At 37.1% G+C, this 56,739-nt stretch carries 69 protein-coding genes, 1 tRNA gene and 1 pseudogene (2 of these 71 only partly in view); 43 read left to right on the plus strand and 28 right to left on the minus strand.

Annotated features, from left to right (window positions below):
• The 7 genes from secY to BQ3481_RS10800 form a co-directional block, all read left to right on the plus strand.
• Positions 1-145: the 3' end of a preprotein translocase subunit SecY gene (secY, locus tag BQ3481_RS10770; RefSeq protein ID WP_157928257.1), read on the plus strand. It extends 1,295 nt beyond the left edge of the window; only the last 145 of its 1,440 coding nucleotides appear in the window; its start codon lies beyond the left edge, outside the window; the stop codon is at positions 143-145.
• Positions 132-722 carry an adenylate kinase gene (locus BQ3481_RS10775; RefSeq protein ID WP_157928258.1) on the plus strand — a complete coding sequence of 197 codons (591 nt, stop codon included), beginning with the start codon at positions 132-134 and terminating at the stop codon, positions 720-722. The genes secY and BQ3481_RS10775 overlap by 14 nt, the downstream gene beginning before the upstream one ends.
• Positions 694-1,344: a DUF106 domain-containing protein gene (locus tag BQ3481_RS10780; RefSeq protein ID WP_231911800.1), complete on the plus strand. Its 651-nt coding sequence runs from the start codon at positions 694-696 to the stop codon at positions 1,342-1,344. The genes BQ3481_RS10775 and BQ3481_RS10780 overlap by 29 nt, the downstream gene beginning before the upstream one ends.
• Before the next feature lies 1 nt (position 1,345).
• Complete coding sequence (locus BQ3481_RS10785) at positions 1,346-1,930, plus strand: cytidylate kinase family protein (protein ID WP_157928259.1); 585 nt, start codon at positions 1,346-1,348, stop codon at positions 1,928-1,930.
• A complete protein-coding gene (locus BQ3481_RS10790; RefSeq protein ID WP_157928260.1) occupies positions 1,902-2,900 on the plus strand; it encodes an RNA-guided pseudouridylation complex pseudouridine synthase subunit Cbf5 in 999 nt (332 codons plus the stop codon). Before BQ3481_RS10785 ends, BQ3481_RS10790 begins: the two co-directional genes overlap by 29 nt.
• Positions 2,901-2,927: 27 nt before the next feature.
• Positions 2,928-3,377 (plus strand): hypothetical protein, encoded by a 450-nt coding sequence (locus BQ3481_RS10795; protein ID WP_157928261.1) that lies wholly within the window; start codon positions 2,928-2,930, stop codon positions 3,375-3,377.
• Positions 3,378-3,772: 395 nt separating this feature from the next.
• Positions 3,773-3,871, plus strand: a tRNA-Ser gene (locus BQ3481_RS10800).
• A 374-nt stretch (positions 3,872-4,245) separates the two neighbouring features.
• Here the strand turns inward: BQ3481_RS10800 and BQ3481_RS10805 are convergent.
• Together BQ3481_RS10805 and BQ3481_RS10810 are read right to left on the minus strand one after the other, a co-directional pair.
• On the minus strand, positions 4,246-4,434 hold the full coding sequence (locus BQ3481_RS10805; RefSeq protein WP_157928262.1) for a type II toxin-antitoxin system HicB family antitoxin: 189 nt from the start codon (positions 4,432-4,434) through the stop codon (positions 4,246-4,248).
• A gap of 168 nt (positions 4,435-4,602) precedes the next feature.
• The gene (locus tag BQ3481_RS10810) at positions 4,603-5,946 is read right to left on the minus strand and encodes a cation:proton antiporter (protein ID WP_157928263.1); all 1,344 of its coding nucleotides are present in this window, start codon (positions 5,944-5,946) and stop codon (positions 4,603-4,605) included.
• A gap of 206 nt (positions 5,947-6,152) precedes the next feature.
• Here BQ3481_RS10810 and BQ3481_RS10815 point away from each other — a divergent pair, with 206 nt between their 5' ends.
• Complete coding sequence (locus BQ3481_RS10815; RefSeq protein WP_157928264.1) at positions 6,153-7,553, plus strand: KamA family radical SAM protein; 1,401 nt, start codon at positions 6,153-6,155, stop codon at positions 7,551-7,553.
• An 18-nt stretch (positions 7,554-7,571) separates the two neighbouring features.
• Positions 7,572-9,011, plus strand: coding sequence for a type I glutamate--ammonia ligase (gene glnA, locus BQ3481_RS10820; protein WP_157928265.1), 1,440 nt, complete (start codon positions 7,572-7,574; stop codon positions 9,009-9,011).
• Positions 9,012-9,231: 220 nt separating this feature from the next.
• On the opposite strand, the gene BQ3481_RS10825 is transcribed toward glnA, so the two are convergent.
• The 4 genes from BQ3481_RS10825 to BQ3481_RS10840 are packed head-to-tail and all read right to left on the minus strand — an operon-like array spanning position 9,232 to position 11,956.
• Complete coding sequence (locus BQ3481_RS10825) at positions 9,232-10,101, minus strand: urease accessory protein UreD (protein WP_157928266.1); 870 nt, start codon at positions 10,099-10,101, stop codon at positions 9,232-9,234.
• Positions 10,094-10,744 (minus strand): urease accessory protein UreG, encoded by a 651-nt coding sequence (ureG, locus tag BQ3481_RS10830; RefSeq protein ID WP_157928267.1) that lies wholly within the window; start codon positions 10,742-10,744, stop codon positions 10,094-10,096. Before ureG ends, BQ3481_RS10825 begins: the two co-directional genes overlap by 8 nt.
• A gap of 17 nt (positions 10,745-10,761) precedes the next feature.
• Entirely contained in the window at positions 10,762-11,388 is a 627-nt protein-coding gene (locus BQ3481_RS10835; protein ID WP_157928268.1) for an urease accessory protein UreF, read from the minus strand.
• Between the two features lie 58 nt (positions 11,389-11,446).
• Entirely contained in the window at positions 11,447-11,956 is a 510-nt protein-coding gene (locus tag BQ3481_RS10840; protein WP_157928269.1) for an urease accessory protein UreE, read from the minus strand.
• A 101-nt stretch (positions 11,957-12,057) separates the two neighbouring features.
• Here BQ3481_RS10840 and BQ3481_RS10845 point away from each other — a divergent pair, with 101 nt between their 5' ends.
• From BQ3481_RS10845 to BQ3481_RS10860, 4 genes are all read left to right on the plus strand, one after another.
• Positions 12,058-12,360 carry an urease subunit gamma gene (locus BQ3481_RS10845; RefSeq protein ID WP_157928270.1) on the plus strand — a complete coding sequence of 101 codons (303 nt, stop codon included), beginning with the start codon at positions 12,058-12,060 and terminating at the stop codon, positions 12,358-12,360.
• A 5-nt stretch (positions 12,361-12,365) separates the two neighbouring features.
• Positions 12,366-12,728 carry an urease subunit beta gene (gene ureB / locus BQ3481_RS10850; RefSeq protein ID WP_157928271.1) on the plus strand — a complete coding sequence of 121 codons (363 nt, stop codon included), beginning with the start codon at positions 12,366-12,368 and terminating at the stop codon, positions 12,726-12,728.
• Positions 12,729-14,441, plus strand: a complete 1,713-nt coding sequence (gene ureC, locus BQ3481_RS10855; protein WP_157928272.1) for an urease subunit alpha — start codon at positions 12,729-12,731, stop codon at positions 14,439-14,441.
• 136 nt (positions 14,442-14,577) lie between these two features.
• On the plus strand, positions 14,578-15,465 hold the full coding sequence (locus BQ3481_RS10860; RefSeq protein WP_157928273.1) for a ParB/RepB/Spo0J family partition protein: 888 nt from the start codon (positions 14,578-14,580) through the stop codon (positions 15,463-15,465).
• 1 nt (position 15,466) lies between these two features.
• Here the strand turns inward: BQ3481_RS10860 and BQ3481_RS10865 are convergent, their stop codons facing one another.
• Positions 15,467-16,060 carry a histidine kinase gene (locus tag BQ3481_RS10865; RefSeq protein WP_157928274.1) on the minus strand — a complete coding sequence of 198 codons (594 nt, stop codon included), beginning with the start codon at positions 16,058-16,060 and terminating at the stop codon, positions 15,467-15,469.
• Positions 16,061-16,146: 86 nt separating this feature from the next.
• Here BQ3481_RS10865 and BQ3481_RS10870 point away from each other — a divergent pair, with 86 nt between their 5' ends.
• The 6 genes and pseudogenes from BQ3481_RS10870 (at position 16,147) to BQ3481_RS10895 (ending at position 23,226) form a co-directional block, all read left to right on the plus strand.
• Positions 16,147-18,483: a sodium:solute symporter family transporter gene (locus tag BQ3481_RS10870; RefSeq protein WP_157928275.1), complete on the plus strand. Its 2,337-nt coding sequence runs from the start codon at positions 16,147-16,149 to the stop codon at positions 18,481-18,483.
• A 233-nt stretch (positions 18,484-18,716) separates the two neighbouring features.
• Positions 18,717-19,046 carry a P-II family nitrogen regulator gene (locus BQ3481_RS10875; protein WP_157928276.1) on the plus strand — a complete coding sequence of 110 codons (330 nt, stop codon included), beginning with the start codon at positions 18,717-18,719 and terminating at the stop codon, positions 19,044-19,046.
• 289 nt (positions 19,047-19,335) lie between these two features.
• A pseudogene (locus BQ3481_RS11990) lies at positions 19,336-19,491 on the plus strand (universal stress protein); the annotation flags it as partial.
• Between the two features lie 103 nt (positions 19,492-19,594).
• Positions 19,595-21,517: a sodium:solute symporter family protein gene (locus BQ3481_RS10885; RefSeq protein WP_157928277.1), complete on the plus strand. Its 1,923-nt coding sequence runs from the start codon at positions 19,595-19,597 to the stop codon at positions 21,515-21,517.
• Positions 21,507-22,004 carry a hypothetical protein gene (locus BQ3481_RS10890; protein ID WP_231911801.1) on the plus strand — a complete coding sequence of 166 codons (498 nt, stop codon included), beginning with the start codon at positions 21,507-21,509 and terminating at the stop codon, positions 22,002-22,004. The genes BQ3481_RS10885 and BQ3481_RS10890 overlap by 11 nt, the downstream gene beginning before the upstream one ends.
• Positions 22,005-22,266: 262 nt before the next feature.
• Complete coding sequence (locus tag BQ3481_RS10895; protein ID WP_157928279.1) at positions 22,267-23,226, plus strand: Ig-like domain-containing protein; 960 nt, start codon at positions 22,267-22,269, stop codon at positions 23,224-23,226.
• Between the two features lie 314 nt (positions 23,227-23,540).
• Here BQ3481_RS10895 and BQ3481_RS10900 read toward each other — a convergent pair whose 3' ends face one another.
• From BQ3481_RS10900 to BQ3481_RS10925, 6 genes are all read right to left on the minus strand, one after another.
• A complete protein-coding gene (locus tag BQ3481_RS10900; protein WP_157928280.1) occupies positions 23,541-23,828 on the minus strand; it encodes a type II toxin-antitoxin system RelE family toxin in 288 nt (95 codons plus the stop codon).
• A 2-nt stretch (positions 23,829-23,830) separates the two neighbouring features.
• Positions 23,831-23,974, minus strand: a complete 144-nt coding sequence (locus tag BQ3481_RS10905; RefSeq protein WP_157928281.1) for a hypothetical protein — start codon at positions 23,972-23,974, stop codon at positions 23,831-23,833.
• Positions 23,975-24,295: 321 nt separating this feature from the next.
• On the minus strand, positions 24,296-24,739 hold the full coding sequence (locus BQ3481_RS10910) for a Fic family protein (protein WP_157928282.1): 444 nt from the start codon (positions 24,737-24,739) through the stop codon (positions 24,296-24,298).
• A gap of 358 nt (positions 24,740-25,097) precedes the next feature.
• A complete protein-coding gene (locus BQ3481_RS10915) occupies positions 25,098-25,646 on the minus strand; it encodes a hypothetical protein (protein ID WP_157928283.1) in 549 nt (182 codons plus the stop codon).
• 108 nt (positions 25,647-25,754) lie between these two features.
• Entirely contained in the window at positions 25,755-26,804 is a 1,050-nt protein-coding gene (locus tag BQ3481_RS10920; RefSeq protein ID WP_157928284.1) for a zinc-binding dehydrogenase, read from the minus strand.
• 169 nt (positions 26,805-26,973) lie between these two features.
• Positions 26,974-28,026, minus strand: a complete 1,053-nt coding sequence (locus tag BQ3481_RS10925) for a zinc-binding dehydrogenase (protein ID WP_157928285.1) — start codon at positions 28,024-28,026, stop codon at positions 26,974-26,976.
• 100 nt (positions 28,027-28,126) lie between these two features.
• On the opposite strand from BQ3481_RS10925, the gene BQ3481_RS10930 reads away from it, so the two are divergent.
• Positions 28,127-28,528 (plus strand): carbonic anhydrase, encoded by a 402-nt coding sequence (locus tag BQ3481_RS10930; protein ID WP_231911802.1) that lies wholly within the window; start codon positions 28,127-28,129, stop codon positions 28,526-28,528.
• A 448-nt stretch (positions 28,529-28,976) separates the two neighbouring features.
• Here BQ3481_RS10930 and BQ3481_RS11995 read toward each other — a convergent pair whose 3' ends face one another.
• From BQ3481_RS11995 to BQ3481_RS10940, 3 genes are all read right to left on the minus strand, one after another.
• Positions 28,977-29,297 (minus strand): type II toxin-antitoxin system PemK/MazF family toxin, encoded by a 321-nt coding sequence (locus BQ3481_RS11995; RefSeq protein ID WP_157928581.1) that lies wholly within the window; start codon positions 29,295-29,297, stop codon positions 28,977-28,979.
• A gap of 193 nt (positions 29,298-29,490) precedes the next feature.
• Complete coding sequence (locus tag BQ3481_RS11920; RefSeq protein WP_255408311.1) at positions 29,491-29,622, minus strand: hypothetical protein; 132 nt, start codon at positions 29,620-29,622, stop codon at positions 29,491-29,493.
• 39 nt (positions 29,623-29,661) lie between these two features.
• Positions 29,662-30,984 carry an NAD(P)/FAD-dependent oxidoreductase gene (locus tag BQ3481_RS10940; protein ID WP_157928286.1) on the minus strand — a complete coding sequence of 441 codons (1,323 nt, stop codon included), beginning with the start codon at positions 30,982-30,984 and terminating at the stop codon, positions 29,662-29,664.
• 454 nt (positions 30,985-31,438) lie between these two features.
• On the opposite strand from BQ3481_RS10940, the gene BQ3481_RS10945 reads away from it, so the two are divergent.
• The gene (locus BQ3481_RS10945; protein ID WP_157928287.1) at positions 31,439-31,651 is read left to right on the plus strand and encodes a hypothetical protein; all 213 of its coding nucleotides are present in this window, start codon (positions 31,439-31,441) and stop codon (positions 31,649-31,651) included.
• A 24-nt stretch (positions 31,652-31,675) separates the two neighbouring features.
• On the opposite strand, the gene BQ3481_RS10950 is transcribed toward BQ3481_RS10945, so the two are convergent.
• On the minus strand, positions 31,676-32,638 hold the full coding sequence (locus BQ3481_RS10950) for a 2-hydroxyacid dehydrogenase (protein ID WP_157928288.1): 963 nt from the start codon (positions 32,636-32,638) through the stop codon (positions 31,676-31,678).
• A 386-nt stretch (positions 32,639-33,024) separates the two neighbouring features.
• Between BQ3481_RS10950 and BQ3481_RS10955 the strand changes: the two genes are divergently transcribed.
• From BQ3481_RS10955 to BQ3481_RS10965, 3 genes are all read left to right on the plus strand, one after another.
• On the plus strand, positions 33,025-34,938 hold the full coding sequence (locus BQ3481_RS10955; RefSeq protein ID WP_157928289.1) for a 2-oxoacid:ferredoxin oxidoreductase subunit alpha: 1,914 nt from the start codon (positions 33,025-33,027) through the stop codon (positions 34,936-34,938).
• Complete coding sequence (locus BQ3481_RS10960) at positions 34,928-35,893, plus strand: 2-oxoacid:ferredoxin oxidoreductase subunit beta (protein ID WP_157928290.1); 966 nt, start codon at positions 34,928-34,930, stop codon at positions 35,891-35,893. The genes BQ3481_RS10955 and BQ3481_RS10960 overlap by 11 nt, the downstream gene beginning before the upstream one ends.
• A gap of 93 nt (positions 35,894-35,986) precedes the next feature.
• Positions 35,987-36,421, plus strand: a complete 435-nt coding sequence (locus BQ3481_RS10965) for a hypothetical protein (RefSeq protein ID WP_157928291.1) — start codon at positions 35,987-35,989, stop codon at positions 36,419-36,421.
• On the opposite strand, the gene BQ3481_RS10970 is transcribed toward BQ3481_RS10965, so the two are convergent.
• Both BQ3481_RS10970 and BQ3481_RS10975 read right to left on the minus strand, forming a co-directional pair.
• Complete coding sequence (locus tag BQ3481_RS10970; RefSeq protein WP_157928292.1) at positions 36,414-36,944, minus strand: hypothetical protein; 531 nt, start codon at positions 36,942-36,944, stop codon at positions 36,414-36,416. The genes BQ3481_RS10965 and BQ3481_RS10970 overlap by 8 nt on opposite strands.
• 83 nt (positions 36,945-37,027) lie before the next feature.
• Entirely contained in the window at positions 37,028-38,062 is a 1,035-nt protein-coding gene (locus BQ3481_RS10975) for a S16 family serine protease (RefSeq protein WP_157928293.1), read from the minus strand.
• Positions 38,063-38,275: 213 nt separating this feature from the next.
• Here BQ3481_RS10975 and BQ3481_RS10980 point away from each other — a divergent pair, with 213 nt between their 5' ends.
• Complete coding sequence (locus BQ3481_RS10980) at positions 38,276-38,734, plus strand: IS200/IS605 family accessory protein TnpB-related protein (protein ID WP_157928294.1); 459 nt, start codon at positions 38,276-38,278, stop codon at positions 38,732-38,734.
• Complete coding sequence (locus BQ3481_RS10985; protein WP_157928295.1) at positions 38,731-38,901, plus strand: hypothetical protein; 171 nt, start codon at positions 38,731-38,733, stop codon at positions 38,899-38,901. The genes BQ3481_RS10980 and BQ3481_RS10985 overlap by 4 nt, the downstream gene beginning before the upstream one ends.
• A gap of 176 nt (positions 38,902-39,077) precedes the next feature.
• On the opposite strand, the gene BQ3481_RS10990 is transcribed toward BQ3481_RS10985, so the two are convergent.
• Positions 39,078-39,629: a hypothetical protein gene (locus tag BQ3481_RS10990; protein WP_157928296.1), complete on the minus strand. Its 552-nt coding sequence runs from the start codon at positions 39,627-39,629 to the stop codon at positions 39,078-39,080.
• 41 nt (positions 39,630-39,670) lie between these two features.
• Positions 39,671-40,441: a coenzyme F420-0:L-glutamate ligase gene (locus BQ3481_RS10995; protein ID WP_157928297.1), complete on the minus strand. Its 771-nt coding sequence runs from the start codon at positions 40,439-40,441 to the stop codon at positions 39,671-39,673.
• Positions 40,442-40,514: 73 nt separating this feature from the next.
• Between BQ3481_RS10995 and BQ3481_RS11000 the strand changes: the two genes are divergently transcribed.
• From BQ3481_RS11000 to leuD, 4 genes are read left to right on the plus strand one after another with little or no spacing between them, the layout of a single operon-like run.
• Positions 40,515-41,786 carry a 3-isopropylmalate dehydratase large subunit gene (locus tag BQ3481_RS11000; RefSeq protein ID WP_157928298.1) on the plus strand — a complete coding sequence of 424 codons (1,272 nt, stop codon included), beginning with the start codon at positions 40,515-40,517 and terminating at the stop codon, positions 41,784-41,786.
• Positions 41,783-42,265 carry a LeuD/DmdB family oxidoreductase small subunit gene (locus BQ3481_RS11005; RefSeq protein ID WP_157928299.1) on the plus strand — a complete coding sequence of 161 codons (483 nt, stop codon included), beginning with the start codon at positions 41,783-41,785 and terminating at the stop codon, positions 42,263-42,265. Before BQ3481_RS11000 ends, BQ3481_RS11005 begins: the two co-directional genes overlap by 4 nt.
• Before the next feature lie 48 nt (positions 42,266-42,313).
• Entirely contained in the window at positions 42,314-43,726 is a 1,413-nt protein-coding gene (leuC, locus tag BQ3481_RS11010; RefSeq protein WP_157928300.1) for a 3-isopropylmalate dehydratase large subunit, read from the plus strand.
• 1 nt (position 43,727) lies between these two features.
• A complete protein-coding gene (gene leuD, locus BQ3481_RS11015; protein ID WP_157928301.1) occupies positions 43,728-44,297 on the plus strand; it encodes a 3-isopropylmalate dehydratase small subunit in 570 nt (189 codons plus the stop codon).
• Here leuD and BQ3481_RS11020 read toward each other — a convergent pair.
• The 5 genes from BQ3481_RS11020 to BQ3481_RS11040 are packed head-to-tail and all read right to left on the minus strand — an operon-like array spanning position 44,294 to position 46,969.
• On the minus strand, positions 44,294-45,016 hold the full coding sequence (locus BQ3481_RS11020; protein WP_320410708.1) for a nucleotidyltransferase family protein: 723 nt from the start codon (positions 45,014-45,016) through the stop codon (positions 44,294-44,296). The genes leuD and BQ3481_RS11020 overlap by 4 nt on opposite strands.
• Before the next feature lie 11 nt (positions 45,017-45,027).
• Positions 45,028-45,471 (minus strand): 30S ribosomal protein S9, encoded by a 444-nt coding sequence (gene rpsI, locus BQ3481_RS11025; protein ID WP_157928303.1) that lies wholly within the window; start codon positions 45,469-45,471, stop codon positions 45,028-45,030.
• On the minus strand, positions 45,471-45,953 hold the full coding sequence (locus tag BQ3481_RS11030) for a 50S ribosomal protein L13 (protein WP_255408312.1): 483 nt from the start codon (positions 45,951-45,953) through the stop codon (positions 45,471-45,473). The genes rpsI and BQ3481_RS11030 overlap by 1 nt, the downstream gene beginning before the upstream one ends.
• A complete protein-coding gene (locus BQ3481_RS11035; RefSeq protein WP_157928304.1) occupies positions 45,946-46,293 on the minus strand; it encodes a 50S ribosomal protein L18e in 348 nt (115 codons plus the stop codon). Before BQ3481_RS11035 ends, BQ3481_RS11030 begins: the two co-directional genes overlap by 8 nt.
• A 40-nt stretch (positions 46,294-46,333) precedes the next feature.
• Positions 46,334-46,969 carry a DNA-directed RNA polymerase subunit D gene (locus tag BQ3481_RS11040; protein WP_157928305.1) on the minus strand — a complete coding sequence of 212 codons (636 nt, stop codon included), beginning with the start codon at positions 46,967-46,969 and terminating at the stop codon, positions 46,334-46,336.
• Positions 46,970-47,039: 70 nt separating this feature from the next.
• Between BQ3481_RS11040 and BQ3481_RS11045 the strand changes: the two genes are divergently transcribed.
• Genes BQ3481_RS11045 through BQ3481_RS11085 form a run of 9 tightly spaced genes read left to right on the plus strand, consistent with a single transcriptional unit; the run spans position 47,040 to position 52,326 of the window.
• The gene (locus BQ3481_RS11045; RefSeq protein ID WP_157928306.1) at positions 47,040-47,744 is read left to right on the plus strand and encodes a ribosome assembly factor SBDS; all 705 of its coding nucleotides are present in this window, start codon (positions 47,040-47,042) and stop codon (positions 47,742-47,744) included.
• A complete protein-coding gene (gene rrp4, locus BQ3481_RS11050) occupies positions 47,744-48,445 on the plus strand; it encodes an exosome complex RNA-binding protein Rrp4 (RefSeq protein WP_157928583.1) in 702 nt (233 codons plus the stop codon). Before BQ3481_RS11045 ends, rrp4 begins: the two co-directional genes overlap by 1 nt.
• Complete coding sequence (gene rrp41, locus BQ3481_RS11055) at positions 48,414-49,142, plus strand: exosome complex exonuclease Rrp41 (protein WP_231911804.1); 729 nt, start codon at positions 48,414-48,416, stop codon at positions 49,140-49,142. The genes rrp4 and rrp41 overlap by 32 nt, the downstream gene beginning before the upstream one ends.
• Before the next feature lie 2 nt (positions 49,143-49,144).
• Positions 49,145-49,948: an exosome complex protein Rrp42 gene (rrp42, locus tag BQ3481_RS11060; RefSeq protein ID WP_157928308.1), complete on the plus strand. Its 804-nt coding sequence runs from the start codon at positions 49,145-49,147 to the stop codon at positions 49,946-49,948.
• Between the two features lies 1 nt (position 49,949).
• Positions 49,950-50,165: an eL43 family ribosomal protein gene (locus BQ3481_RS11065; RefSeq protein ID WP_157928309.1), complete on the plus strand. Its 216-nt coding sequence runs from the start codon at positions 49,950-49,952 to the stop codon at positions 50,163-50,165.
• On the plus strand, positions 50,152-50,394 hold the full coding sequence (locus BQ3481_RS11070) for a KEOPS complex subunit Pcc1 (RefSeq protein ID WP_157928310.1): 243 nt from the start codon (positions 50,152-50,154) through the stop codon (positions 50,392-50,394). The genes BQ3481_RS11065 and BQ3481_RS11070 overlap by 14 nt, the downstream gene beginning before the upstream one ends.
• 23 nt (positions 50,395-50,417) lie before the next feature.
• Positions 50,418-50,813: a prefoldin subunit beta gene (locus tag BQ3481_RS11075; RefSeq protein ID WP_157928311.1), complete on the plus strand. Its 396-nt coding sequence runs from the start codon at positions 50,418-50,420 to the stop codon at positions 50,811-50,813.
• A 27-nt stretch (positions 50,814-50,840) separates the two neighbouring features.
• Complete coding sequence (locus BQ3481_RS11080; protein WP_157928312.1) at positions 50,841-51,527, plus strand: ERCC4 domain-containing protein; 687 nt, start codon at positions 50,841-50,843, stop codon at positions 51,525-51,527.
• Positions 51,528-51,570: 43 nt separating this feature from the next.
• Complete coding sequence (locus BQ3481_RS11085; RefSeq protein ID WP_157928584.1) at positions 51,571-52,326, plus strand: sulfurtransferase; 756 nt, start codon at positions 51,571-51,573, stop codon at positions 52,324-52,326.
• On the opposite strand, the gene BQ3481_RS11090 is transcribed toward BQ3481_RS11085, so the two are convergent.
• Together BQ3481_RS11090 and BQ3481_RS11095 are read right to left on the minus strand one after the other, a co-directional pair.
• On the minus strand, positions 52,273-52,791 hold the full coding sequence (locus BQ3481_RS11090; RefSeq protein WP_157928313.1) for an NOB1 family endonuclease: 519 nt from the start codon (positions 52,789-52,791) through the stop codon (positions 52,273-52,275). The two genes, BQ3481_RS11085 and BQ3481_RS11090, sit on opposite strands and share 54 nt — an antisense overlap.
• Positions 52,781-53,596 (minus strand): NAD(+)/NADH kinase, encoded by an 816-nt coding sequence (locus tag BQ3481_RS11095; RefSeq protein WP_157928314.1) that lies wholly within the window; start codon positions 53,594-53,596, stop codon positions 52,781-52,783. The genes BQ3481_RS11090 and BQ3481_RS11095 overlap by 11 nt, the downstream gene beginning before the upstream one ends.
• An 89-nt stretch (positions 53,597-53,685) precedes the next feature.
• On the opposite strand from BQ3481_RS11095, the gene BQ3481_RS11100 reads away from it, so the two are divergent.
• The 4 genes in view from BQ3481_RS11100 to BQ3481_RS11115 are tightly spaced (at most 51 nt apart) and all read left to right on the plus strand, a layout consistent with a single transcriptional unit that may run on beyond the window.
• Positions 53,686-54,528 carry a sulfurtransferase gene (locus BQ3481_RS11100; RefSeq protein ID WP_157928315.1) on the plus strand — a complete coding sequence of 281 codons (843 nt, stop codon included), beginning with the start codon at positions 53,686-53,688 and terminating at the stop codon, positions 54,526-54,528.
• Positions 54,506-54,838: a hypothetical protein gene (locus BQ3481_RS11105; protein WP_157928316.1), complete on the plus strand. Its 333-nt coding sequence runs from the start codon at positions 54,506-54,508 to the stop codon at positions 54,836-54,838. The genes BQ3481_RS11100 and BQ3481_RS11105 overlap by 23 nt, the downstream gene beginning before the upstream one ends.
• Before the next feature lie 37 nt (positions 54,839-54,875).
• Positions 54,876-55,829 (plus strand): 4Fe-4S dicluster domain-containing protein, encoded by a 954-nt coding sequence (locus BQ3481_RS11110; protein WP_157928317.1) that lies wholly within the window; start codon positions 54,876-54,878, stop codon positions 55,827-55,829.
• Positions 55,830-55,880: 51 nt separating this feature from the next.
• Positions 55,881-56,739, plus strand: partial view of a cellulose synthase family protein gene (locus tag BQ3481_RS11115; RefSeq protein ID WP_157928318.1) — the start only. Its footprint extends 1,160 nt past the window's final position; 859 of the gene's 2,019 nt are visible here — the first part of the coding sequence; it begins with the start codon at positions 55,881-55,883; its stop codon lies beyond the right edge, outside the window.

Below are 56,739 nucleotides of genomic sequence, written 5' to 3' on the forward strand. Positions count from 1 at the left end.
TACTTCTGATGTACTAGGAACATTTGGATCAGGGACAGGAATGTTGTTAACAGTTGATATCTTGATTAACTATTACAATTTACTTGTTCGAGAAAAAGTCGAAGAAGTAATGCCTACCCTAGGTGCATTGCTTGGCAGAAAGTAAGCACATCATAATTGTGGGAATTCCAGGTGTTGGAAAAACCACAGTTGTATCACGAGTAGTAGAATTGTTAAAAGAAAAAAGCATCAGAGTAAGTGTATCCATTTTTGGAACAGTAATGTTTGATGAGGCAAAAAAGAAAGGAATACAAAATCGAGATGATCTTCGAAAACTTTCTGTCAAGGAACAAAAAGAATTACAATCAATGGCTGCACGAACTATATCTTCTATTGATGACGATGTAATAATTGTAGATACACATGCATTCATTTCAACAAAAGAGGGCTTTTACCCTGGACTTCCACATAATGTTCTAGAAATTCTCAATCCTGACAGTTTTATTATGATAACTGCTCGACCTGAAGAGATCTATAATCGTAGAATGACTGATACGACTAGAACTAGAGACATTGTATCAATTGATGAAATAAAAAAAGAACTTGATGTCACAAGTGCGATGTTGTCTACTTGTTCAATATTGTGCGGTTCTCCAATTAAGATGGTTCTTAACACAGAAGGTAAAGTTGATGAAGCAGCAAGAGGTATTCTTAATGCAATGGGGTATGACAATGGAACCTAACATATTTCTTGATTTCATAAATTCAATAGTACTTCAAATCCCTGGCCTGAGCAAGGGACCGTTGGGTAGTGCTAACCCGATAATAAAAGGAATGATTCCATCTGCCTTTGGCATAATGAGCATATCTATAGGTCTCAACCTACTTAATGCAATAATAAAACGAAAAATGGTTGATCAAGAAAAACTGAAAAGATTGCTCAAGGAAACAAAGGCCTGGCAAAAGGAAAGAATGGCAGCATTCAAGGCAAAAGATCAAGCAAAAACAGATGAGCTCAACAAAAAATCTGCATACATGAACAAGATGAACATGGAAGTAATGCAGATGAACATGAGACCAATGATGTTTACATTTCTTCCACTAATTCTTGTATTTTACTTTGTACTTCCTCCACTATTCTCCTACACTGTTGCCATATCACCAATATCACTAAACTTCATACCTGGAGGATTTTTTGAATTAACTTGTACTGCAGCCAAAGTTGCAGAATCTCAACTTCCAGGACATCTAGATGTATGTCATCATGTAAACGAATTGTATTTCTGGGCGTGGTACTTCCTTTCCTCTGCTTCCTTTAGCGGTATCATAATGAGAGTTACAAAAACTACAATGGATACAAGCTAAATTGCTTCGCTCAGTAATAATTTCTGGTCCACCGGCCATTGGAAAGACTACAATAGCAAAAGGACTTGGAGATGAATTTGATTTGAAATATCTAAGCGGGGGTGATGTGTTAAAAGAAATGGCACACGATCAAGGCTTTGAGACTGACCGGGATGATTTCTGGGATACGGCAGAAGGGATGCATTTTTTGAATATAAGAAAAGGAAATCCTGAATTTGATAAGGAGGTAGATGAAAAACTGAAAAAAATATTTCTAACAGAGGATGTGATCATAACAAGCTATACATTGCCTTGGTTAGTCAAAGACGGCATTAAAATTTGGCTTGCCGGTTCACATGAAAATAGTGCAAAAAGAATGACAACACGGGATGACATATCTATACAAGATGCACTTGAAATAGTCAGAAAAAGATATGATGAAAACAAGACACTGTACCACAAGCTTTACGGTTTTAATTTTGGCGAGGATCTATCTGTGTTTAACACTATCATTAACACAGATAATCTCGGACCAGAACAAGTACTAACACAAGCAAAAAATGCGGTGAAAAATTACTATGACGCTCAAACAATTACAAAATCTTAGAGTGGTAGACCAAGACATCACAAATGATGCCTATGGTACATATTATGACAAAAGATCAATCGAACAACTTTTAGAATATGGTTTTATTTTGCTTGACAAGCCAAATGGCCCGACAAGCCATGAAACTGTGTCCTGGGTAAAAAAAATATTACATATTCCAAAGGCAGGTCATAGCGGTACCCTTGATCCTCAAGTTTCTGGACTTTTACCAATAGGGCTGGGAGAAGCTACTAAAGCTCTCATAGTTCTATTACTTGGACCAAAAGAATATCATGCTCTTGGAAGACTGCATACGCTTCCACCACAAGAAAAACTGAATGATGTACTTAAACAACTCACAGGTAAGATATTCCAAAAGCCTCCACAAAGGTCTGCGGTATCTAGGCAAACTAGGATTAGACATGTGTATGAAATCGAAATAATAGAACAAAAGGAACGACTCCTGCTTCTCCGAATTTTATGTGAAGCGGGAACATATGTCAGAAAAATTTTCTACGACATGGGAGAAATTCTTAGTGAAGGAGCAACTATGATTGAGCTCAGAAGGACTAGGGTAGGGCACTTTAATGAATATTCTAATCTGGTAAAAATGCATGACCTTGTTGATGCATATGCGCTGTGGAAAGAAAATGGCGACGATACTAAACTACGAAGAATAATGATGCCAATAGAAATTACTCTAAGTGAGATAAAATCTGTCGTAATACGAGACTCTGCAGTTGATGCCCTATGTCATGGAGCTCAGCTTGCGATACCTGGCATTCTTGAAATATCCCCTGGACTAAAGCGTGGAGATTTTGTTGCGATATATACACAAAAAGGCGAAATCGTGGCTCTTGCAGAAGCAACCTTGAGTGAGGATGAAATTGTTGAAAACACGAAAGGCTTTGCCTTTAAGATCAAGAGAATCATCATGGCTCCAAACACATATCCCAAAAGTTGGAGATCAAAGGCTGTAGTTAACAATTAAAAAGGAATCAAACCTGAATTTTTCAAGTTGATTCCAAAAGGCGCAGCCATATTTTTTATAGTAGGGTTAGTAGCTGCTGGATTGTTAGGATCCTATCTCTTGCAAGTTGCAAATCAAATTCCTACACTTGTCTATGAAAATGGACCGTCTCTTACTATTATTCCAGAAAAAATAAACTATCGTCCAGGTGAATTAATCCATATACGAATAATAAATTCTGGAACAGTACCACTCACATTTGAAGATTCATCATACGGCTTGAAAATTGTACAACTTGATGGTACTGTAATATATTCTCCAATATCTACTCATGTAGTCTCCAAGTTGGATCCAAAAGAAGAAAAAAACTTTGTGTGGAATCAGATAAAGAGTGATGGAAGCAAGATATACCAGGGAAGGTATAAAATAATTTCAAATGCATCTTTAGATAATGGAAATGTACTACAACGATCTGTTACCATAAATATACTGACATAGTTTGGTCTACCCATAAACTCTGTTAATAATTACTTTATGTGGAATGTGTCCTTTGACAATATGTTGGATCTCCACATCTGATTTATTTTCTTGCCTACTTTTATTATCTATCGTGTTGATGTTGAATTCTCTTTACTTGATATGAAACACAATATTGATTTTCCATTCTCAAGCCTGCAATTTTACATTGTTTTAATGCTCTAAAGGTGATGCGATACTAATCTGATCTTTGGTGCATGTAATAGTGCGTGACTGTATCAATGATCTGGGCGTACTAGCACTTTTCATAGGTTCTGCAATGGTGGTCATATTTCCAACAAAGAAGTTTGTAAAATGATTGTCTCTTACAGTAATATATGGTAGATTTTACAACGAAAATGAATTGGCGAAATGATGCCGGGGTCGCCTAGCCTGGTAGGGCGCGCGCCTGGAAATTAGTATACCATAAAGCGCGTACTCGCAAGGGTTCGAGAGTTCAAATCTCTCTCCCGGCGCCTTAATTTAGTTTAAAGTCCACCTTCTTCATTATATCGTACCATGAGACAAGAGCGTAGAAAACCAAAACTTGCATCAATCTATGATTATGATGATAGGATAGAGTGAACCTACAAGCTCATGGAAAAAGATCTCTCTCGGCAAATAATTGATAATCACCTAAATTTCTTTCAGAAATTCTTCTCTTGTTATATTACAATCTTTTAAAATAACCCAGAGTAATCATATGCTAATCTCCTTTAGTGGAACAGTAATGTATGTGATGTCGTTTGTTATGGTTACATGGCTTCCTTTCTCTACCTTATTGTCCTAAAACCAAACTTATTGCATAAAATCTTGACAAGCTCTTTTCCATCTATGGGAGAAAGTTTTTTCAAACCGTAATAGCTTCTGTAGCTTTTTCTCTTAATACTGATAAATGAAGCCTGACAGCTTTCAGATAGTTCTTTTTGGCATCTTGCAAGTTTTTACCCGTACTGTAAACACCCAGTGCAGAACATGCAATAGAGTACGTTCCATCATCTTCTTTGATTATTTTAGCTTTAACATCCTTTACTTTCACAGACATGTATAGTCAAATACTGTTTTTAATTATTTGTGCCCAAGGCTCAACTAATTGGGCAATTCCCCCAGTAAGTCTTGCAGAGCAAACCTTTAGTGGGTTTTGAACTAAAATTACAATGCACATCAAAGGTATGGATAAAATATTTTTAAAAAAATAAGTGGTAAATCAAAGTTGATTTGCAGTTCTTTTTGAAATCTTACCCAAATCTATGGTTGTGATTATTACCGTTGCAACTATTATGATAAATACGATCTCTGGGTAGACCTTTGCATGAGGAACTGCAAAGGTTAACGCAAATGTGGCAAGGACTGCTGCTGCTAAACCTCTTGGTATCATTGTTCTCACTACTTTTTTATCAAATTCAGAAAACTTTGAAGTAAGACAAACTTTTGTGATTCCCCTCCTTGATATGTAAATTACTATTGCCATAACAATTCCCACTACGAGATATCTTAACTCTCCAAATTCTGCAATTAACCCAACAAATACAAAAAAGAACGATCTTACAAGAAATGTCACTTCATCATGGAATGTATCATCCATGGAAATTTCAGGCATTTTAAACTTGAGATATCTTGATAGTGTTTTCCTATTGCCAAGTACCAAGCCAAAGACCAGAGCAGTAAGCGCACCTGACTCTCCTAATGATTTAGCAAAGAAAAAGAGTACAAACAAGATTGCAAGTGTAAGCATGTATGCATGTTTGACATTTGAAATCTTGGAGAAAACATAAAGCCATGGAATTCCAATTCCAAGTCCGAGCCCAAAGCCTACTGCTAACTCTCTTCCAAAATCTAATCCCAGTATTCCATAGCTAAATTGTCCAGATGTAATCACATTGAACAATAAGAAAGCACCAATTGTGGCCATGACATCGGTCAGAGCAGATTCCAAAATTAGAATTGACTTTGTTTCTTCAGATATTGGTAATCTCTTTGCTATCGCAAAGACCACTATGGGACTAATTCCGCCAAGGATTGAACCAAGAAGTATTGCGTTGATCCATTCCCAGCCCAAGACAAATACAGCAAGAGCGGATACTATGGCTATTGTAGCTGTAAAGCTTAGTATTGCAAGCAAAAGAGAATAATGTGCTGTTCTAATCACTGTCTTTATGTCAAGGCTCAAGCCTCCATCAAACATAATTATGATAAGAGCCAGTGATGCAAAATATGGTATAATCTTGAAAGCTGCAGAGGCATCAATTACACCAAAGATTGGTCCCAAAACAAAGCCTACTACTATAAGAAAAAGTATCTCTGGAATGCCGGTCTTCCTAAAGAAGGCTTCTCCTGCCACACCCACAAAAACTATGACTGCAATTGCCAAAAGGATAACTTGTGGGGATGTAAGATTAGTGTTTTGAAATATCATCAGAGCTAGGTTGTGATTGAGTTTGGAAATCTCTGTTTTTATAATATTAGAATGTAGGACATTGTTTATTGGTCCTGAAACATCTGCTGTTCCTACCAGTGATTTTGCATATTCTATCAAATTTTGAAAGGCCATATTTTTTCACATTGAAAATTTTGTAGTGTAAATTATTTTTCAAGGATTATTCGAACAAGAATAATTTTTCTCTGTCATACAAAAAACTAGTACAATTTTCATTTTATTTTTTTGTTTTCATCATTGTTAAGTCTTTTCCAATAAAAATAATAATCATGAAAAAATTTTTGCGAACGAAATAAATATGATAAACGATATCATGAAATATGGTTTTACAGCAATTTGATGATTCCTGGGGCAGATTTAGTTCTCCGTTATTCAAAACATATACACTAACGAATTTTCGCGATATTCTACAAATAAAAAAATTATCACAGGAAAAACAATTCGAGATTGAGGTTGTAGGAAACGTCCTACCTTTTAAAACCAATAATTATGTAGTAGAACAACTCATAGACTGGAAAAATGTGCCAAATGACCCAATCTTTGCTCTAAATTTTCCACAAAGAGACATGCTAAAACCAAAACACTATCGCAAGATGGAAAATGCCTTAAAAAAAGGTCTAGAGAAAAAAGAGATTCAAAGAATTGCTAACGAAATACGATTACAATTAAATCCCCATCCTGCAGGTCAGATGGAACATAACGTTCCACAATTAAGAGACGGAACCAAACTTTATGGAATGCAACACAAGTACAAAGAAACTGTTCTTTTTTTTCCAAGCCAAGGACAAACATGCCACGCCTACTGTAGTTTTTGTTTCAGATGGCCACAATTTGTTGGCATGGAAGATCTCAAATTTGCCATGCGTGAGACGAGCTCTTTAATACAATACTTGAAAGAACATCCAGAAATCACAGATATTCTCTTTACTGGAGGAGATCCCATGATCATGAAAGCAAAATTGCTTTCACGGTACATTGATTCCATACTTGATGCAGATCTGCCAAATCTACAGACTATTCGCATAGGCTCAAAAGCACTAGCTTATTGGCCTTACAAATTCACATCAGATGACGATTCACAGGAAACACTTGATTTGTTCAACAGGGTGACTAGAAGAGGAATACATCTTTCGTTCATGGCTCACTTTAATCATCCGGTAGAACTTTCTACAGATGCTGTCAAGGCTGCAATTCGTGCTGTTCGTGGAACAGGTGCACAGATTAGGACTCAATCCCCAGTTCTAAAGCATATCAACGATGATCCTAATCTTTGGGCAGAAATGTGGAAAAAACAAGTATCTTTAGGATTGATTCCATACTACATGTTTGTCGTAAGGGATACCGGAGCACAACATTACTTTGGTGTTCCACTAATACGAGCACAGGAAATATTTCGAGATGCATATCAACAAGTAGGTGGATTGTGCAGGACAGTTAGAGGGCCAAGCATGTCTTCCACCCCCGGCAAGATCCAAGTTTTAGGGGTTACCAATGTAGGCAAACTCAAAGCTATTGTTATGAGATTTCTACAGGGAAGAGATCCAAAATGGGTTCAGATACCATTTCTTGCAAAGTATGATAAAAAAGCAATTTGGATTGATGATCTAAAACCATTCTCTGATAAGAAATTCTTTTTCGAAGATGGGTTGGAGAAGATATTATCTAAAGATATGAAAAGTTCTGGGAGCGATGACAGCACAGTCCATGGCGGACCTCCATAACAATTTTCAATAAAGAACATGTCAGAAATTAACATAATTGAGAAAATACAAGAACAACAAGTTGATTTTGTAGATTTTTGGTTTGTGGATATTTTTGGAGAACTTCACAGTGTAGGAATACCATCTTATTCACTTACTGAGGATCATTTCAAAAACGGTCTTGAAAAACTAGATGCAAGTTCTATTCGCGGATTCAAATCAGTCAATAGATCAGACATGATACTTCTTCCTGATGTGACAACTTTTAGAATATTGCCGCCCGATTATGATGACAATAAAAGAAAAAACGCCCGAGTCTTTGTTGAACTTTGCGAGATTTCGGATTCCGCTCATCAACGATATAATCGAGATTCCAGAGTAATAGCTACAAAAGCAACAAATGAATTAAAAAATTTTGGATTAACAAAGGCAGTATGGGGACCTGAACTTGAGTTTTTCATATTTGATAAAATTAATTTATTCCCATCATCCATCGGTGCTATCCAATCATATGGTGGTTCTGGATATTCAATAGAATCCAGTGAAGCCCCATGGACTAGAAATGCAGGTAGAATAGATCTAAAAGGTGGATATTATCCTGCACAACCAAAGGATACGCTTGAATCTATAAGAAAAGATATCTGCGATGATTTGTACAAGTATTTTCAGATAAAGGTAGAAGCACAGCATCACGAAGTTGCTACTTCTGGTCAATGCGAGATAAATCTTTTACATGGTGAGACAATTATTGCAGCAGATAATGTTGTTACTGCAAAAAATCTGGTAAAGGTAAAATCCAAGAAAAATGGAAAGGTTGCGACATTTATGCCAAAACCGATCTATGGTGACAACGCATCAGCAATGCATATGCATCAAAGTATCTGGAATAAAGAAAATAATATGATGTATGATCCAAATGATAAAGTAGCTGAGATTAGTCAATTGGGCCGATATTATATCGGAGGTTTACTTGATCACGCAGATGCACTATGTGCGATATCAAATCCTACGACTAATTCATACAAAAGACTAGTACCTGATTTTGAAGCACCGGTAAATGTATGCTGGGGAATAGGGAACAGATCATCTGCAGTCAGAATACCAATTTATTCAAGAGGAAACGAAAAAAATAAAAGAGTAGAATATCGGGTTCCAGATCCTACTGCAAACATATATCTTCTTGAAGCTGCCTTGCTCTTGGCAGGTCTTGACGGAATAAAAAATAAAAAAGATCCAGGTGATCCTGTTGAGGAAAATGTCTATAGGCTTACCTCAGAACAAAAAAGAAATTACAAAATAAGATCACTTCCAAGTACACTAAAGGATGCCTTGGAATCCCTAAAAAGTGACCAAAAGTTCCTGGAGCATGTATTCACCAAGGATTTTCTTGACACTTACATATCGATGAAATATTTAGAGCATGATGCCTTTGCACAAACTCCAACTCCATGGGAAATTGCAATGTATAGCGATGTGTAACTAGGCATTTGAAACAAACCCCTCAAGGGAATCTAAATCACTAACATCTGAATTTGAACCTAAAACTTAAATCAAAAAATCTTTACTGTATTTTGTTCTTGAATATGATTAGTAGATGGAATGATAAAATGGGGCCATGTGATCTGACATCCAATAAAATTTGATTGACTCTTTCTTGCATAGCTGACAATTCATTCTTAATTCTCTATAGTTGATAGGATTATTTTTGTAAGATTATCTGCCTTGAGGAATCAGTGATCGAATGTATGACATCCTTGATGTCATCTATTGAATCTGATAGCATTTTTACAATTAATCCTGCTTGGTTGGGAAGGGTAGACCAACTTACATATAGTTTACCCTTTCTCACTATTCTATCAAATTCTAATTCTATCTTTCTTGATCTCTCTGGCGAGGTAATCAAATAGACTATGGAATAGATTGTTTTATTTCCAAAGATGAATTCTGTGCCGCTAAAATTAGCAGTAGGTTCTAGATTCATAAAATCCGAAAAAAGAATTCTATCATTATTATCATAAACATTTATTCGTAACCCACATACTTGAAACTGAAATTTTTCATCTGAAGCTATTCTCCCAGCTGAAATTATTTCACTGTAGATCAGAGTTGAACCTTCTTCAACTTTTAATCTAGTCTCCTGATAGAATCTTGATGATCTAAAAGGTATTATTTGATTTGGTATAAACTCCAAGTAAGAATTATTTTCAATGTGGATATCTACAAGTTGTTTAGAAAGTTTTCCTGTGCATTTGTATATTTTAGTCGCAGCTTGATTTGTTATATGGGATACAGTATTTTTTCCTGCTATAATTCTAGTCTCTAAAGTATCTCCTTCCAAAATCCCTCCGGATGATGACATCAAGTATATGTATGCCATTTGTGGAAATTGTGTGTCAGGATAAATGGCTCGTTGAACTAACATTGGTGCCTTTGTTCTAAGATCTCGTATTATGGTCCTTGAATGCTCATTTGTATCAAGGAAGATTCCTATAAATCCATATGTGCTAGGTGTAGGATATTTTTTGTGAACAGGAAAGAGTCTTGAGACCGAATATTTTATTTCAGTCACTCTTTTTTTTCTTTTTCTCAAATAATAAATCATTGATTATGCGGTCTGCTATAAGGTCTACTCCTTGACCCGTGCTGCAATTTACAAATTGATATGGTTTATTGGGTCTTATTCGCTCTGCGTCAGATTGCATGACAGCAAGGTTTGCTCCTACATATGGTGCCAAGTCTATCTTGTTTATTACTAGAAGATCACAACTTTCTATTCCTAATCCTCCCTTCCTTGGATACTTGTCTCCACCTGAGACATCTATGATATAAATAAAATAATCTGCTAAAGCTGGACTGAAAGTAGTCATGATATTATCCCCGCCACTTTCTATTATTATCAAGTCAAGAGACGAATCTTTCTCTTGGATTTCATTGACAACTGCTAAATTCATTGATGGATCCTCTCGGATTGCAGTATGAGGACAACCTCCTGTTGCTAATCCTATTATGAGTTCCTCAGGCATCAGATTGGTTTCAGTTGAAAGTGTTCTTCTCATCCTTTCTGCATCTTCCTTTGAAATAACATCATTGGAAATTATGCAACAACGATAACCTCTACCATATAAAATTGGGACTAGCTTTTCTATGAGGCGAGTCTTTCCAGAACCTACTGGACCTCCTATGCCAAGCTTAGGAATTGATTTTGTCTTCATATCAAATTAGCCAAAAATCAAGTAATAAACATTCTATTATCGCTATGTTCATGCATCATCTGAAAAATATCTGTCATTGGAGTCAACTGCCAAATATTCTCTATGGACTTCTTCTTAATGGATTTGATGATGTGATTTGCATACTCTGACACACGCATCAAAATTCTCTGGCCAGCAAAATGTTCAATTATTCCAAGTCTTACTGCTGCTGCTACAACGCTGGTACTGTATGAATAGATCATCATCCTGACTGAACTTGTACCGGATATTCCTAAAGATGCTGTCACTATTCCAAAACATACTGGATACGTCCCATGAGATTTCTTGGCTTGAATCTTTTTTAGGAATTTACGCATTAACAAATTTTTGTTACCAACCATATCTGATCCACAATAAAGAATTTGATGACCAGATCTAGTTGATGCTATACTTACTTCTTTTATCAATTTAAGGGAATAATATTTATCATCCAATTCTATTATTTTCTGAAGATCGTTTTGTTTTACAGCCTTTATGACATGCAATAAAAATGGACAATCACAGGGAGCAAGCTGAAAATAAATCTGATTTTCAATGAATTTCAAAACATTTTCTTCTTTTTTTATATGGCCCGATCTGACAAGAGATTCTAAACCCCATGACATACCAAACATTCCAGATGGAAAAAAAGAGTCAGATAACTGCATTATATGAAATTCTGAATTAATGTTCATGGACGTTAAGACTATCTTCTGGTTCAAAAATTCTTTCCTGTATGTTGATATCCATATGATTAACAAGGTTTCCAAAAAGGTGACTAAAGGTCTCTATTTCAGACTCTGCCATAACTGGAAAGTAAATAACTCCCTCATCATCAATCTGGATTGGTCTATGTCTATTTCCAATTATATGGCCAACTACTGGCATAATTTTTTTTACCATGTTTAAATCTCCTCTAATATTAATCGAAATTACTTTCTCAGGCATTTGTTCCACTATGATAAATTTGTCTATTTCATCTAACAACACATCACCATTATGTAATTTTTTATCTGACTCGAGAGCAATTCCAACATCAGTTCCTTTATCGGTATTTCTACGAAATCTATTTTTTTCAAGTTCGATTCTCGAAATTTTTATTCTTTCACATTTTTCTGTAGATAACTTTTTGAATTTATCTCTCAAAAAAGGATCTTGGAAAATATTTCCAACAATGGAATTTATCAAAAGCATGAAATGATACCATAATGATGTAATTGAAATGTGTTACTTATCTTTTTTTGGCATTGTAATCACAAGTCAATTATAAATAGCTTGATCAACTAAGAATACTGATGATGCTTACTCCTAAAGATTTTGATAAATTGTATATTTTTATGATTGCAGAGCTTGCAAGAAAAAGAATGGCAAAGGGATTGAAACTGAATTATCCGGAAGCAATTGCTATAATATCTGATCACATTGTTGAAGGAGCAAGAGAAGGAAAATCTGTTTCTCAACTTATGCAGTCTGGCAGAAAGGTCTTGTCAAATATGGATGTTCTACCAGGAGTAAGTGATATGATAAAATCAGTTCAAGTAGAGGCAACGTTTGAAGATGGAACAAAACTTGTGACGGTACATGATCCTATAGTGTGATTGTAATGAAACCCGGAGAATATCTCATTTCTAAAGAACCAATAATTGCTAATGTGGGAAGGAAAATTGTTAATCTTAAGGTAAGCAATACTGGAGACCGTCCAATTCAGGTAGGATCACATACTCACTTTTTTGAAGTAAACAAATTTCTTTTATTTCAAAGAGAAAAAGCCTATGGTTTTCATCTTAACGTCCCATCTGGATTGTCTGTTAGATTCGAACCAGGTGAGACAAAGGTGGTAGAACTGGTCGAGTATGGGGGCAAGAAGATTGTTTACGGTTTTAATGGTCTTGTCAACGGAGAGTTGCAGAAAAATAAAACAATGTCTTTAGAAAAAGCAAAATTAAAAGGATTCAAAGGAGCCTAGATGCCTCTTACAATTCCAAGAAAACAATATGTTGATTTGTATGGTCCTACAGTTGGCGACAAAGTAAGACTTGGGGACACTGATCTGATTGTTGAGATTGAAAAAGATCTGATAATCTATGGGGATGAAATAGTCTTTGGTGGAGGAAAAAGTGTACGTGATGGAATGGGACAAGCAAGTGGAGTAACTAGAAAAGATTCAGTTGATCTTGTAATTACAAACGCGATAATAATGGATCCAATTTTAGGCATAATCAAAGCTGACATTGGGATTAAGGACGGACGTATTGCTGCAATAGGAAAAGCCGGAAACCCAAACATAATGGACGGGATAAATATGATAATTTCCTCGGGTACCGAAATTATTGCAGGAGAACATACAATTTGTACTCCCGGTGCTATAGATACACACATTCATTTTATTTCCCCACAACAGGCGATCGAAGCAATTTGTAGTGGCACAACTACAATGATAGGGGGAGGAACAGGACCTGCAGATGGTACAAATGCTACTACTTGTACCCCTGGGCCTTGGAATCTGGGAATGATGTTGCAGGCTATAGAAGATCTTCCATTAAACTTTGGCTTTCTTGGAAAAGGAAATGATGCTCTGGAGCCTGCATTAATGGAACAAATCGAATCTGGAGCATGTGGGTTAAAGTTACATGAAGACTGGGGGTCTACTCCAGCTACTATAGATTCGGCATTAAAGGTGGCGGATAAGACTGATACCCAAGTTGCAATACATTCGGATACGCTAAACGAATGTGGCTTTGTTGATGATACCATTGAAGCAATTTCTGGGAGAACGATTCATACATATCATACAGAGGGTGCAGGAGGAGGTCATGCCCCAGACATAATGAAAATTGCCTCAGAGAAAAATATACTTCCATCATCAACTAATCCGACCAGACCATTTACTGTAAATACAATTGAAGAGCATCTAGATATGATGATGGTATGTCATCATCTAAACCCATCAATTCCGGAAGATGTTGCATTTGCTGAATCAAGGATAAGAAGTGAAACGATTGCAGCAGAAGATGTACTTCACGATATTGGAGCATTGAGTATGTTTTCCTCAGACTCACAAGCAATGGGTAGGGTAGGAGAAGTTACAACAAGATTGTGGCAAACTGCAGATAAAATGAAAAAAATGGTAGGCAGACTGAAAGAAGAAAGTGGAGACAATGATAATTTTAGAGTAAAGCGATATCTCTCAAAACTCACAATAAATCCCGCAATAACACACGGAATTTCTGATCATGTGGGTTCATTACAAAATGGCAAAATTGCCGATATTGTAATATGGACACCAGCCTTTTTTGGAATAAAACCAAAAATGATCATCAAAGGTGGGTTTATAGCATATTCCTTAATGGGCGATCCAAACGCATCAATTCCAACACCAGAGCCAGTTTACTATCGTCCTATGTTTGGTGCACTTGGAAGAGCCAAGTACGCAACTTCATTTACTTTTACATCGCAATTAGCTATGCAAAATAAAATATCTGAAAAGTTGAATTTGCAAAAAAAATTATTGCCAGTTGGGAGATGCCGAAAAATAAGTAAAAAAGACATGCTGTATAATGATCTCACTCCCAAAATTGAGATAGATCCAGAGACGTATGTAGTTAAAGTAAACGGAAAATTGGCAACAACACAAGCCTCTGAAAAGGTCCCACTTGCAAGGCTGTACAACCTATTTTAGATTCATATTTCATTCATTACAATTTTTAGATCTCATCATGAATTGTGAAAATAATATATGATTAGGTTTTCCGTATATCATAAAATCTAAAAAATAAACTAATAAAACATAAGTATTGGATTTGCGCTTCTAGCGCGTGGAATTTTTAGACACAAGCGTTGTCGAGAAAATAGACCTTAAAATGATTCGACCTTCAAAATTTTTAGTTCGTGGTGAATTTGACCAAAAAAGACCAGAAATAGAGTCTTTGGCAAGGAGCATAAGAGAGCATGGCCTATTGCAACCTATACTGATACGGCCGCTAGATCATGGATTTGAGGTTGTAGCAGGTCACAGAAGATTGCAAGCTTGCAGACATCTTAGAAGTAGGTTTATCTCCTGTACGATACGTGAAATTTCCGATAAACAAGCATACGAAATCCAACTCATAGAAAATCTGCAGAGACAATCTATGTCTCCGTTAGAAGAAGCAGAGGCTTTTAGAAAATATGTAGATGAATTTGGATGGGGTGGTGTAACAGAACTCTCAAAGAAAATTGGAAAAAGTATTGAATATGTATCACATAGGATGCAATTACTAAAACTACCGGAAAATGTAAAAATAGAACTTGTTCAAAACAAAATAAGCACAAGTCATGCAATAGAACTCTCTACGCTTGATTTTGATGATCAAGTAGGAGTCATAAAAGAAGTAATACGAGATAATCTCACAATCAAAGAAATCCGTCAACTAAAATCAAACATTCGTTCACACCCAAAAGAGAATGATTCATCATATCTCAACTCTGTAAATAAACGAGATATGCCTCCTCCTTCAATAAAGTTGGCACAAAAAATATCTATTACATTTAAAATAACTCTTGCTAGGGTTGATCAAATAATATCTGAGGTCGATAAGATACAAGATATTGAAAACAAGGAAAGAACAAAAGAACTTTTGATGGATATGCGATTGCGTATACACTCCATGATTGATGAAATCATTCATTTTAAAAAATCCGAATTAAATTATAAAATTAAATAAATTATTTTCCAAGAAAAGGTGGAATCCATTCATCAAGAAATTTCTTATATTCTCTTTTTGTATGTGTTAGGGCTTGGTGGGAAGGCTCCTTCATTGGAACGAAATCGTATATTTCATATGATTGGATTATGTCTCCAAACAAATTACGATATATGTCGCTTTCATCATCTGCCATCTCTTCATTGAAAAAGCTCTGTATGGTAATCCAATCATATCCTCCTCTTGTTTTTCCAGAAAAAATCACAAATGGTGCATCTGCCAAATATTTTCTCAAACCTTCTAGTCTCTTTGGTAGATGTTGTGAGGTTCTAAAAGTAACAAGTGATACTCGTATAGTACGTCGAGGTATTTTTTTAAGATCCACTGATATTGTATACCCTGTAATTACACCTGAATCTTCAAGATTGGTAATTCTTGATTCTATCTCTGACTCGGTTAAATTATAACCACTATCCATCAAATTTTCCAATATTTCTCTAGTGTCATTTTTGGCGTTTTTACTCAGAGAAGAAAGTATCACTTCATCTATGGTGTCAATCAACAGGTGGATTATCACTAATCTATCAGTTATAGGTTTTGCAAAGATATTGTCCATTTAATATTTTTCAAAAATATTCAACAAGCAGACTAATTTTTACAATATTTTTCATAGATAAATACTTGGACAAACCTAACTATCCAATGAATTCCATTCTTTCTGAGAATGTAGGGTATGTAATTCTTCTTGGATTTGGTTCGATGATGGCTATTCTAGTCACTCTGATAGTCAAGATTGAAACAAGATGGAATAAGATAAGAAAAACATTCGAATGGTTCAACACTGCGGGTAGAAGTGTAAAGACTGGAATTTTGGCATCATCCGTAGTGTCTGCATGGACCTGGGCTGCTACTTTTCTTCAATCATCTAGTGTAACATATCAATATGGCCTAGGTGGTTCCTATTGGTATGCAGCAGGTGCAAGCATACAGATTGTTCTTTTTGCCATTCTTGCAATCGAATTAAAAAGAAAATCTGCTACAGCGCATACGTTTACAGAAATTATAAACGCCAGATTTGGCTCAACTGCTCACAAGATATTTCTCTTTTTTGGATTTTTGACAAATAGCATAATTACTGCAATGCTTGTAATTGGAGGTGCGGCGGTTTTAAATTCATTAACAGGTATCAACATATACGCTGCAGCTTTTCTGATACCTGTAGGGGTTGTCATCTATACATTTTTTGGAGGTCTTAGGGCAACTTTTATTGCAGAATATTTTAACTCAACCCTAATTTTCATTGTTATCTTGATTTTTGTTACAACTGTATATTTCGTCAATGGCAATATAGGGGGTATTTCTGGAATGTATGAAAAGATAGTCCATTCAGCAGTAATCAAACCTGTTGCTGAAAATAGTGGAGGTTCCTACCTCACACTTGCCTCATCAGGAGCACTACTCTTTGGAATAATAAACATTGTAGGAAACTTTGGAACAGTATTTGTGAACCAATCCTACTATCAACGAGCTATTGCTGCTAGACCAAAGTCTGCTGTGAAGGGCTTTCTTATTGGTGGTTTAGCGTGGTTTTCTATTCCGTTTACTCTTGCAACAACACTCGGTCTTGCAGCAATAGCTATGGGAATGACGTTTTCTGCAGATCAGATAAGCATGGGTTTGATAGCCCCATCTGTAGCATCGAGTCTGCTTGGTAATATTGGCGCAATTTTACTTTTGACAATAATATTTACTGCGGTAACATCTGCAGGCTCTGCCGAATTGACTGCAGTCTCCTCGCTTTTTACCTATGATGTATATCGGACTTATCTAAATCCGTCTGCAAGCGGCAGACAACTTGTAAAAATTTCTAGAATGGTGATTCTATTTTTTGGTTGTGGAATGGGATTGTTGGGAATATCGATCATACAATTTGGGGTTAGCCTACAATTTGTCTATCTTACAATGGGAATAATCATAGGTTCAGCAGTCATACCTATCGCCTTAACTCTAACTTGGAAAAAGACTAACAAAATTGCTGCATCGTCAGGTGCAATAATTGGATTGTTTCTAGGAGTCAGTATGTGGTTATATTCAGCATATGTCTTATTTGGACAAGTATCTCTATCTTCAACTTCCCAAAACATACCACTGCTTTTAGGAAATGTTATTTCAATATCCTCTGGAGGGCTGATTGTTTTTCTTGGGAGTCTAATTAACCCATCTAATTTCAATTTCAAGATTATGAAACAAAAAATTATAGTAGTCGATGAGCGAATACGGGCTATAATTGAACGTGACAATGATGAGAATTTTCTAAAAAATGCTGCCAAATTTACCTATAGGTACAGTATTGTTCTTTCAATCGTATTGATTGTAGTTATTCCGATCCCACTTTATGTTTCAGGATATGTCTTTTCTGAAATGTCATATAGAATATGGATAATAGCTGGTATAGTCTGGGTTTCTGTTTCTACAGTAGTTATAATAGGTATGCCTATTTTTGAGGCAAAAAGTTTTGTAAAAAGAATCATTCTTTCTATTTCAAATAGATTTCTTTATGAAACCAGGTATTTTGATGAACAAAATAATAAAAAATCAGACAACAAACATTCTGGTGATTTAACAAATCTGGATGAATATAAAAAAATTCTTGTGGCAGTTGATGGATCAAGCATGTCAATTAGAGCCCTGCGTTATGTAGAAAATTATTTTGGGAATCTCAACTCGAAAATTTTCATTGTGTATGTAATCGAGTGGGAAGAAACTGACGAGATTTTGGATTCTGTCATCATGAATAAAATGGAGATAGAGGGAAAGCAGATGTTGCGTGGTATACTTTTGGCCAAACATGAAGACAAGTATCAAAGATTTGTCAAAGTTGGAGATCCTGCATCTAAAATACATGAAATTGCCGAAAAAACAGAAACCGACATAATAGTAATGGGTCTCAAAGGACTTGGAAATACATACCATGAGATGGGACATGTGGGTCAAAAGGTCTTAAATCTGACGTCAAAACCTGTGCTCTTTCTAAAATAATTCTGCCGATGTCGACAAAAAACTTGACGAGATGCAAAAATACAATGATATGTAATACCATGAGATAAAACTTGAATTAGAAGTTCCTATGGAATTAGATTTCATAATTCCAACACTTTCAATTCTAGTAAAATAAACATCTCTGAATATCTTCTAGCAGATCATAACATATGGAAATATCCTAGACAATAATCTAATAACTACTTAAATAGAATTTTACATCTTCTTATGTTGTGAAGAGAATTGATGCCATAATTCCCGAAAAAAATCTGCATGTTGTGAATATCGCATTAAAACACGCTGGCATTACTGGTATGACAATCTTTAACACAAAGGGTCGTGGTGAACTTACACCGGAACCAATGCAGTTAGGTGGACCTGCTGGATTCTTTATTCCTACATTCACTGAAACTTTCACCATTATGATTCTAGCAAAAGACAGTGATGTTGAGAGTATAATTAAATCTCTAATAGAAAGTGCAAGTGCAGGAAAGATAATTGTTACCAATGTGGAGATTTTAATAGATATTCACAAAAATAAAAAAAATGAGGAAGCGCTTTAGCCGACCTCTTTTATATATTAAAGCCTAATTGAAACGTTATTTTCATTATGGTTTCATGATCAAACAATTTTTGATAACTCACATATCGTCAAAGTAAATAAAAAATTACTGGCAATCAAATTTCTGAATAATTCTTCTTACAAGATTATACTGCTCATTTTACATTCATCTTTAATCATTATAATTTTAAAATCTATTCGAGAATTGAAAAAATAATTTCACAATTGAATTTTCTATGTATTATAAAATTATAAAAATAAAATGATAAGACAAGTATCAAAGATTTGTCAAAGTTGGAGATCCTGCATCCAAAATACATGAAATTGCCGAAAAAACAGAAGCCGACATAATAGTAATGGGTCTCAAAGGACTTGGAAATACATACCGTGAGATGGGACATGTGGGTCAAAAGGTCCTAAATCTGACGTCAAAACCGGTACTCTAAAATAATTCTGCCGATGTCGACAAAAAACTTGGTCACAATGACTGTCTTAATAAATAAATTAAAATCTTGAAAATCATATGAAATACTTGACTAATACCAATTCGTGGCAGGTTTAATCGAATCCACTGTGTTGCCAGAACAAGTTGGATGGATTATAGTGCTGGGGTTTGGTCTATTCTTCGCAGTACTTGTTTCTTTTCTGATAAAAGCAGAAAAAAAATATCTGGGAGAGAAAATCACATCTGAATTTTTTGCCACTGCTGGAAGAACAATAAAGACAGGTCTGACAGCTGCTGCAATTGTATCGGCATGGACTTGGGCTGCTACACTACTCCAGTCATCTTCAGTAGCATACAAGTTTGGCATCAGTGGACCTTTTTGGTATGCGTCTGGTGCAACTATTCAAGTATTACTTTTTGCAATGCTTGCAATAGAAACCAAGCGAAAGGCTCCTCATGCCCATACCTTCTTGGAAATAATTAGAGCGAGATATGGTAATGGTGGTCACAAAGTCTTTCTTACTTTTGCCTTGATGACAAACATGATAGTAACTGCAATGTTACTTCTTGGTGGTGCAGCTGTGATTAACGGACTCACTGGTATGGACATTTCACTGGCAGCATTTCTAATTCCTATAGGAGTGATAATATACACTCTGGCAGGTGGTTTACGTGCTACTTTTATTGCAGATTATCTTCATACTACAATTATCTTTATTGTACTTCTGATCTTTGTAACTACTGTATACTTTACCAGCGGCATGACCGGAGGAGTTCCCGGAATGTATGACAAACTCACAGCTGCTGCACATTTACATCCGGTTGACGGTAATGCAGCTGGAGCCTATCTAACAATGGTTTCACTTGGTGGATTAATCTTTGGAATAATCAACATAGTCGGTAACTTTGGTACTGTCTTTGTGGATCAAGCCTATTGGCAAAGAGCTATTGCAGCAAAGCCAAGCTCTGCTGTAAAAGGATATTTACTTGGAGGAATGGCCTGGTTTGCAATTCCATTTACCCTTGCAACAACACTTGGGTTGGCTGCTGTTGCTATGAATGTAGATCTTACACCTCAACAAGTAAATCTTGGTTTGGTTGCTCCCTCTGCAGCAGCTGCCTTGCTTGGGCCAGCAGGTGCTATACTGATCTTGACTATGTTATTCATGGCAGTAACATCTGCAGGTTCAGGAGAACTTGTAGCTGTCTCATCTTTGATTACATATGATATCTATAGAACTTACAAAAATCCGGAGGCTACGGGAAAACAATTACTCAGGGTTTCACACTGGACAATCGGAATATTTGGCGTAGGCATGGGTGCATTAGCTATCATATTATTAAAAGCTGGCTTGAGCTTAGGATATGTCTATTTGGCAATGGGTGTGATAATTGGATCCGCAGTGGTACCTATTGCATTAACAATTTTGTGGAAAAAGACAAACAAGAATGCTGCTATCGCAGGTGCCATAATAGGTCTATTTGCTGGATTGATTGCGTGGTTTGGAACTGCAATGTTCATGTATGGTAATATTTCGCTTGATAGTACTGGCAAAGATTTTCCAATGTTATTTGGAAACATCGCTGCAATACTAGTTGGTGGATTTATTGTATGGATTGGAAGTGTAGTAACGCCTGCAAACTTTGACTGGAAGAGAATGCGGGAAGAAATCACACTTGTAGATGAAAGGGAGGTACAATATACTGATCCAAAGGATACAGATCCAGTAATCCTTGAAAAAGCATCCAAGTTTAGTGTGAAGTCTGGAATCGCACTCACACTTATTCTAGTTGTTGGTTGGCCTATGCCGATGTATTTTTCTGGTTATGTCTTTGATTTGGGATTCTATGAGTTTTGGGTGGGAATTGCAGTTGTATGGGCAGCATTTGCTTCAGGATCTATAATCTTACTTCCGATAATAGAAGGAAGAGGAGGTATTACTAGAGTACTTCTAGGTATGGCAGGAAAAACAAATGTAAAAATTATAGATGAAAGAAAAAGGGGGGAACAATCTGATGATGTGTAATGGTTGTGGAATACAACTTGGATTTACAAAATACAAGTTTCGAGGAATGTGGAGAATTCAAGGTCTTTTTTGTAAATCTTGTATGAAAAAGATTGGTGAAAATATTGACAAATCACATACTGGAACCACTAATTTAGAAAAACAACAATGTACTCTATGCAAAAGTGAATTTTATTTTCTTCAATCCAAGGTACAAGGAGAAAAATTCTGCAAGTTTTGTTATGACGTGGTTGCTAATGATAAATCAATTTCTAATTCCAATTCTTCCATGACCCAAAAATTGCCCAAAGTAAACATGATCTGGGGCATTTTTGGATTGGCTTTAATGCTAGCAGGCTTGGTATTTACCTTTGTAAACACGTCACAAGCGGGTGGTAATCTACTTAGTATCATTTTTGGTTCAATGACAACTGCTACTGGATTTATTGTTTTTAGAAAGACACTGTATTCACGGAGAGTGCTTTATGGAAAAAAAATACATGCATAATAGAGTGATACGAAAAATAACTAGTCAAACACTATCGTAGCTTGAGCAATTAACACGTGGTATCATTAGAAATACTATCATTGATCTTTTTCCATCAAAATCATTCTACAAGGAACAACAACATTCTACATTATGAGCGAATGGAATTAATTAGCAGAGAGGGTCTTACAGACAAAATTTTTGCATTAATACTTTACTCACGAATCTTACTGAGAAATCCTGCTAGATGATTATATGCAATTGTTTGTTCCAGTCTTATAACGTGCTAAACAAACATTTCTCGTACGCATTGATTCTCCTTGCAGGCACGATGATCTTTCCAGCAACTTCATCGTTTGCATTGCCTGCTCCTGTGGCAAAAAGTGACTCTTACAAGATTCTTGAAAATGGAATTTTGGAAATTCCTGCGCCGGGTATTCTTGCCAATGATATATCTAATGGAAAGACATTATCTGCATTACTTGTATCTGATGTGAAGAATGGTACACTGATGCTAAACGCCAATGGTAGCCTTGTTTATGTTCCTGATCCGAACTTTCACGGTACTGACATCTTTAGATATGTTGCAAGTGATGGTACTGCAATTAGCAATGTAGAAAATGTTACAATTTCAGTTGGTCAAATAGTTCAATCTCCAGTTGCACGAAATGATTCCTATATGATAAATGAAAATTCTACTCTTTCGGTAAGTGGTAGCGGGGTATTGTCAAATGATACAAATCCTAATGACAGACAGATGCAAGCTATTCTTGTGACCAATACCATTAACGGTCATTTATCACTAAACCAAAATGGAAACTTTACCTACATTCCAAACTCTGGGTTTTATGGTATGGATTCATTTACCTATGAGGCATCCGATGGACTTGTTACAAGTAATGTCGCTACTGTCACTATCATAGTAAAGGAGACAGGCACACAGTCTGGCGGAAATCCATTCCTTGTCTTGCTTGCCCAGATTCAGGACCTTATCTCTAGAATTACTGGTATTGAAAATAAGATAAGCACATTAGAGCAACAAAATAGTGCTCTAGACAGTCGTGTTAACCAACTGGAACAAGAAATACAAAAAATTCAGTCTAATCCAGGAATCATAAACAATCAACAAAATGACAGTCAAGGCGATGACCTGAATAATGGCGATAATCCAGGTAATGGTGAACATCATGATAATGGTAAACACCTAGGAAATGGCAACAATCGGAAAAATCACGAAGACTAGGGTGTTAAACTGATTCACAAGATCCCTTAGTGGATGTGAAACTAATGTTGTAATGCCTATCAAAGGTCTCAAGGTTCCTCCGATATTTTTTGGGTTTCGAATCATTTACGAACGGATCCCCCTACATCAAAAAGAAGCATGTCAGAATCCATTCACAGGGTTTCAAATCTTAGGTGCTGAATCCTCCCTAAAACACAGATGTTTCAGAGCTTGTACGATGTCCAATTCTTGGCTTTCTGCAATTGTATCCAACAGAATCTTGACCCACTTGCATATGGGTGACGTTCATTATCACCCAATTTGTAATGACATATTCATGCACTGTTGTCTCTGCCATAGAGATTCTTGTGGTCATCAAGGTCAACTAGTTGGATGATTTTCTTTTCCTCGAAGATCCTGTAAAGTAGCGTATGCGATTTTGTTACATGGATGCCATAACAGTAGCGGTACCTTCCATGTTTTAGTTCTCCCATCTTTCTTGGATTTTCAGAATTGGCCAGTTCAACTACAATCCTCTTAAAGTTTGTAATTACCATCTTGTCAGATTTGAATTTCTTCAGTTTCTTTTCTATGCTAAAGGAATCAAAGTCGATTTGCCACAAAATTATTCAGAAACTACCTTGTCCACAAAATCTAGAAACTCGTCAACATTATATCGCTTGGTTTTAACCTTGCCCATATCGATATCTTCCAATATCTTTTCAACTTTCGGGCTGAGCTCAGGCTTGTCCTTGGCAGTTCGTTGCATACTATACAATCTTCATAGGTTCTAAAAAGGCTTTATAGATCATCCAGTCCATTCTTGAATGAACCTGCACATGCCCTAATTTTGATTTGTGTAACAGCTAGTGTCAAAACCCATCAAAGGTACGAGTCATGTAAACGCATAGAAATTAGTATACTTGTCTTAGTTTCTCACTTTAAAATATTAGTTAAACGGTCATTTGGAATGTATCTTATCTGTTTTAGATATGGAAACAGTTTAGAAATCAGTCATCAGTAGCAAGATCATCTAAAAGTTTAGAGTACTTTTCAATGAGCTCATTGGTGATTTTCTCATCTTTTGGACTCATAATGGTTTAATTCTTTTTGAAATATAAAAAGACAACTGTTTCATAATGCTTTGGTTTAAGGTTTTGTTTTGTTTCTTGATCTCACTTAACATGCATCTTAACTCCAAATTCTCGTTGTCTGGATCAATTTCTAATTCATATCCGTTATCATATAGAAATTTACTTGCAGCGATAATTCCAGTTCTTCTATTACCATCAAAGAACACTTGAGCCCAGGGAATAACAGTCATTATGCAAGCTGCTTTTTCAATCAAATCTTCTTTTCTATTTCCAGAATTACCCACACTGTTTACTTTCGGAATTACAAGATCAATATTTTTAGTAGTCTCGATGTATACCTTGACTTTCTTTATTCTCGTATGTCTTTTGAGAATTTTCTCATTTATGTCAATTAAATATTGATTATCCAGTTCATTATTATCTTGTTTGATGTCATACAATGTTTCCCTTAGATGATGTGATTTAAGGGTTGAAAGAATGTGTTACGGTTTTGAACTACAATCAAGATACACATCAAAGGTTTTGTAGATCATTTGCGTGGGAAGAAGTTTGTACACATTGTTTTGCTACTTATTTATTAATAAATTTCAAGAATAGTGACTGTTCCAAAATGAGTGCAAATGAGTCATGCAGAAAATGTGGTGATGAATTAACAATTCTTAGCAAGTGTGTTAAATGTATAGAGAGCGACGAAAAATTATGTCTAAAGTGCAACAGAGTTAGTCTATCAATGCACTATCACTCATATGACTAAAGCAAATTTACATTTATACAAACAAGAGATCAATAACCAAGGAATCAGTCCAAGGGAAACACAAGGGAGACGGTACTGTCCGTAGTCTTTATCTGGATCTTTTTTCCCAGTACATCATGGGCAAGTTCTGATACCATTGTCTTGACATACAATGACCATTTTTTTCCAAGGTCATGTTGGATTGTAAAATGGAACGAGTCACTTCCTTTTTCTATATAGTGTTGCATATATGCCACATTTAACCAAGAATGCAGTATCTCGATAAACTCATCTATACCTTGATCCCCCTTGGTGAAGACAAGAATGTTTGTAAAATCATCCTTTTCTATTTTATGTGCTAGATTTACAATCTCTTCTTCAGTCATACGATTTATGGCATCTTTTACAAATGGTTTTGTCATTGGTAAGAGTCCGATCTTTCTTTCATATCTGCCCCATTTCATATGGCCTGAGAGTATCTTGGAGACAAATGCGTTTAGATTGATCTTCTCTAACTCTGCTTCTTTTTTCAACTCCTCAACCAGTTTTGACAATAATCTAAAAGTAACTGTCTCGGTTTTCTTCTTTGCATGATCGTCGTTAGTATTTTTCACTAGTGTACCTCCATTTCGTATAATAAAAAGTAGAGGTAGATCTTTCCAATTCAATACGTTTGTAGAAATTACCTTTTGTCATTAACTGTCGTATTCTAGTTCTAATTATCATATCTTTTGAGGGGCTAGGAGTATCTTTCCAAAATGAGATCCATTTTTCATCATCTCAAGCCCTTTGGCAACATGACCAAAAGGTAAAATTGTATCTATTAGGGGCTTGATTTTCCCCTTACTAGTCCAATATACTACTTCCTCAAGCTCAGCCTTTGTTCCTTGCGTGGAACCTAGAATGTTTATGCCTTTGAAGAAAAGGTATCTCAGATCTATTGTAGAATCATAGCCCGTGGTAGCACCTGTAGATACAAGAGTACCGCCTTTTCTTAGAAGCCTAATCTCTATCGGAAAATGGGTCTTGCCTATGTGTTCAATTACCACATCGATTCCAGCTCTTTTAGTAATCTCTCTAATCTTTCTGTCCCAGTCATCCAATCTATGATTGACAACAAAATCTGCTCCTAACGAATAACATTTTTCAATTTTTTCTTTGCTACCTGCAGTTGCAATAACTGTACAATTGAAAATCTTTGCAATCTGGATTGCTGCCATGCCGATACCGCTGGCTCCCCCCATGACTAAAACTGTCTGTCGAGGCTGGATCTTTGCCCTGCCAACTAGCATATGCCATGATGTCATACCGACCATGGCAATTGCAGCAGCTTCTTTAAACGAGAGATTATCTGGAATCTTTACAAGATTGGTATCAGGCATATGGGTATACTGTGAAAATCCTCCCCACAGAGGTCCTGTTTGATATCCCCAAACAAGTCTATCGTCACAATCGTATTCTCTTCCAGAATTGCATGCATTACATACCCTACAGCTAAGATTTGGGTGTATGACCACCCTATCGCCAGTCTGAAATTTTGTGACATCTTCTCCAACTTCCATCACAGTACCGGCCGCATCACTACCTGAAATGTGTGGCATTGGAACCTTTATCGGATATCCATAGAGTGCCCAGAGATCATCATAATTGTACGCAGCTGATTCTATTCTTACCAAGACCTCATTTGGTTTTATCTTCGGAGTCTCTATATCTTCAATCTTTAAAAGTTTAGAAGGTTCTCTACCTATCTCACGAAACACGGCAGCTTTCATATTTTGGAGGTTTCTTAACTACATCATATTTAGTAAGTTTACTTTGTCTTACATTGTTTTGCTACACGAATGTCAACTTCGTTTTCTAATATATTAAATGAAAGTAGATAATTCAAAACTCTGTTGGGGTTTTTGCATGGCATAGTCCAGAATCTTAATCTAAAAATAATCAGCTTGGTTTTAACAATATCTTTCCAAACAACCCCTTGCCGATAAGCATCTTAGTATGTGCTTCTGCGGCATTTTCAAAGATATATTCAGAATCTATGATTGCTTTAATTTTCTTTTTACTCATCCAGTACAGTCCTTGTTCTAATTCTGCCTTTGTTCCTTGTGTAGAACCCAAGATGTTAGTTCCTTTAAAGAAGATATGACGCAAATCAGTCTTTGCATCATAACCGGTTGTTGCTCCACAAGTCACTAGTGTTCCACCATATTTGAGCAAGGTTAGTTGATCATTCCAGTGAGTCTGACCAATATGATCAAATGTAATATCAATTCCGCCAAATGGTTTTGCAATCTGTCTTACTTCCTTTGTCCAATCTGCTTTTCTGTGGTCTACTGCATAATCAACTCCTAATTGTTTTAATTTGTCTAATTTATCTGGACTTCCTGTTGAAATTACAACACAATTGTATAGTTTTGCAATTTGAATCCCAAAAGTTCCTACGCCAGAACCTCCACCCATGATAAGAACTACCTGACCAGGGCGAATCTTTGCTCTACTTACTAGCATATGCCAGGATGTAAGTAATGTCATGGATGCTGCTGCAGCTTCATCATAGCTTACTCCTTCAGGAATCTTTGCAACATTGACTTCAGGAAGATGTGTCATTTCACAAAAACCTCCCCACAATGGACCTGTCTGGAATCCCCAGACCATTCTGTTCGTGCAGTCAAACTCTCTTCCATCGGTACAAGCTTGGCATACTCTACACGACAAGTTAGAATGAGACACTACCCTGTCTCCAATCTTCAAGTTTTGTACTTCATTACCAACTTCCACTACATCGCCTGCAATATCAGAGCCTGAAATATGCGGTAGAGGAACAGGAACTGGTTTTCCTCTCATTCCCCATATGTCATTATAGTTACATGCGGCCGCTTTTACTTTTATTATAACTTCATTTGGTTTTGCCTTTGGTTCGTTAATCTCTTTTACTTTCAGTATTGATTTGTAGTCATCATTTGGTGCATATGATTCGTATACTACTGCTTTCACAATCCCATGCATTCTGAACTGTTATTTGTGTAGGAGGTTTACGATGTACTATTTTGTCTTGCTACTAGTTTAATCGTTGACAAAAAATTATTGTGTGATTATGAAATCCTCGGATACAGTGATGAAGGATAGTCAGTTTGGTACTGCAATTAATTGTATAGACGGTAGAGTACAATCACCTGTTTTAAATTGGTTAAAGGAAAGATATTCTGTATCATATGTAGATACCATAACAGCGCCTGGGGTTAATAGGATACTTTCTGAGACAAACATAGACAAAATAGAACAATTAAAATCCAATGTCATGGTGTCGATAAATGCACATGGATCTGACATCGTGGCAATTGCAGGACATCATGGTTGTGCGGGTAACCCTGTCACAAAAGATGAGCATCTAAATCACATCAGAAAAGCATCAGAGATCATCAAGTCTTGGAATCTTCCAGTCAAAGTAGTTGGGCTTTGGATAAACGAGAACTGGGAAGTTGAATTGGTATCATGAGAGTTTAAGGGTAATAGCACATGGTATTAATTTCATGTAGGGGTATCTGCATACGTTACAAAACGGTTAACAAGATTCTACGTCATACAAGATACGGATCAGGACAAAAGCGGTGTCAAATTTGTGACCTTTTCCTTTTCTGGGAGGGAAGAAAATGTCCATGTTGTGGATATATGCTTAGAACAAAACCACGAAATTCGAAGTTCAAAAACAGACTTCGTTCACAGAATGATAATCAATAAGATACAAACCACATATGTCAAGGCCTGCCAGAATTACTAACACATAAAATAAGACGATCTGAAATCATATTTTTTGAAGGTCTTTTTCGTTCGGGTATTAAACAAATTTGACCAAACCCACCCCCAGCACTTTTAGGGTTTCAAATCATGGCCAAAAAGCCACCATCCCATCAAGCCATACTTAATGAAGATGGGTTTTGATGCGATCAGAATTCTATAATGTCGTCCCTTATCTTTTTCATAACGACTGAATAGAAGTTGGGTGTTACCTCAGTTAATTTCCTGACTATCCTGCTTTGAGATACAGTCACGATTCTTTTGCACATTACCTGTGATCTTTCTTGCAGGAGGAACATTGTGTCCTTGCCAGTCACCGGAATGAGATGAGGATCCTTTTCCTGATTGGTAGTAATTCCAAGCGAAATAAAGAAGCGGCTGTTTTGATGGAAAAGAGGCCTTGATATGACTAGCAATGGCTTCACCTTCTGTTCTTTCTGATCCTCATATTCCGGATCTGCTTGAACAATATCGCGGGGTTTGAGATTAAACTGTCAGTTCAACAACGGAATAGAATCGATATAGAATTCTTAACTCTTTGCAAGTTCATCCAGGTCCCGTTCAGCATCTACTATGGATTCGTTCTCTGGAATTCCCAAGGAAACGGTCGGCTTTTTTTCATCTGCGGGTCGTTGCATATCAATTATCATCATCGTCCTATACTTAATACTTTAGACAAAATATCTTCGAGTCTTTGCTGGTATCCACACCTTGAATTGTAGGTTTTATCACAGTTTTCCACAGGCTTGTAAACCCATCAAATGTATCAAACTTGAGATTTTTATGTTTAGTCATAATCATCCTTTCCGACCGTATGGTTGACCACATAAGACATCATAATGACTCGGCAGCTTTTGGGTCCTTTTGCCTGTATTTTGCCCAAGCATTGTTTACGGTAAATACAATTTTTTTGCCAAGAATATGTTCCAGCCACAATGGAAGGAAGAACTTTCTTGTCGGCGAAAAATATCTATAAAATTTTTCACTATCTAATTCCTTGTCATCAAGAACATTTCGTGCGGCAAAATCTCCACAAAAGGTAGCCCATGGAAGACCAACACAACCAAGAACAAAATGAGTCCAAGGATGCTCTGGGTCTACAAGCACTGTAGGAATAAGGTCTCTAGTCATGTCTATGCGTCCCTGCCAGTACTGGATAAATCTAAGAGGTCGGATTACTGGAATTTTCTCTTTTAGTTCATTTATGACATGATCTATGACACGAGGTGCTGTGGTATCATTTTTTGCATAAGTTGTTAACATGTTTCCACCACCAACTAGTAGCCGTTTTGTACCTGTAAGACGAAAATAAGTGTAGACAAGGTCCGAGTCCCAGCATTGGAGAGGTCCTTGTGGGAAAAGTTTTGCAATGTCATCGTCCCCCAAGGGTTCACTAATGGAAAGAAAAGTCTGAGCATGGTATACACTCTCATGATATTTTGTAATCTCAGGTTTTGGCTTGTCTATACAAAAAATGATCTTGTCTGCAGTTACAGAGCCAAGATGTGTGCGAACGGTATGGCCCTCCCAAGAAAGCACTTCCGATGATTCATAGATCTCTATACCATTGTCTAAAAGAACCTGCTTGATTCCCTGTGCATACAAAAGGGCATTGACTCCATATGTTCCAGTGTATCGAATTGCCCCAGAATATGCATTTGATCCAATCACGGATGGCACCTCTGATTCTCGATATACTTTACTGGAATAACCCAGTTTCTCACGTGACTCTACCTCGTCTTGTACATCCTTCCATCCACTTGCACCTTTTCCCAAAAATAGACAGTCCTGAACTTGTAGGTCGCATTCTATCTGGTGTTTTTTGATGTTATCTACCATTATCTCAACTCCTTTTGAAGCAACCCCCCACAAATCCTTGGCACCCTTTGTACCGTACTTTCGTAACAATTGCGATAATTCAAGCTCACTATCAGGAGTTAGAAAACCTGCACTCTTGCCAGTAGAGCTTCCGCCACAAATATTCTTGTCAATCAACACAACTTTTTTTCCTGATCCAACAAGACGAAGTGCAGCTGCAAGACCCGCGGCTCCCGCACCTACTATCAACACATCTGTTTTTATTTGACCTCTTACTGGTTCTCTGATAGGTTCCTTGATCCCTAATAACGTGGTAAACCACCAATCTTGTAAGATCATAAATCTCAGCTTATCCTAAAGTATAAAATGATTGACACTTTCTGATGGTACCAATTCTGATTTTCACAATAAGTCAACAAACAACAAATTTTTTATACCATCTTTGTAATGAGTCTTGCTAGGATTATCTACATTGGAGAATGACATTGGTCTCCTTTTGCACTTTCTATTCCTGACTGGATTCCCATCGGATTCAAATTTTTTCATTACTTGAGAACTAAACTGACTGATTAATTCCTTTGGTGGGTCACGCAAAATTCAAAATCCGTGCTGAAAACTAGAAGAATTACACACCAGTTTTTTAAACCATGCATACTGGCGCCTTTTTAGTTCAAAGCTATCGGGTATCTACATGGCAAAAGAGCCTATCTTATAGATTAATATTCTAAAATGAAAAAATAAACTCGTGTTTCCAGAACATTGCTCTGTTCGAAAAAAAGGACGGGATTGTCCAATGCCACCAGAATTTGTAATTTCTGTAAAATCAGGTGATGGGGAATATATGGTTGGAGTGACATGTGATATACACAAAAATACGTTTACCGAAAAATTAGAGTTATTGCAAAGGGAAGGCAAAGTCCCGCAGGGAACAATTAGTTTTACTGGTTTAAAACCGGTGGGTACCAGTTGTATCAAAGTGAATCCTGACGACTTGATTGAGCTCTAATCTGCAAACTCGATTATGACTGTGTTATATTTTGACTTGGTAGATTGGTTTTCTACCTGATAGTCCAAGTATCAAATTCTTGATTGCAATTTCAGCCATTTTTTTTCTTGTCTCTGTGGTAGCACTTCCACTATGAGGTGTTAATATGACATTATCCATCTCTGTGAGGGGATTTTTAGAATCAATTGGTTCCTTTTGAAATACATCAAGACCGGCTCCTGCAAACATTTTTCTCTTTAATGCAATGACAAGATCTTTTTCATTTATTATTTTTCCGCGTGATGTATTGATCAAAAATGCAGTCTTTTTCATTTTGCTAAATAATTTTAAATTCACAATTTCATGTGTATGTGTGGTATGCGGTGCGTGTATGCTAATGACATCACTGGTTCTAAACATGTTATCTAATGATACATATCTTACTCCAAGTTTTTCTTCTTCTTTTTTTGTCAATCTAGTTCTGTTATGATATGTTATGTCCATTTCAAACCCAGAAGCTCTTTTTGCCACTGCCTTGCCTATTCTTCCCATTCCAAAAATGCCCAAAGTTTTCTTGTATAAATCGGTTCCAAGAAACTCGTATGGACCAAAAATTGCTCTCCATTTATCGTCTCGAATAAGTTTGTCCCCTTCTGGTATTCTTCTAAAAAGAGATAGCATCAAAGCCATAGTAAGATCTGCTGTGGCTCTGGTCAATACCTCTGGAGTATATCCTATGATTATGCCTCTTCTTGCAGCAGTCTTGGTATCTATGTGGTCATAACCCACACTGTATGTGGAAATTGCTTTGAGTTTGGTTCCTGAATTGATCACATCTGAGTCTATCGAGTCATAAGGATAGCAAACAAGACCGTCCTTGTCCCTGATTTTTGATATTAGCAGTTTTTTTGGAATTGGGATGCTTCCTGTATGGATTTCTACATCATACTTTCTTCTTAGCTCCTTTATGGCAAAATCATGAAGTTTTCGTGTAAGCAGAATCTTCAACTATTTTGTTATGACACATGGCAATTTTAAGCGTATTTTATGGCAAAAAGTTAATGATAACCAGTAAGATTGAACACGGAATTGACCTAGTTTTGTTACAACAACTCATTTATAATTAATCCTGATAATCAATATCTAGTTGAAACACAAAGAAGAGTTTGCTATTTGTGTACAATGTAGAAATCCTATAGAAAAATGTGTATGCGTATGTCCATTTTGCGGGGAACGTGACAAATGTGAATGTGCATTATTTGATGCAGCTACAGGCGGATAAATTTTTGTATTTGAATTTATGGAGTACTGCCAAGTCGTGGGATATGTGTATCCCGTCAATTAGACTGCGCATTTATAGTATTATTAATATTTGATGAGCGTTTAGATCCGACATGTCTTCTATTGATCTAACCTGGGTTATTGGTGGTCCTCAAGGTGGTGGTGTCGAAACCGCTGCAAATATCTTTGCTGGTGCATGCGCTGGTTGTGGCCTCAAAATATTTGGGAAAAGAGAATATTATTCCAATATAAAAGGCGAGCATAGTTACTTTGGAGTCCGAGTCTCTGACAAAACAATCCGATCAAATGTGAGTGGAATTACAATGCTTGTAGGTTATGATGCTGAGACACTATTCAGGCATGCCAATGAAGTGTTCGATGATGGTGCCATAGTGTACGAATCTAACTTGGTTGCAATGCAGGTTGATGAGGTTCCTACTCTTGATGCACAATTCAAGGCACGTCTAAAAAAATACCTTGCATCCAAAAACAAACCATTTACTATTCAGGGATTGCTTGACGAGTCCAAGGAAAGAGGAATCACTCTATATCCTGTATCTTTCAAAGAAATCTTGGCTAATCTTTCCGATGAAACCAAAAACCCCAAGATACGCGGCATGTTTCGCATGCAGAATGTTCTTGCTGTCTCTGTATCAATTGGACTGTTGGGACTACCGCCGGAAACATTATTGAAATCAGTAGGCTCGATATTTTCAAGAAAAGCCGATATTGCAGAGATGAATAAAATTGCGGCAAACTATGCTTATAATCTTGCCACTGTAAAATATTCCAAATTCCGGTATCAGTTATCACAAATTCCAAAAGAGGATCATACTATGCTGGTTCAAGGTTTTCAATCAACAAGTCTTGGAAAAATAGCATGTGGTTGTAGATTCCAATCATATTATCCAATCACACCTGCATCAGACGAAAGCGTATTTTTGGAATCAAATGAAATTTTTGAGGTAGAAAACAATCGACCTGGATCTACATTGGTTGTACAAACAGAAGATGAAATTTCTGCAATTGGCATGGTTATTGGCTCTGCCCTGACTGGGACTAGATCTTCTACAAGTACCTCTGGACCTGGCTTTTCTCTCATGGCAGAAGCTCTTGGCTGGGCTGGGATAAATGAAGTCCCAATAGTTGTAACTTTATACCAACGAAGTGGTCCTTCAACGGGTCTTCCTACACGACATGGACAAGATGATCTACAATTTGCAATACATGCTGGGCATGGTGACTTTCCAAGAATTGTCTATGCCTCCGGGGATACTGAAGAGGGGTTTTATGATACTGCAAAATGTTTCAACTTTGCCGATGTTTATCAAATTCCAGTAATTCACATGATGGACAAATTTATTGCAAGCACGGTTTCAACCGTGAAGAGATTTGATTCTACAAAAATAACAATAGAACGCGGAAAACTATTGGAAAAAATTGGAGAACCTGGATATCAACGATTTACACCATCTCCAGACGGGATATCGCCAAGATCAAGACTAGGGCTTGAAAATGGCATATTCTGGAATACTGGAGACGAGAGTGATGAAGTCGGGCATATATCCGAAGACCCTGAAAATCGTATCTACAAGATGGATAAACGTGCTCACAAACTCGAGGTTGCATTGGAAAAAATACCTAAAGAAGATCAGGCTACAAATTATGGCATATCGGACTTTTGCATTCTCAGCTGGGGGTCTACAAAGGGTCCAATCTTGGATGCTCTTGATATGCTTAAAAAAGAAGGGCTTGATGTTGGCTTTATTCAGATTAAAATGCTACACCCATTTCCGACCCAGTATGTTCAATCATTACTTTCTGGAGTCAAGACAATAATTGATATCGAAGCAAATCAATCCGGGCAAATGGGTTCGTTGATTAATGAATATTTAAACAGAAAAGTTGACTATTACATATTAAAATACACAGGAAGACCGATTACTTGTAATGAAGTTTTTGATTCCATCAAAAAGATTATTGAGAACAAGGCAGAGAAAAAACAGGTGTTAACATATGGTGTCTAATGTAGCTGATTACAAAACCGAAGTCCACAATGACTGGTGTCCTGGTTGTGGGGATTTTGGGATAGTAAATGCAATTCAAATGGCTCTTGCAGAAATGGAAATCCCACGACACAAAGCTGCAGTATTTTCTGGTGTAGGATGCTCTGGCAAGACATCTCATTACCTTAACACTTATGGTGTCCATACTTTACATGGCAGAGTATTACCATTTTCACAAGGCGCAAAGCTTGCAAATCCTGAGATGACGGTAGTTGCGGTAGGTGGAGATGGAGATGGGTTGGGAATTGGTGCAGGACATTTTGTTGCAGCCGGTAGAAGAAATGTGGATATGACATACATTATATTCAACAACGGAGTTTATGGTCTGACCAAGGGACAGGCATCACCTACACTCAAACTAGGATTGAAGACAAAGTCTCTCCCAGAGCCAAATGTTAACCAGTCAGTAAATCCAATCGCACTAGCAATTGCAAGTGGATACACATTTGTTGCAAGGGGATATGCATATGATGTCAGACAACTAAAGGATCTAATAATTGCGGCAGTAAAACATAGGGGACTCTCATTTCTTGATGTGTTACAACCCTGCCCAACTTACAATGATATCAATACCAGAGATTGGTTTTCAGGAATGGATAACATTGATGAGATGACTAACAAGCCTAGGCCAAGAATCTATAAACTTGAAGATACTGGCTATGATGCATTTGTTCATATTGATTCACCTGACGAAGAAAATGAAAAACTAACTCAAGCCTTGATAAAATCAAATGAATGGGATTCAAAAATTCCTACTGGCATATTCTACAAAAATGAAATAATTGCACCGTATGACGAGCGAATGTCAGAAAGGATTCCAAACTATCTTGAAAATCCTCCTGCATACCAAGAGATTTCACATGCAGGCAAGTCGCTGACTGATATATCTAAAATGCTGGATACACTAGAAATCTAGTTCTTGCTAGCCATCCAAACCTAATTTGTTAGATTTTCTGTTTCTAATAATGATATAAGTTATTAGCATGTTCTAAAAAAGAATAGTTCTAGTTTGAATCTGGAAGAAGTAAACAAAATATTTCGAAAATCTATCATCGATGGATATTTCGAACCAAACCTTGTAAAACTAGATTTTAAAAAATCAAATATAAAACATCCTACAATTAGAGATGATGGACTGATGCAAACAAACATCTTGCATCTTTTTTTTGACATCGATACGGGTTCTGATTATCCTGATGGCGACGAATGGTTTATGGCAGAATTTCTTTTTCCTTATAATGTAAAAATTCCTGATAGCCTGAAGGGCCCTGATTATTTTAGCACACTATCTGTTGGAGAGGGAAAGAACTTTTGGAGACATAGAGAACTTATCCGATACAAGTATGGTAAATCCAAAAAATTGGAAGAATCCATAGATTTTATTGAAAAAAAATACCGTGAATTACAATCCATGCTAGAACCTTTGGAAAAAGAAATCAAATAATTTTCCATTCGTTTTCTGCAAAGTGATATGTTTGGTCTTCTGAATTAGCATTAATGTTCCATCTTCCAGTCATGTCATCAAATTGATATGAAACTTGCGTAATATCTTTTGGAATTTTATTTGGATCTAAATGATACGGCAATAGCTCCAACACAAAATCTATCTTGTCTACCGCAGTATCAAACGAATGTCTGTTATCAAGATCTATCATAAATACAATGTCTGGGTTTGCACTGAATCTAATGTATACACGTAAACTTTTTCCTCCTCCCCTCCGTCGCTTCATCTCTTTTATGATGCCCTTCATCTTGTCCCACCGCGCAACTCCAAATTGTTTGAAAAAAATCTCATTGAACGCTAGTGGATATGTAACGTCGATCATAGTTGTAAAATCTTCTTCTTGTGCTGCATTGGGATATTCTTGTACGTTGAATAAATTGTGTAATAGACTATAGAGAACCTCCAACTCCCATGGGGAAATACCATAAAATTTCAAGGAAAGTGGAAGCTTTGGCGTGCTCATTTACAGATGATGATGAAAATTTCTAATTAAAGGTTCACTGCTGGAAAGATTATTTGGTGTAATTATTCCGACAAATCGGATTATCAGGATGAATTGAAATACTTTAACGCATCTTGGATGGTGTTTATCTCAATTACTTGCATTCCATACTTACTTTCCATTGCAGGAGAAAGTGGTTTTTCTTCTGTAGTACATGTTTGATAGATGATAGGGCCCTCGTTTGTCTTATTACATGTTTGAACTGGCATTACACCTTGTCCTTGCGGAACTAGAAAGATCTTTGCACCAAATTGTCCTGCCGCATCTGCTTTTTCTGCAGCTGCACCGATTGGTCCTATTGTTCCATCTGCTTGAATGGTCCCTGTCATCAATACTTGGCTGTTTATGGATTTGCCAAGTATGTCTGAGATGAGAAGAACTGTCATGGCACCTCCTGCACTGCCCCCATCCACTGCCTGTAGGTTTTGATTATTTCCAGTACTGATTGAAAAAATAACATCTTTCTTGGATAGATCAATTCCGGTAATGTTGTGGGCTACTGTTACTGCTGTCTTTGCCGAGGTCTGAAAATCCACTCCTGTTGGAATGGCTGTATTTACCAAAACAAGTCCTGTACCATCTCTGACATCTACTGTAATTTTGAGTACTGCCCCCTGATATGTCGTAGTCTCAAAAAAGCCATCACTTTGAATCACTGGGCTTACTGCAACAGCAGATATTGTTGCATTGTTATCATTCATATTTGATGAATGATCGCCAAGATTTCTTACCTGTTGAACTAGTAAATTGTATTTTGTTTCAAGCGTATCATATCTAGTTTGTAAATCGTCTAGTTTTACAGCAAGTTGATTACCTGAAACTCCTGACATGTTGCCAACAGAGTTTGATTGGGTAGGCCGACTAGAAACCTGAAGTATGTTGTTGTCGATCAAATATTGTATGGCTTGCAAGAAATCTGAATCGGTAGTCTGACCTTGTGACCACCACTTTACAGTGTTTTTTACCCAGCTTGGAATTGCGGGTTCCTGTGCAGATGCTTGGAGGAAATGCCAAATGGTAGACGTTCCAATCAAAATCATACATGATATTATGATTATGCTTGGTTTTATGGGACGCATGGTTTTAGTTTCACCGCAATGATGGAAAAATAGAAATTTAAATTTTATGCAACAAGGTTCTGTCGGGTTATCAAAGACCTATCACAAATAATTAATACAAATTCCCTCTATATGGTATTTAATTGAAAAACAAAGAGAAATCAATATGGCAGTAAAATCAATAAAACAGAGTTATGCATTTCCAGACGATATACAATCAATGATGGAACTGTAATGTACAAGACAAACAAGCTACTTTCAATAAAAGAAAATACATCTCATGTAATATCATCTTTCAAGAGGTTCGATGTAAGAGTAAAGAGACATTTTCAGCAACGACTTGGAAATAGGCATTCAAGACGCATACAGCAACATCTTCACAAGATATCAAAAGATATCATACAAAGAGCAAAACAATCCAAGTCAATGATTGTGCTGGAGGATATCAAAGGCATCAGAAAATTATACAGAAAGGGAAATGGTCAGGGAAATCAATATCGAAGAAAATTAAACTCATGGTCATTCTATGAACTGCAAAGACAGATAAAATATAAAGCAGAATGGGAAGGAATTCAAGTACAATTCATAGATCCTAAACGCACAAGCCAACTCTGTCCAGTATGCGGAGGCAAACTCCAAGAGGAAGGTTTCACAGACGAAAATTGTTGTGCAATAATTGTAAGAGATCAATGAACAGAGATGTAATCGCATCCATGAACATATCTTACAAGGGGTGGAGTAGGTTTTGCCATCCTAGAGGGCTTTCAGAAGAAGCGGTGAACGGGAATCTGGAATATATTCAGCCAGCAATCCTGCAAGTAGATGGAAGCAAGTTGGTATCAGAGACTAGGTCTCTATAACCCGACAGAGCCTGCAACAAAATTACGTAAACAATAATCCTGTTTTTAAAATTTGAAAACAAAGCGATTGTTATTTTCGAAAGCAATCTGTGTGATATGACGATAATCTTGAATTGTCATGGAAAATAATATTGTAAACAAGTAAAATGATTTTGCTTTTTATCCAGCTTGATGTTTTAAACTGTCATTAAATACTTGAAAAGATACAATCCGCCTATTGTTGAAATTACATATACCATGGGTTTCCATGCTAATACTGGAAAACTTGGAGTTGCAAGTTTAATTTTATAGTTATCAATAACCGTGCTGACATATTTTCTTATTCGATCATTCCAAATTTTGTATTCTATCTGGTGTTTTTTTAACAATGTCTCTATCTCATAAAATACTGGGGTTCTCTGACAAAAAAGATGTTGCAGATAGTCACGTGAAACCTCTACCTCTGCTTGAATTGCAACAAGGCCTTTTTTCATTTCTAAAAGCCTAACATGCATCTCCCATGGTTTTTTCAGCTTCAATGAAAGGCCGCTACCGATCTGCGTTTCTTGCTTGTGTTCAAACTTTACGTGAGTAAAACCTTCATTAGAGAAAATTTTTAGCATTTCTTCCACACTTTTCTTTACGACTATGGTGAGTTGCTCAACTCCTTTTGTATCCACCTTGACCTTGTCTCTCTTACCGTCCAGAAAATGCATTGTCTTGGGATATCTAGTAAGAAACTCTACCATAGCTTGGCGTCCATTTTAGCTCTATTAAAACTATAGTTGTTTTAAATTCTTGTTCCTAGTCCACGAACATAGACACACTGTTCATACGAAATTGCCATCTCATTCTCTCTTATACTCCTGTCAGTAATTATCGCATCTGAATTCCTAATCAGTACACATGGAGTTGCGTCTGAGCCCTCTCCCATCTTTAGATTTGCAATTGATGCAAGATCGTCTGCAACCGCCTGGAAAGTGACTTTGAGGGCATTTCCATACAAGTCTTTTTCTCCCCTGAGGTCAAACGTGGGCTCTATGCCTGAACATGCTATTGCAACTCCAACAGTTCCAATTCTGCCAGGCATTAGCCTGCTATCGGCAATAATTATGCCAACATGAACATTATACTTTAGTAGAAATTTTCTTTTAAGATGTTCTGCTCCAAGGTATGGCTCATTTGGATATAAAACCAGGGTTCCACTTTTTGTATTGGACTTGTCTATTCCTGCATTTGGCGCCATGATATTATCTGACGATGTTATTACAAATCCTGGAATTCCGCCAAATATTGTATCTGATTCTCTCAGGATTGTCTCTACAATGCTTGGTCTCATGCGGAATCTCTTGGCAATTTTTTTTGCACTGGATGAAGGTATTATCTTACTATATTCCAAAACTCTTCCCTGTGAGTTTGCAATATACTTGCTTGAAATTACAATAACATCACCATTTTGGGGAACAATGCCAGCATCTACTAGATCTTCTACTATGCTTTCAAACAAATGGAATGGTTCTTTTTTCAATGTGGATTTTATGGGCAAAACTGTAAGTGACATGTATGCTTTTAGATGATAATCACTATTTAGCGTTCTGCAAACATTTTAATTTCTTCCAAGTTGATTTTCACTATTGAACATTACTGAAAAGATTCTAGCTCGTGCTTCCGGTAAGACACAAGTTTCACCAGGGGATGTAGTCTTTGTCAATGTGGATAAGGTGATGGTTCACGATGTATCAGGACCAGGTGTACTGGCAGTATTTGAGAAATTGAGAAAGAAAGGAATGGTGATTGACAAAGTATGGGATCCGGAGAGAGTGTGGGTTGCAGAAGACCATTTTGTACCTGCAGCTGACAAGATATCTGCACAAAATGTTGTGCTATTAACAAACTTTACAAAACAATTTGGAATCAAGAGACATTTCAAATATGGCATGGGCCAGTATGGAATCTGTCATACTTTATCACATGAAGAAGCAATGGTGCTCCCAGGAGAAGTATATGTTGGAGGAGATTCTCATACAAATACAACCGGAGCTCTTGGTGCATTTGCAGCAGGTCTTGGGCATACAGATGTTGCATATGTCTTATTGAATGGAAAAATATGGTTCAAGGTGCCTGAGACATTATTCTTTAAGATTAATGGAAAACTTCCAGATCATGTGATGGCAAAAGATTTGATATTGAAAATAATTGGTGATATTGGAACTGATGGGGCGGCATACAAAACTATGCAGTTTGGTGGAACGGGCATATCTGAAATGTCCGTTGAAAGTAGATTGACTTTGACAAACATGACAACAGAAGCAGGTGCCAAAAGTGGTATAGTAGAGCCAGATCTAAAAATAAGAGAATATCTTGCAGCAAGAGGGGTTACAAAATATGACGAAGTTCATGGTGATACAGATGCACAATATGAAAAAATTTACGAGTATGAAGGTTCTGAAATGGAACCTGTTGTAGCAAAACCATTCTCACCTGCAAATACAGTTGTTGCAAGAGATCTATCTTCTGTAGAACTCGACAAGGCATACATTGGTTCATGTACTGGCGCAAAGCTAGAAGATTTACAAGCTGCCGCAAAAATTCTAAAAGGAAGAACGGTAAAGATAAGAACCGAAATATTGCCTGCAGCAATGTCGATATTTAGAAAAGCGATGGATACTGGACTGTTGAAAATTTTCATGGATGCTGGAGCGGTTGTAGGACCTCCTACATGCGGTGCCTGCTGTGGTGCTCACATGGGTGTATTGGCAAAAGATGAAATTTGCATCAGTACGACAAATAGAAATTTTCCAGGAAGGATGGGACATGTAGAATCGCAGACATATCTTGCATCACCTCTTGTTGCAGCAGCATCTGCTGTTACAGGAAAAATAACTGATCCGAGGGACCTAAAATGAAGGGCTCTGTAATAAAATATGAACGTGACAATATAGATACCGATGTAATCCTACCCGGTCCTTATCTGAAGATTCATGATTATGCAGAGTTGGCAACACACGCTATGGAGGGATTGGATAAGGACTTTCACAAGCGTGTCAAGCCTGGTGATTTCATAGTTGCAGGACGAAATTTTGGATGCGGCTCTTCTAGAGAACATGCTCCAATAGCATTATCTTATTCTGGAATAAAGGCAGTTTTGGCCCTGTCTTTTGCAAGAATATTTTACAGAAATGCAGTAGATGGAGCCTTTTTACTCCCAATTGAGATAGATGAGGATGCATACAAGAACATCTCTGATACTGATTTACTTGAAGTTGACATATCTACAAACGAGATTAAAAATGTGACAAAGAACAAGATATACAAAATGAAGCCTTTTCCAGAACTAATCGGCAAAATAATAGAAGCCGGTGGATTATTCAATTACAAACCCTAGTTTGAATCTTATACTATTATATCTCCGATCTTGATTATGATGATCTAAATGTCAAAGACATTATTTGAGAAAATTTGGGATTCGCATATTGTTGTAGAAGAAAATGGAAGATCATTACTTTATGTTGACAGGCATCTTGTTCACGAGGTTACCTCTCCGCAAGCTTTTGATGGTTTACGCCTTAATGGGAGAACAGTGAGGCGCACTGATCTTACTTTTGCCACCATGGATCACAATGTGCCTACTAGTGATAGATCATTACCTATTATAGATCAGACATCATCAACTCAAATTAAAGCACTGGAAAGAAACTGCAAGGAATTTGGAATTACTCTCTTTGACATTCACAGCCCAAATCAAGGCATAGTACATGTCATAGGCCCAGAATTAGGGATAACTCTTCCTGGAACAACTATTGTCTGTGGTGACAGTCACACATCTACACATGGTGCCTTTGGAGCACTTGCATTTGGAATAGGTACAAGTGATGTTGAACATGTATTGGCAACTCAATGTATAATGATGGAAAAACCAAAGACTTTTGAAATTAACATTCATGGAAAGAGAAAGAACCCACACGCTGTAACTGCAAAGGATATCATCCTCTCAATTATTCGAAAAATTGGAACATCTGGGGGAACAGGAACCGTGATTGAATATCGCGGTGAAACAATATCTGAATTAACCATGGAACAGAGAATGACAGTCTGTAACATGTCTATTGAGGCAGGAGCACGTGCTGGATTGATTGCTCCTGATGAAAAGACATACCAATATCTTAGAGGAAGAAAATATGCCCCGAAAAATTATGATGAGTATGCAAGTCTATGGCGTGAAACCTTGAAAACAGACAGCGGAGCAAGATTTGATAAATCCTTTACACTCAGTGCAGAAAACATTGCTCCCCAAGTAAGTTGGGGTACAAATCCTGCAATGACAACTGATGTTACTGGCGTTGTCCCATTCCCAGAAGAATATGGAAAAGGAAATTCTGAGGAGAAAAAGGGTGCAGAAAAAGCTCTCCAATACATGAATCTAAAGGCTGGTATGGCAATTACTGATATTGCAATTGACAGGGTATTCATTGGTTCATGCACAAATTCAAGATTAGAAGACTTGATGGAAGCTGCAAAAGTTGTAAAAGGGAAAAAGGTTTCATCACGAGTACGGGCAATGGTGGTACCAGGGTCTCAACTTGTAAAGAAAAATGCAGAAGAGATTGGCCTTGATAAAATATTCAAAGATGCTGGATTTGAATGGCGAGAATCTGGCTGCAGCATGTGTCTTGGCATGAATCCTGACATTCTGGCATCAGGAGAAAGATGTGCAAGTACCTCCAATAGAAACTTTGAGGGACGACAAGGTACTGGGGGAAGGACACATCTTGTCAGTCCAGTGATGGCAGCAGCAGCTGCAATACATGGACATTTTGTAGATGTAAGGGAATTGGATTTGAATTAGAATGCAACCATTTCAAAAAATAAAAAGCATTGCTACACCACTTGATAAGGTAAATGTTGACACTGATCAGATAGTGCCAAAACAATTTCTAAAACTAATTCAAAGAACTGGATTTGGTCAATACTTGTTTTACGACTGGAGGTTTGAAAAGGGCACCCCGAGAAAAGATTTTGTCTTAAATGATCCTGCATACAAAAACTCCAAGATCCTGCTTGCAAGAGATAACTTTGGTTGTGGTTCTAGCCGAGAGCACGCAGTATGGGCCCTTGATGACTATGGTTTTAAGGTGATAATCTCTACATCGTTTGCTGATATTTTTTACAATAACTGTTTCAAAAATGGGATTCTCCCAATACGGGTCTCTGATGAGACACTACAAAAATTATTCTCTACAAAATCTGAAATTGAAGTAGATTTGGAGGGCCAATCCATATTGGTAAACAATGTGCCAATCTTGTTTCACATAGAACCATACCGAAAAAAAATCCTACTTGAGGGCTTGGATGATATTGCAATGACATTGCTACATGAAGATAAGATTATGATCTATGAAAGATCTCACAAAATCTAGCCGAGTTTCTTTATTATTGAATTAACCAATTCTTTGTTTCTTTCAACACGTGTAGGTGAATCAATGTCTAACCACTGAATTTTTCCTATGTCATACGCCGCAATTTTTCCTCTCTTGGATAATGGTTGTAAAATATCATAAGAAAGATTCAGATCTTTTTTTTGTTGGCTTTTGGTCTTTATTGTGTTAATTATTCTGGAATTTATTATGTATATTCCGAGACACTCTGCCATCTGTAATTCAATTATAGGTTTTTCCTTGAATTCATGAATTATCCCGTTCTTGACTATTGCGAATCCTGTCTCTTCCTTTCTATATCTTCTCACAGCTATTGTAGCATGTGTCTTGGAATCCTTGTGAAATTGATACATCTTGCTTATGTCGACTGGGCACAAGTTATCAACAAACCATAAGAGAAATTCTTTGCTTTCACCAAGGGCCGATCTCAAGTGAACAAGATCTCCTCCTGTTCCACTCTGTGAATCTTGTATGAATTTTATAGTTTTTTTAAACGAGATGTGATTTTCAAAGTATTTCTCTATCTGTTTTCCAATACCTGTAAAATTACCTAGTATGATTATCTCATCAATTATGTCAAACTTGGAAAGGTACTTGGCAATGTGATAGACCAGTGGCCTTCCATTGACTGGAATCATTGCTTTTGGAATATAATCTGTGAATGGCCGTCCGCGTGTTCCGCGGCCTCCTGCCAAAATCACAGCTTTCAAATCTATCTATATGATTTCTGTTTTCTTCTTCGTGCACCAGGACCTCCAAATTTCTTTGGTTCCTTTCTTCTGTCATCTCCGCTTAACAGGTGCTTGTCAAATTCACTCAATCGTTTTCTAAGGTCTTCTCTTACTGTTCTTGTGAGTGGATGATCTTTTGGTTCCTTTCTGGATTTTGTCCAGCCTGTCATTGCTCTTGAAATTGCAATTGCACTAGCGTAAGATTGTCCTACAAAACCTCCACCTTTGACCTTTACCGAAAGATCAATCTTGTTTCTGAGATCTCCTGCAACCTCCAAGGGGCCTAGCATGATTTCTCGTGCTACTTCTTGTTGAACCATTTCTACTGGAATGTTGTTAATTCTCACACGACCTACACCCTTTGTGATATATGCATGTGCACGTGCGGTCTTTCTAGATGCATAATAGCTTTCTAATTTTACCATTATTCGTGCCACCCGACCATTTTTCCTAGTTCTCCCAGAGTTGTATAATATGGAGAAGGCCTTCTAATTTTAGCGTCATCAAACTGCGTTGTTTTCTTTGATCTTAATTCATTTGGTACGCCAAGATAAGCTCTTAATCTTTTCAAAGCTGTTTTACCAGACGGCTTGTTCTTTGGTAGCATTCCTCGTACCATTCTACTTATCATGGTATCCGGTCTTCTGGGGTGAAATGGACCAAATTTAGGATTATTGATACTTGCAATTTCCAAAAATTTTCTATATTCCTCGATAATTGTTTTTCTGTCTCCTGAAATCATGATGTTTTCGGAATTGACAATTGATACTCTGTTTCCTTTTATGAGTAGTTTTGCAACATGGGAACAAAGTCTGCCTGCAATCATGTTTGTTCCATCAACTATGATTGTCTGTGATACTGCTGTATTCTTTTCTGATGATTTTACTTCAGTAACTTGTTTAGCCAATTATTTTTACTCCTTTTCCAGTTGGGTGATCCTTGATAATCTGAGATATATCTGATATTTTTCCGCCTGATTGGGTTATTTTTTTTGCACCGCTAGTTGATATTGAAAATGAGCATAATGTTATTTTGTGTGAGAGGTTGCCAGTTCCTAGTATCTTGCCTGGTACTATGACAACATCATTGTCTGATACAAATTTGTCCAGTTGGCCTAAATTCATTGTTCTTTTTGCTCTGGTTGGTTTTAACGCCAGATCTGCTAACCTTTCCCATATGGGTGCATTGTTCTTCTTTGAAGCTACACGCAAGGTCTTCACCATTTGAATAACAATCTGGTTAGTCATGTGTAATAATGCCCACTTTTACCCAAATATAATATATGCTTCAATCAAGTGTGGCTACATTCTTTTGGAATTCGCCTAGTCTTTTTTCAAGTTCTTCAATGGATGCACGTAGGACTTCTTTTGGAGTCAAACTACCTGTAGTTTCTATGGTCAAAATATGTTCGTCGGGATTATTTGTAGATGTAAGGGCTGAAACTGTAGCGGAATTCCACTTGGCATGATCGCTACCTCTGCCTAACCTTGCATATGCTTCCACTTTTAATTTCTGACTTGGAGCTAGTGCAACAATTGGAATGTTCGGGCTGACTGGCTTGACAACTTCGTCTTCTGAACTAATCTCTGCTGAGGTAATAGTACGGGTTGTATCTGAATTACCAGAATCTAGCATGAGCAATACTCTGCATCGACTACAGCCAAGTTCACTGTGGCAATCACATGCTGCTGGTTCCACAAATCTTTCAAGATCTGTTCTAAGCGGCATCATTGCAAGCCTGTGGGCTACTCCCTCATCTGGCAGGACTGATGAATTCTCGATAATTATGACATCGTCAACAGAGAATGTGGGAATCCCTGCAAGGCAAATTCGTCTAAGCGCATTAGCATATTGAACAGGTATGCCCTTTAGCTTAACAACCATATTGTTACCACTTTCCTGTACAATCTCTAAAGAAGTCAAATCTTACGAAAAAGGACTGAAATTCCAAATAAAAATCTAGCGAGTTTTTCTTTATAGATAAATACCAAGCATGATTACCTCAATTGTGGATACTAAAGTAACAATTGTCAGATTTTCAGTAGAGGGCGAAAAATTTGAGATATTGGTAAAACCAGATCCTGCCTTGGAGTTCAAGCTAGGCAAGAGAAAGGATATTTCAGGTATCATGATTTCCGATGAGATTTACTCTGATTCTAATAAAGGCACTAGAGCATCTACCGAGAAATTAATGAAGGCATTCAAAACTACTGATGCAACTGTGGTTGCAACCATAATGCTTCAGAAAGGGGATCTGAATCTTACTACGGATCAGCGAAGAAAAATGGTCTCTGAAAAACGTAAACAGATAGTGGATTTTATCTCTAAAACATATGTAGATCCAAGATCACATCTGCCACATCCGCCCCTTAGAATAGAACAATCTATGGATGATGCAAGGGTATCAATTGATCCCTTCAAAAATACCGATGAGCAGATCAAAGAAATAATTGAACAGATTCGTTCTATAATTCCATTAAAATCTGAAAACATGCTCCTTGAAATTTTGGTGCCAGCACAATTTGCTGCTCAATCTTATTCTGTCTTAAAGTCATTTGGAACTTTAAAAAAAGAAGAATGGCAAGCAAACGGTTCACTTAAAGTAATACTAGATATACCGGCGGCGGCAAGGGCAAATGTAATGGATAGGTTAGGTTCTGTAACGAAAGGTACTGCTTCTATTGAGGTTGCAAAATGATGGATGTAAAAAGAAGATACGTTATTCCAGGTGATGTGATAGCAACTGGGCCTTTACGACCTGAACAAAACGTGTATCAAGATGGCGATAGAATGATTTCAACGTGCATTGGGATATCTGAAATTTTTGAAAATTCTGTTAAAGTGATTCCTCTCACTGGAGGATATATGCCAAAAACAAATGACTTGGTCATTGGCAAAGTAATTGGAACCTCGCCCCTCTCTTGGGAATTTGACATAAACTCGTGTTTTGTTGGATTTTTACCTGCCCAAGATGTTTTTGGTCGAGACTATTCTCCTACTAAGGATGAGCTAAAACAAAGACTCGATATTGGTGATTTGGTTGCAACCAGAATTGCTAATTTTGATAGATCGAGAGATCCTCTTCTTACAGTACAGGACAGAGATCTTGGCAAGATCGAATCCGGTGAGCTAGTTACGATATCGCCAAGCAAAGTGCCTAGACTGATTGGTAAACGCGGTTCTATGATTCAAACAATAGAGATGGCTACTAAAGCAATTATTACAATAGGTCAAAACGGATGGATAGTAATATCCTGTGAAGATTCCGAGGGATTATTAAAGGCAGTAGAAGCAGTGAAAATGATTGATGCTCTTGCGCATACGCCGAACTTGACTGAAAGAGTCAAATCCATGCTTGGAGTATCAGATGGTGAAAATAATGACACAATTAATGACTGAAGATGGAATTAGATGTGATGGACGGAGATTAGACGAGCTTAGAAACATCTCTATCAAAGTTGGAGTACTAAAGAATGCAGATGGTTCTGCATATATTGAATTTGGAAAAAATAAGATTTTGGCAGGAGTCTTTGGCCCACGAGATGTTCATCCAAAACATATGGCAAATCCAGATTCTGGAATTCTTCGCTGCAGATATCACATGTCTCCTTTCTCTGTAACAGAAAGAAAGAATCCTGCTCCATCGAGAAGAGAGATTGAGATCTCCAAAGTTATCAAGGAAGCATTGCAACCTGCGGTAATACTAAAAGACTATCCACGTACTGTAATCGATGTATTCATCGAAGTTCTTCAAGCAGATGGTGGCTCAAGATGTGCTGCACTTGATGCAGCAGCTGTTGCTCTTGCTGATGCCGGTATACCAATGCGCGACTTGGTATCTGCATGTGCAGCAGGTAAGGTAGCAGACAGGATAGTCTTAGATGTAAATAATGAAGAAGATCAGGAAGGGCAGGCAGACATGCCAGTGGCATTGATGCCAAATATGGGAAACATTACACTTTTGCAGCTTGATGGTATACTAAAACCAGAAGAGTTCAAAACATGCATGCAAACTGCTCTGGTAGGTTGCAAACGTGTTTATGAAGTTCAACGAAAAGCATTAATGGAAAAATACTTTCAAAACGGTGAGCAATAAAATTGAATTCTCTAATATTAGATCAACTAAAACGAGATAAGATTCTTGATCTCCTCAAGACTGGGAAAAGAATTGATGGGAGAGCACTTGATGAACAAAGACCACTAGTTATCGAAACAGGGGTTATTCCAAAGGCCAATGGTTCTGCCAGAGTAAAATTAGGAGATACTGAAATTATAACCGGCGTAAAAATACAACCTGATAAACCGTTTCCAGATCTTGGAGACAAGGGAATTCTTATCTGCACCGCAGAAATCTTACCACTTGCAGATCCTAATGCAGAGCCTGGACCGCCAAATGAGGAAGTCATCGAACTTGCGCGAGTTGTTGACAGGGGAATAAGAGAAACTGAAATGATTGATTTACATCAACTAGTTTTAATTGAAAATAAATCTGTTATTGGAATGTTCATTGATAGCAGCGTGATTGATTCTGGTGGAAATCTATTTGATGCCTGTTCTTATGCATCGGTAGCTGGTATTCTTTCTTGTTCTGTTCCAAAATATAAAATAGAAAATGAGGTGCCGGTTCTTGTAGAGGGTGTAACATCCAAACCTCCGATAAAGACACTACCTGTATCTGTCACCATGGCAAGAATTGGTGACTATATTGTTATTGATCCCACTAGGGATGAGGAATCTTGTATGGATGCAAGAATTACAATTACAACCAATTCTGATGGAAATATTTGTGCTGTACAAAAGGGAGGAAGTGACGGATTTACTGCTGAGCAGCTCTTACGATGCTCTGAAATGGCACTTACTGTAGGAAGGAAAATAAGGAAGCAATTTGAGCAGTTGATGTAGAATGGTAAAAAGTAAAACTTCCTCGCTCAAAGGACTTGGTCAGAAATATGGTCTCAAACCAAGAAAAAAATACACCTCAATACATAGGCAACTAAAAGCACAGAGAAAATGCCCTGAGTGTGGTTCTGAGAGATTTGGAAGGGAGGCAGTAGGAATCTGGGCTTGTAAAAAATGCAATTTTAAAGTAGCAGGCTTGGCATACGATGTCAAACTATAATGCCAAAATAGAAATTTCTGCTGGAAAAAGAACAAAATCAATTTTTCACTCTGTTGAAACTGATAACAAATTTTACGACGAGAATCCGACAAAAACAAATTTTTTGCTTGGTAAAAAAATAATGATTATGATTGATGCACAAGAAATTTCACACCTACGTGCCAATCTGAATTCTACGTTGAGACTTGTACAAGCAAGTAATGACTCGATTGAATCGGTAAAGATATAAGCAAAACAGATGGTCAGACAGTCATGTCTGTAGGAGAACAACAAATTCCTCCATGGTTGCAGGAACAGGTAGGTAGAATGCAGCAATTGCAACAAAATCTCCAATCCATAATGATGCAGAAACAACATCTTGAATCGGAACATTTGGAAACTGAGCGAGCACTTGAAGTTCTACAAAAGGCAACTGATGATGACATTGTTTACAAAACAGCAGGATCAATTCTTGTCAAGTCTACCAAGGCTGTATTGCTTTCAGAATTAGAAGAAAAAAAAGAGCTTGCAAATACGAGGCTTACAGTGTTGTCCAAACAGGAATCAAGAATAAAAGAAAACCTCAAAGAAGCCGAAACCAAAATACGGGAAATGCTGAGAGGACCTACTACACCGCCAGGACCGCAAAAGACAGATGTTCCTAAATAAAATATTTTACAGAAACATGATGATTTAATGAAAATTAACGATCTTCGAATGGTAATTGACGAAAGGGAAAGAAAGAGCGGAATACCTGATCTAATAAAAAACATTGGTGTGAAAGTGGAGATGATGACTTTGCCTGTGGGAGACTATATTGTTGCACCTGAAACCATAGTGGAAAGAAAAAGCGTTAATGACTTTATCTCGTCAGTTTTTGACGGACGATTGTTTGATCAATGTAGTAGACTAAAAGAACACTTTGAGCATCCTGCCATTGTAATTGAGGGAAATGTTGACGAAATAGACAAAATTACAGAAAATCCACTCGTATTTTATGGTGCGCTGTCTTCTGTAATATTGGATTTTAAAATACCTGTAATACCAACTCCTAATGCATCACATACAGCTAAACTATTGATATCCATGTGTGCAAGACAGGATGCAGTAAAGGGACCATTTCTTAAAAAAATTAGAAAATCTGGTGATCTAAAACAGCAGCAACTATCAATTTTGTGTAGTCTGCCTGGTGTCGGAGAAAAACTTGCTACACGGATGCTAGAAAAATTTGGCTCTACGAGCAATTCGTTGAATGCATCATCTGTAGAACTGTCAAAAATAAATGGAATGGGAGAATCTCGAGCTCAAAAGATACGTAAAATACTTGATACCAAAAACAAGGATGAAAAAAAGACTGATCAAAAAACATTACATGATGTATGACAGATTATTCAAATATGCCCCAAGCATTCTAATCAAATAATTGATGTCTTCACATCAGTGGTTGGCAGAACACTACAATGATCCGGATCTCGTGATACTGGATTCTCGTGGGAATGTTCCATATTCATATGCACATATTCCAAACTCTCAGCCTTTGGGAATTGAAAAAGTTGTACAAACTAATCAGTATGGAGCAAATATTGTAATTGAAAATGATCAAGCGGCAACTCTGTTTGGTTCACTTGGGATTGATGAATCAAAAACTGTCATAATATACGGAGACTATCTGGATCCTTCTGCTGCCAGAATAGCCTGGACATTTTTATATTTTGGGCACGAAAAGACAAAAATTCTTGATATTGGAATGACAACATGGCAGAAAAAAGGTCTTCCAATTACCCGAGACATTCCAAAACCTACGGGTGCAACATTTATTCCAAAAATAAATTCTTTGATAAGAATTGAAGCAGAGGAACTTTATAAAAAACTTGATACTGTCATCACTATTGACACTAGATCTCTTCAAGAATTCATGGCAGGTAGGATACCATATTCAATACTTTTTCCTTTTACTGATGGTGTAGGAGATGATGGTTCTCTCTTTAAAGACAAAGATGAACTCTTGAGGATTTTTAACGAGCAACAAATACCTAAAGACAAAGAACTGGTATGTTATTGTGCACTTGGACATAGGGCCGCAAATGTTTTTACCCAATTACGACTAGCTGGATATGAAAACGTAAAGCTATATGATGGATCTTTTGCGGACTGGGTTGGAAGAAGACTTACTCTGGGATGATTTTTTCTTTAATTTACTTCCACATATTGGACAATCTGACATTTTCTCAAAGTTCTTGTTACAAGCCGGACAAGAATACACACTATCCAACGCCTTGAATATTCCCTTGGTCATTATTGGGATGACTCTGAAATTCAAGTGTCTGGCAACATTTGATACAGTATAATCATCGGTCACTAATTCGCCATCTAACTGCACACACAATGCAAGTACCGATATGTCTTCTTTTGATAATTCAGAAAGATCTCCTGTTTGCTTTGACTTTTCCAAAACAATACTGGTGAACTTTTCTTCTGGCTCTATAATCTTTAATCTGCCTAAATCGATGAGAGTTTGTACTGCATCATGACTTTTTTTAATATGTTTGATCTCTTCAAAAACTAGAGGAGTTGTAAATCCTTGTTCTTGTGAAGAAAATGGAACTCCTGCATAAAATGAGGTGGCATCTAGTATTCTAGAAACCAAGCTTACTCATCTGTCTTAGACCTTGTTTTTTCAGTCTTACAAATACTGCATGTTTCTTATATTTTCTAATGGTTATCACCTCGTCAAATCTAGCAGTTTTGATCACTTGGGCATCCATGATTATGTTTGAATCGTGATTACTTGTGATCTCAATTTTTTCATCAGGAACCACAATTGATGGTAATTTGTTGACTGGTGCAACCGGTGTTATGATAAGGACGTCTAAACTTTCATGAAGAATTGGACCTCCTAGTGAGTATGAATGGCCCGTTGAACCGCTTGGAGTTGCAACAATCACTCCGTCCATTTTCTGTGTTACTGTATCACTTTGAAATTTGATCTCAAACAATGATGTCTTTGTCAAATTTTGCCTATTGATGTAAATCTCATTTAATGCTGGAGGAAAGTCTTGTCCTCCACACGAAGCAACCACCCGTGTTCGCCTGTCAAAAAAAATCTTGTCTGCAATAATTTGTTCAATGGCGGTATCGATTTGAGGAAGTGTTATTTCTGATAATATGCCTCTGTTTCCCCCGACATTTATTGCAAGATTTGGTACCTCGTTTTCTAAATATCTGAAAGTTCGTAAAGTTGTTCCATCTCCCCCCAAGGTGATTGTCAAGTCAAGTTTTGTGGTCTTGAGATCTTCTAAATCATTGATTTTTCTGGCTCCATCTACATCCACAGGCGAAACAGTGTATACCTTGATTTTTTTTGCAAGTAGCTTTCTCGCAACTTTTTTCACTGCATCCTCCGATTCACTTGAACCGACTTTGCTTACTAGTGCAACATTGTGTAGTTCCAATAGAAATTACTAATTTTAATTTCACTTAAAAAGCATCTGATGAGCATAAAATATTAAGGACCTTTCGAGTCTAGTATGATAGAGACAAAATGAATCCTGTACAACAAGTTTTAGTTGACACTGAAACCATATCAAAAAATCTGGGCAATAACTCTTTAAAAATTGTAGAAGTGGACTATGATCCTGAGAACGCATACAGACAAGGACATCTGAAAGGGGCAAGTCTTATCTGGTGGAAGCGTGACATTAACGATCCAATCACCAGAGATATAATCAACAAGTCCCAGTTTGAGGACTTGTTGTCACGAAATGGAATAACAACACAGTCTGAAGTTATCTTGTATGGTGACTTTAATAATTGGTTTGCTGCGTTTGTATTTTGGATATTCAAGTATTATGGACATGAAAATGTAAAGATAATGAATGGTGGAAGAAAAAAATGGGAAATTGAAAGCAGATCTTATACAAAGGATGAACCACAAATACAAAAAACAAACTATGTTGCACAGCCACCAAATGAAGGACTCCGTGCATATCTCTTTGATGTAAGAAGGTCACTTGACAAAAGAGATACAGTCTTAGTTGATGTACGTTCACCAAAAGAATTCTCAGGCGAAATAACTGCTCCTGCAGAATATCCAATGGAGCATGCTCAAAGAGGGGGACACATTCCAAATGCGCGCAATATTCCTTGGGCCAGTGCAGTAAATGACACTGATGGTACTTTCAAATCCGTGGAAGAACTAAAGAAAATTTATGAAACAAAAGGCATTACACCAGACAAGGATGTCATATGTTACTGTAGAATTGGAGAGAGATCTTCGCATACTTGGTTTGTTCTTAAATATTTACTTGGATATCCTCAGGTTAGAAACTATGATGGATCATGGACTGAATGGGGTAATATGATTGGAAACCCAATCGAAAAATAACGAAACAGGCCAAGAACTGCCAATTCTAAAAAAAGGTATATTCTATACCATACTTGATGATCCAAATCACATCATACTGGAAGACAAGACTAAACGTGGTCTGACTGTACAAGAAAGATCGGTTGATGAAAAGTATGGTGTCTATTCGGATAAAGGGATGATCTATGATATGGATGGGATAGGGCATAAGGTGGTAATCCGGTGGTATTTTCCAAGGGACAAGTATGGTTTTGATAACGTACTAGGATATGCAACTGAGATAGAACAGCGATATAGAAAGATCCGAGAAGAGACTTGTCCTGATTATTAGGAAGCATTTTTAAACTCTTTTTCATTACACTAAACAGATGTCACTCCTGTTGAAGGATAAAGTGTATACAGTTCAATCGGCCACATCAAAAAGAGGAGTCTATCCTTTACACAGCTACAAACTTGGTCTTTATCGTCTTCCTATAAAACTTGAAGACAGCTATGAAATTGATTCTATTGTTTCTGGGTTTAAGAAAGTCTTTGAAATGGATAAATTTGCTGACAGGATTTATGCCACATATCGCTGGAAAGAAGAAAATTTGCCAGATCCAGATGATTCGGGATACAAGTCTATAGATCTCGAGGTTCAGGTTGAGATAGTAACTGGAGAAGTAGTAGACATGATCTATCAAATATATCCGGTTGAAAAATATGGTGATGGTCTCTGGGTTAAAGATTATCGAAAGAAAGCCGATGCAAATGCAAAGATGATAATTGATACAATTTTACGAAATAGTGTCCTTGCTGATAAAATGCTAGAGCACGATGTAAAAATAAAACAAATGTCACAAGAGCAAGCTCTGAAGACCTTGGAAGAAATGACTCCATTAGCTCAAATAGTTCCTAATGCAAAGCCAAAACCAAAACCGGCAGCTCCGCAGCCTGGACAACAGGTTGCACAAGCAGAAGAACCTGAAACACCTTCTGGAGCCAAGCCAGGTCCAATCGATGTTGACTTTAAATCAAAACTCAAAGTTGTTGAGACCTTCACTGCACCATCTAGTCATAAGATCAAAGTATTTGGTCAACGAAAGGGTAACGAAATACTTGGAATTTGGGGAGAATTTGTTTCAGTTGATTATGACATCTGTGTAGGTGATGGTGCATGCATAGATGCATGCCCTGTAAAAGTTTACGAATGGGCCGAGTTTGCAGGAAATCCAGCCTCTGATAAAAAACCATTGATGGCACGAGAGCCTGATTGTATATTCTGTCTAGCTTGTGAAAACGTATGCCCAGTTCAAGCAATAAAAATATCCAAGAAAGGATAATGAAAATTTTAGCGGTACGGCTATAAAGACTCTAGAGTTGAAAAACTCCAAATGCTTACACACGTTCTTCCTAATACCTTAACACAATTTCTCTGGAATGTTTTCATTGGGATGGCAATGATAATCACGCTCTATACTTGTAATTTTTATTATCTTGTTGTAATTGCCAGGCGCCATAAAAAAAATAGTTCTATAGAACTAACCGAGACTCCGACCGTCACGCTTCAACTCCCGATATACAATGAAAAATATGTTGCTTCTCGATTGGTTGATGCAGTTTGTGCATTAGATTATCCGAAAGATAAACTGTGCATCCAAGTACTTGATGATTCTACTGATGAGACGTATGATCTACTTGAGAATCTAGTTTCAAATTACAAAAACAAAGGATTTGACATCCATCATATAAGAAGATCAAACAGGAAAGGATACAAGGCAGGTGCACTTCGAAATGCAATGAAGTTTGCAAAGAGTGACTTTATTGCAATTTTTGATGCCGACTTTATTCCTCCAACATGGTTCCTCAAAAAAGCTTTGTCATACTTTTCTAATTCAAACATTGGATTGGTTCAATGTAGATGGGGCCATATTAACGAGAAATATTCCCCACTGACAAAGGCACAGGCCCTCAGCCTTGATTTTCATTTCCTGGTGGAACAAAAAGCAAAAAGCAATTCTCATCTCTTTATGAGTTTTAATGGTACTGCTGGTATATGGAGAACCCAGTGCATTGAGGATGCTGGAGGGTGGCACACTGCTACACTGGTTGAAGATCTAGACCTAAGTTATAGAGCACAGATGAAAGGTTGGAAATGTGTCTTTATTCCTGATATTGTAGTAGACGCAGAACTTCCGGTGCAGATGAATTCGGCAAAAAGGCAGCAATTTCGATGGGCAAAAGGTTCCATTC

Source organism: Candidatus Nitrosotalea okcheonensis, assembly GCF_900177045.1.
Taxonomy (GTDB): Archaea; Thermoproteota; Nitrososphaeria; order Nitrososphaerales; family Nitrosopumilaceae; genus Nitrosotalea; species Nitrosotalea okcheonensis.

Bases quoted from the DNA above. Each gene is read 5' to 3' on its own strand.
- BQ3481_RS11065 (WP_157928309.1), top strand. From the start codon at position 49,950: ATGGTAAAAAGTAAAACTTCCTCGCTCAAAGGACTTGGTCAGAAATAT.
- glnA (WP_157928265.1), top strand. From the start codon at position 7,572: ATGTCAGAAATTAACATAATTGAGAAAATACAAGAACAACAAGTTGAT.
- BQ3481_RS11085 (WP_157928584.1), top strand. From the start codon at position 51,571: ATGTCTTCACATCAGTGGTTGGCAGAACACTACAATGATCCGGATCTC.
- BQ3481_RS10970 (WP_157928292.1), bottom strand. From the start codon at position 36,944: ATGAGCACGCCAAAGCTTCCACTTTCCTTGAAATTTTATGGTATTTCC.
- BQ3481_RS10940 (WP_157928286.1), bottom strand. From the start codon at position 30,984: ATGATCTTACAAGATTGGTGGTTTACCACGTTATTAGGGATCAAGGAA.
- ureC (WP_157928272.1), top strand. From the start codon at position 12,729: ATGCCTCTTACAATTCCAAGAAAACAATATGTTGATTTGTATGGTCCT.
- leuD (WP_157928301.1), top strand. From the start codon at position 43,728: ATGCAACCATTTCAAAAAATAAAAAGCATTGCTACACCACTTGATAAG.
- BQ3481_RS10980 (WP_157928294.1), top strand. From the start codon at position 38,276: ATGTACAAGACAAACAAGCTACTTTCAATAAAAGAAAATACATCTCAT.
- BQ3481_RS11045 (WP_157928306.1), top strand. From the start codon at position 47,040: ATGATTACCTCAATTGTGGATACTAAAGTAACAATTGTCAGATTTTCA.
- ureG (WP_157928267.1), bottom strand. From the start codon at position 10,744: ATGAAGACAAAATCAATTCCTAAGCTTGGCATAGGAGGTCCAGTAGGT.
- BQ3481_RS10790 (WP_157928260.1), top strand. From the start codon at position 1,902: ATGACGCTCAAACAATTACAAAATCTTAGAGTGGTAGACCAAGACATC.
- BQ3481_RS10995 (WP_157928297.1), bottom strand. From the start codon at position 40,441: ATGTCACTTACAGTTTTGCCCATAAAATCCACATTGAAAAAAGAACCA.
- BQ3481_RS10870 (WP_157928275.1), top strand. From the start codon at position 16,147: ATGAATTCCATTCTTTCTGAGAATGTAGGGTATGTAATTCTTCTTGGA.
- BQ3481_RS11080 (WP_157928312.1), top strand. From the start codon at position 50,841: ATGAAAATTAACGATCTTCGAATGGTAATTGACGAAAGGGAAAGAAAG.
- BQ3481_RS10955 (WP_157928289.1), top strand. From the start codon at position 33,025: ATGTCTTCTATTGATCTAACCTGGGTTATTGGTGGTCCTCAAGGTGGT.
- BQ3481_RS10780 (WP_231911800.1), top strand. From the start codon at position 694: ATGCAATGGGGTATGACAATGGAACCTAACATATTTCTTGATTTCATA.
- BQ3481_RS10835 (WP_157928268.1), bottom strand. From the start codon at position 11,388: ATGTCATGGGGTTTAGAATCTCTTGTCAGATCGGGCCATATAAAAAAA.
- ureB (WP_157928271.1), top strand. From the start codon at position 12,366: ATGAAACCCGGAGAATATCTCATTTCTAAAGAACCAATAATTGCTAAT.
- BQ3481_RS10990 (WP_157928296.1), bottom strand. From the start codon at position 39,629: ATGGTAGAGTTTCTTACTAGATATCCCAAGACAATGCATTTTCTGGAC.
- BQ3481_RS10840 (WP_157928269.1), bottom strand. From the start codon at position 11,956: ATGCTTTTGATAAATTCCATTGTTGGAAATATTTTCCAAGATCCTTTT.
- BQ3481_RS10920 (WP_157928284.1), bottom strand. From the start codon at position 26,804: ATGAAAGCTGCCGTGTTTCGTGAGATAGGTAGAGAACCTTCTAAACTT.
- BQ3481_RS10815 (WP_157928264.1), top strand. From the start codon at position 6,153: ATGGTTTTACAGCAATTTGATGATTCCTGGGGCAGATTTAGTTCTCCG.
- rrp41 (WP_231911804.1), top strand. From the start codon at position 48,414: ATGGTGAAAATAATGACACAATTAATGACTGAAGATGGAATTAGATGT.
- BQ3481_RS11070 (WP_157928310.1), top strand. From the start codon at position 50,152: ATGTCAAACTATAATGCCAAAATAGAAATTTCTGCTGGAAAAAGAACA.
- BQ3481_RS10890 (WP_231911801.1), top strand. From the start codon at position 21,507: ATGATGTGTAATGGTTGTGGAATACAACTTGGATTTACAAAATACAAG.
- BQ3481_RS11110 (WP_157928317.1), top strand. From the start codon at position 54,876: ATGTCACTCCTGTTGAAGGATAAAGTGTATACAGTTCAATCGGCCACA.
- BQ3481_RS10985 (WP_157928295.1), top strand. From the start codon at position 38,731: ATGAACAGAGATGTAATCGCATCCATGAACATATCTTACAAGGGGTGG.
- BQ3481_RS10945 (WP_157928287.1), top strand. From the start codon at position 31,439: ATGCCACCAGAATTTGTAATTTCTGTAAAATCAGGTGATGGGGAATAT.
- BQ3481_RS11005 (WP_157928299.1), top strand. From the start codon at position 41,783: ATGAAGGGCTCTGTAATAAAATATGAACGTGACAATATAGATACCGAT.
- rrp4 (WP_157928583.1), top strand. From the start codon at position 47,744: ATGGATGTAAAAAGAAGATACGTTATTCCAGGTGATGTGATAGCAACT.
- BQ3481_RS10865 (WP_157928274.1), bottom strand. From the start codon at position 16,060: ATGGACAATATCTTTGCAAAACCTATAACTGATAGATTAGTGATAATC.
- BQ3481_RS11035 (WP_157928304.1), bottom strand. From the start codon at position 46,293: ATGACTAACCAGATTGTTATTCAAATGGTGAAGACCTTGCGTGTAGCT.
- BQ3481_RS10930 (WP_231911802.1), top strand. From the start codon at position 28,127: ATGAAATCCTCGGATACAGTGATGAAGGATAGTCAGTTTGGTACTGCA.
- BQ3481_RS11100 (WP_157928315.1), top strand. From the start codon at position 53,686: ATGAATCCTGTACAACAAGTTTTAGTTGACACTGAAACCATATCAAAA.
- BQ3481_RS10810 (WP_157928263.1), bottom strand. From the start codon at position 5,946: ATGGCCTTTCAAAATTTGATAGAATATGCAAAATCACTGGTAGGAACA.
- leuC (WP_157928300.1), top strand. From the start codon at position 42,314: ATGTCAAAGACATTATTTGAGAAAATTTGGGATTCGCATATTGTTGTA.
- BQ3481_RS10975 (WP_157928293.1), bottom strand. From the start codon at position 38,062: ATGCGTCCCATAAAACCAAGCATAATCATAATATCATGTATGATTTTG.
- BQ3481_RS10960 (WP_157928290.1), top strand. From the start codon at position 34,928: ATGGTGTCTAATGTAGCTGATTACAAAACCGAAGTCCACAATGACTGG.
- BQ3481_RS10905 (WP_157928281.1), bottom strand. From the start codon at position 23,974: ATGCAACGAACTGCCAAGGACAAGCCTGAGCTCAGCCCGAAAGTTGAA.
- BQ3481_RS11920 (WP_255408311.1), bottom strand. From the start codon at position 29,622: ATGACTAAACATAAAAATCTCAAGTTTGATACATTTGATGGGTTTACA.
- rpsI (WP_157928303.1), bottom strand. From the start codon at position 45,471: ATGGTAAAATTAGAAAGCTATTATGCATCTAGAAAGACCGCACGTGCA.
- BQ3481_RS11075 (WP_157928311.1), top strand. From the start codon at position 50,418: ATGTCTGTAGGAGAACAACAAATTCCTCCATGGTTGCAGGAACAGGTA.
- BQ3481_RS10845 (WP_157928270.1), top strand. From the start codon at position 12,058: ATGATGCTTACTCCTAAAGATTTTGATAAATTGTATATTTTTATGATT.